The sequence below is a fragment of the Paenibacillus qinlingensis genome (assembly GCF_013204845.1).
Classification (GTDB): domain Bacteria; phylum Bacillota; class Bacilli; order Paenibacillales; family NBRC-103111; genus Paenibacillus_E; species Paenibacillus_E qinlingensis.
Map to the genome: position 1 here is coordinate 57,008 of NZ_JABMKY010000013.1, position 57,671 is coordinate 114,678.

A 57,671-nucleotide genomic window follows, 5' to 3' on the forward strand; every position below is an offset into this window, starting at 1 on the left:
CCTATCCCATCGCGTTTTGGATATTATGATGATCGCAAAATGGCTGATGCCCAAACGAAAAAATCTAGGTTTAGATTCACTCTTGCATGCGTATGGCATTCCGGTTACAGGGAGACATCACGCACTTGAGGATGCTCTCATGACAGCGCAATTATGGTCAAGATTTATGGAAGAAATAAGAGCAAGAGATGTAGATACACTAGGTGATTTATATGCATTGTTAAGCCATCATTGACCGATGACAAACGAAAGTTTGTGATATGCGGTAGTGGTGGTTTTTTTTAGGGAATAGACTTGGAGGTTGGGACGCTCTTTGTGTTGCAGGGAAAGGATCCAGTAGGTTGGGATGGTATGCCAGAGTGTTGAAAGGTCTTCGGCAGAGGGAATGGATGCAGCAGTAGGGTGTGAATGGAAAATGCCGACGATCCTACGACGTTTATCTATTAGATAGGGGAGTATGTCGCTGGGAAGGATGGCAAACTGCTGTGTAGGATCTGCCGCGTAATTGTGAAGAGGGATAAATGTATGGATTTGCAGCTCATCTGACGGTGTTAAAGAGGCTTCCTGTGTCAGGATGCCACATGCTTCATTGGGAAGTGAGCGCATACTGTGAGAGACCATTTCGTCATATAATTGTCTAGATAAATGGATACTCACTTGTACTCACTCCCTCAGATTGCTTGGACATGAGGCTAGTATATCATGTTTGTTCTTGCAATTCTGCTTTAGGCTTAATGAGGAAAAATACCAAAGCTAACATGATAAGTGATAATGATGCGACCGTGATAAATAGTGTCTTATGAGAAATGCTCATGAGCCAACCGAAAAGTGGAGGGCCAAAGGCAACTCCGATAAAACGCAAACTATTATAGAGGGAAGTAATCATCCCCCGTTGCTCGCGCTCTACCGATCCGGTAATGAGCGTATTTAGGCATGGAAGCAGGAGTCCTGTCCCTATCCCGCTGAGCGATAATAAGCCAATGAAGACATAGAGGTTCCCATTTAAAAATGTAGCCAAGGTGAGGGATATAACCATGGTCATAAGTCCGATATTCATGAGCCAACGCATGAGTTTGCCGTTTTGCTTGATTTTCGCCCCTGTGGTATAGGAAGTTATGACGAGGCAGAGCAAGGGGATCGCTAGGACAAGACCTTTGCGTACGCCTTCGATGCTATAGGGCTTCTCTTCCAAAATCTGTGAGAGGTAGAATAGTACGCCGAATAATATAAATAAGGTGATCGAACCAGCGATGAAGGCGGGGATTAGCCAATGGCCTTTGCTTTTGAGAATTGTTTTGATTTGCTTCAAATACAGCTTAAGGGGTTCAGCTTCCTTCTCTTTAGCAGGTTCTTTGATCATAAAAATCACAGCGAGCAAGGCTAGCAAACAAAAAAGTGGAAAAGCAAAAAATGGCGCAAACCAACTGATTAGCGCTAATAGAGAACCGAGTATTGGGCTTACGACTTTGCCGATTCCGTTGGAGGCTTCAATTAGTCCGAGTGCTTTGCTGGCTTTGGGGCCCTTGTAAATATCGCCGACAAGCGCCATGGCAATAGGGGCTGTACCTGCGGCTCCAAGGCCTTGTATGGCTCTAGAAGCTATAAGTATAGGGTAAGAGTTCCAGACAGCGCCAAGCCCTGCCAGGACGCCGGCAGCGCCGTACACGATAAGCGAGGGGATAATAACAGACTTACGTGTGAAACGATCAGACAAATAACCGGATATTGGGATGATGAGGCCTGCAGTCAATGAGAATAATGTGATGATAAGTGAACTTTGAAAGCGTGAGATACTCATTTTCTCTTGCAAGTCCGGTAGGATCGGGACAAGCATAGAATTGCCAAGGACGAGCACCAAAGGAATAGAGGCAAGTGCAAGATATTGCCAAACGCTGCCTTTTTCGCTTGAATCCGTCTTTTTATTATGGATAGAATCCTCTTCTTCGTGCTCGTAAATTCTCATTTTATCAAGCGGGTTTTTACCCCGCGTTTTCACGGCTGCTTGTTTCATTTCAGTGGTTCCTTTCATCGCAAAGAGTACGTTTACTTTTCCCTAATAGGATGAAAGCATACTTCGGGATTGTGATGTTGGAATTTTCGCTAATTTGGAGATAATATAGAGGGAGTGGAGGTTGATACTGTGAAGAAGAATCTCATCGTGATTGCTTTCGTCGTTCTATTGGCGGGCTTTGCGATTTATCAGAATGTAAAGAATGAAGATAAGCAAACCCTAATGCCGAGTGAGCAAGCGGCGAAGGTTAATTTTTTAGCGCCTTCGTTTACTTTACAAGGGTTGGATGGGAAGGATTATTCGGTAGGAGGACCTCGTGAAAAGCCGATGTTTGTGAACTTCTGGGCGTCATGGTGTGGTCCTTGCGAGGAAGAAGCGCCTGATCTGGTGAATTTGTATAAAAAATATGAGGGGAAATTTGATCTTTATGCGGTGAATGTGACGCCAGGGGATAAAATGGATAATATTAAAAAATTCGTTGACACCTATCAGTATCCGTTCCCTGTGCTGCTTGATAAACAAGGGTCAAATGCCGATACTTACAATGTTATCGCTATTCCTACCAGCTTTCTTATTGACAAAAATGGTGTGATCAGGGAAATCATTCATGTGCTTTCCCCGAAGGAGCTCGACAAGAAGATGGCGAGTCTTCTGAAGGAAGAATGAAAAAAAGCTGCAAGAGAGCAATTTGCGCTCTTGCAGCTTTTTCATATGAGTATTAATGATTCACTAGACCTAAACGTTCTTGTTGTTCTTTGTTAGCCGGCTCCACGCGTTTTCTGCTGATGAGGGCATAACGTAAGCTATCAACAAGGGCATACCAACTAGCTTCGATAATGTTACTAGATACACCGAGTGTGTTCCATGTCGTGTTAAAATCAGTTGATTCCATAAGCACGCGAACTTTACCTGCTGTTGCATCTTTCTCATCTAGTACGCGAACTTTATAATCTGAAAGATGAACATTCTTAATGTCTGGATAATATTGAATAAGAGCTTTCCGTAAGGCATTATCAAGTGCATTGACAGGGCCATTACCTTCAGCCGCGGTATAGATGGTTTCACCATGCACTTTCACCTTGACGATAGCTTCTGAGACAACAGCGTGATTGGCTGTTTTCTCTACAAGCATCTTAAATGATTCTAAGGTGAAAATTTCTTCAAGACCTTCAAAGGCTTCCCGCAACAGGAGTTCAAGCGTAGCGTCTGCACCTTCAAATTGATAGCCTTGGTGTTCCATGTCTTTGATTTTCTCAATAATTTCTTTGGTTTTCTGATGCTCTTTGTTGAAATCTAAGTTAAGTTCTTGTGCCTTGACCAGTACGTTGCTTTGGCCTGCAAGCTCGGAAACAAGCACGCGTTGTTTATTTCCTACATACTCAGGTTTCGTATGCTCATACGTACTTGCGTCCTTGAGAATGGCTGAAACGTGAATCCCGCCTTTGTGAGCGAATGCCGCATTACCAACGTAAGGTTGGTTAACAGGCATATGCATGTTGGCTATTTCACTAATATATCTCGAAATGGATGTGAGTGACTTCAATTGATCCGGTGAGATAACATCATAACCCAGTTTCAATTGTAAGTTAGGAATAATCGAGCTTAGATTAGCGTTTCCACAACGCTCCCCGTAGCCATTAATAGTCCCTTGGACTTGTCTAGCGCCAGCTTGTACCGCAGCTAAAGAGTTTGCAACACCTAACTCGCAATCATTGTGGGCGTGTATACCTACTGGCGTAGATACATGTTGCGTTACTGTCGTCACGATAGCCGTAATTTCATTAGGTAAAGAACCGCCGTTCGTATCACAGAGTGTAATCCAATCCGCGCCGGCGTCTTGAGCCTTCTTAATTGTTTGCAGTGCATAGTCTGGGTTATTCTTGAAGCCATCGAAGAAATGTTCGGCATCATAAATGACTTCCATACCGCTGCTTTTCAAAAAGAGAACGGAGTCATAAATCATGTTCAAGTTCTCTTCAAGTGTTGTTTGAATAGCAGTCGTTACATGAAAGTCCCATGACTTACCGAAAATCGTAGCGACTTGTGCGCCGGATTCTACGAGTCTATTGAGGTTAATGTCGTCTGCGGCAAGCGAGTCTTTCCGTCTTGTGCTTCCAAAAGCGGTGATTTTGGCGTTCGTGAAAGTCATCGTACGTGCCCGCTCAAAGAATTCAATGTCTTTGCTGTTGCTGCCCGGCCATCCGCCTTCAATATAATGAACCCCTAGCTCATCGAGCTTACGGGCAATTTTGATTTTATCCTCAACGGATAGGGAGATACCTTCTCCTTGGGTTCCGTCTCGTAGGGTGGTGTCGAAGATTTTGACTGATGTTGGCATTGGGTTCCTCCTTCAAAAGCTAGCAAAGTGACTTCGGTGTAATTGATGTGAGTAGTTTCGCTTGCTTTAAAGCGCTAATGTATAATTTACGATTATAACATAAATGTACAGGTAAAGACATCATAACGTAAAATCGCGTCTGCTTGAATAATTATTTTTTTGACATCTCAGGTTGGTTATGTTTCACTCGAGTAGACGGCTCTGAAATCTGATTCAATCATACTGGGAGGTAGTGAATATGGTGTCCGTAGAGCATCATTATCCCAAGCAAGGCAGAGTCATTTTACATATTGATATGAATGCATTCTATTGTTCGGTTCATGAAGCTGTAGAGCCTGACTTATATAAAGGGAAGCCTCTTGCTGTTGCTGGGAGTGTGGAGCTGCGCAAGGGAATTGTCGTTACTTCATCATATGCAGCGCGCAAGCTAGGGATCAAGACAGGTATGCAAGTTAGGCAAGCGTTGAAAATTTGTCCGGATCTTATTTTAATCAAGCCTGACTTTGATCTCTATCGAAATTTCTCGAGACGGTTTATGCAGATAGTCTATGGATATTCACCGATGGTAGAATCTATGTCTATTGATGAATGTTTTGTAGATATTACAGGTTCCAAACAGTTCGGAACGCCACTTGACATCGCAAATAGTATTCAAAGAAGAATCCTGCAAGAGTTGAAATTACCATGTTCGATTGGTGTCGCACCGAATAAGTTGCTAGCTAAAATGGGATCTGATATGAAGAAGCCTAATGGAATTACGGTATTGCGGCTTCGTGATGTGCCCACCGTTTTCTGGGATAAGCCGTGTCAGTATTTATATGGTATTGGAAAAAAAACAGCGGAGAAGCTAACGAGGCTTGGTATCCTTACTTTAGGGCAATTGGCTATTGCGGATGACGCCTTGTTAAGTAAGCACTTCGGTATTATGGGTGCGCATTTGAAGCGCTCAGCTAATGGAATTGATCCCTCGGTTGTGAATCCAGAGCAAGAGCAGAGCAAGTCCATTGGGCACACGACGACTTTGCCGCGTGATTATACAGATCGGATTGAGATTCATCGTGTGCTGCTGAATTTGGCGGATCAAGTAGCGAGGAGGCTTCGTAAGCAGGAACTCATGACTTCGACCATTCAGATTACGATTCGAGATCCTGAGATGAGGACCATTACGAGATCTCTTACCTTGCCAACACCGACGGAGCATATGGATGATATTTATCGGACTTCCTGTCAATTGTATGATACGCAATGGGAAGACGGGGATCCTGTTCGGCTTCTCGGGATCACCCTGCAGAATCTAATAGCCAAGGAAGAATCCTACGTGCAACTTGATTTATTTGATTATGAGAAACAGCCGCGCAGGGAGAACCTGAATCGAGTGATGGATGGTTTGCGTGATAAATTTGGAGAAGGTGTGATTCTTACAGCAGGGATGATGAGTGACGACCCGTCTTCCTTGATTCGTAATCACAAAGTAAGAGGGACGTCCTTGCAAATGGATCATTTGCGAAATAATCCTCTTCATAAAGAACCAGGAGAGTGAGGGACATGGCTCATTGTTTGGGCTTTGCGGGATATTCCAATAGTGGGAAAACAACGTTAATTGCTAAACTTATCGTTGAAATGAAACGTCGCGGCTATCAGATTGCGGTAATGAAACATGATGCCCATGGACATTATAAGGAAGCGCAAGGTGCTGACTCCACCATTTTTGTCGAGACAGGTGCCGACGTCGTGGTTACACTTTCTCCGAATGGGGTACACATTTATGAGGAGAGGGAAGCCCCGAGTCTGGAAGAGCAGTTAGCAGCGTACGCCCATCTTGATTATATTTTTATTGAAGGGTTCAAGAGGGAAAAGCATCCAAAGATTGGGGTTTATCGTACAATAGAGCAAAAAGAATTACTTAAAGGATTGGCGGCCAGCCTAATTGCAGTAGCGACAGATCTGAATTTTCCAGAAGAGGATTTCGCGCTTCCGCAGTTCAATTTGAATGATATCCGTGGAATTGTAGACTTTATTGAGCAGTATTTCATGAATTGTCAATTTTAAGGTTTGAACTTTGTCCGTATTTATATTATATTTTACAATGAGGATAATTAGAGGAGGAGTAGAAAACATGGCTAAGTATACATTTGTTGATAAAGATACGTGCATCGCTTGCGGCGCTTGCGGAGCTACAGCTCCAGATATCTATGATTACGATGATGAAGGTTTGGCAGAAGTAATTTTTGAGGGCGATGGAAACAAAGGGGTTACTGAAATTCCTGATGATCTATTTGATGATCTACAAGATGCTCAAGATGGCTGCCCAACAGACTCCATTAAAGTTGCGGATTCACCTTTTAGCTAATCATAATTACTAAATCATTTTGTGGAAATACCGCGGAATGTCGAAAGAGCTCGTTTCCTGAGAGGGAACGGGCTCTTTTTTTGATGAAATAAAGTGAAATTTGTAACAATTTATTGCCAATTCTCAGCTAGCATCTTACAATGAAACTAGTAAACTCGGGGAGGATTATATGGGTAAGAAGAAATGGATTAAGACTTTAGTAGTAGGACTCTTGTTAATGGTGTTCTCGACATATTTCTACACAGTGAACTCTAGCGGTTTATTTTATTTTGTCGAAGGTCCTCTCCAAGATATTTTGCGTGGCGCCAAGTCGGTGGATGAGCGTCAGCCGGATGATCGTATTAAAATTGTTAAAATCGATGAAAAATCCCTTTCTGCCATCGGGAAGTTTCCGTGGGATCGAAGTACATATGCGCAAGTCATAGAGAAGTTAGAACAATCAGGAGCAGCTGCTATCGGAATAGACGTAGTGCTTGCTGAACCATCAAAGAATCCTGCAGACGATAAAGCGTTAGCTGATGTGCTAGCGAAGTATTCCAATATTATTTTGCCAGTACAAATTAATTATCCCTCCAAGCAACAGTCAGCAGGCGAACTAGTTCCTGAGAGAATTGATTATCCCTCCACAACCCTAACAACCAAAAGAGATCAAATGGCCCATATCAATGTATTTGTTGATAAGGATGGCAAAGCTCGTAAGTTGCCTGTCGGTTTGCCTGATGAGAAAGGTGCTTACATACCCGCATTCAGTGTAGCTCTTGCGAATTTAGTTTTGGATGACAATGAAAAGGTAAAGCGTGATTCAGTAACTGGAGAATGGAAACGTGGCAAAGAAGTTGTACCGACGAACGATAGAAATCAAGTAACGACAGAGTTCTTCACGCAGCCTAGACAAAAGGTTGATGCCACGACAGGTTATGAGTTGCTATCCTTTGTTGATGTGCTTAATAGTACAAAAGCACTGCCGCTTAAGGGGAGCATTGTGCTTGTAGGTCCATTTGTTACGGCCATGCAGGATGAATACCCAACCCCAATTTCCTCGGTTAAAATGTTCGGGATTGAAATTCATGCCAATATGATTCAAACCCTATTAGAGAGTGTTTTCTTTAAAGATGTATCGAAATCGGCTGGGATTGCTATTATTTTGCTTATATCATTGTTGGCTATCTTTTTATTCGAAAAGTTCAATGGGAAGACTGCGCTGTTCATTTTCCTAGGCATCTTCGTAGTTTATGGGATAGTGTGGCTAGGATTCTATAGTATCGGTTCTACCTTCTTGCCGCTGGTGTATCCACAATTTGCACTAGTAACGATCTACGTATGGTCATTGGTTAGTCATTATTTAGAAGAACGAAAAGAACGGAATCGGGTTACTGGTATTTTCGGTCGATTCGTCTCCAAAACCGTTGTGGACGAGCTACTACAGTCAGGCGAAGATGTGAAGCTTGGTGGAAGCCGTAAGGATATTTCATTGATATTTGTTGATATTCGTGGATTTACACCGATGTCGGAGCGACTAGAGCCTGAGCAGGTTATTCAGGTGTTAAACGAATATCTGGATGTCTGTACAAAAGCTATCTTTAAGTTCAACGGTACTCTAGATAAATTCATTGGTGATGGTGTTATGGCGATGTTTGGCGCACCAATTGAATATGACAATCACCCTGAAATGGCTGTACGTGCTGCGATTGAGATGAAGTCTCAAGCAGATATTCTTGAGCAGAAACTGATTAAGAATTATGGTATCGGTGTGAAGTTCGGATTAGGTATAAATAGTGGTCCTGCGGTTGTCGGTAACATCGGATCTGAGGATCTAAGGTTGGATTATACAGCCATTGGAGACACGGTTAACCTATCAGCACGATTAGAATCTAATGCGAAGCCAGGTCAAATTTTGATTAGTGAACAGACGTACGAACGTGTCAAAGGTCTATTTGAGATCGAATCCATCGGTGAAATTAAAGTAAAAGGGAAAGAAAAACCCGTTGCTGTTTATGAAGTTATGGGGCATAAGAAATAGAATTGCTGGGAGGCATGCGGAGTGGGAAAGACAAAGAAATCATTTATCTCAATGTTATTAAGTTTTAGCTTAGTGTTCAGTTTAGTATCTGTGCTGTTGGTGAAACCGGTGGATGCCAAAACGGTCCGGGTCGCCATTATTTCAGCATTATCTGGAGACGTCACGATTAAAAAAGGTGGCGGATCCAAAACGTATGATGCCTATGAGAGTATGAGTTTAAACCAAGGCGATACCGTTTATACAGGAGACAGCTCCTCAGTAACGCTTAACTTAGCAAGTGGAGACGCAGATGTCACATTAGGTGACAATGCCGAGCTTAACGTATCAGACCTTAATTCTGCAAATGGGAATAAGAAATCCAAACTGAAAGTTTGGGCAGGTTCCATGTGGGTCAAAGTTAAATCTCTAGCCGGCGCAGATGATGAATTTGAAGTAGAAACACCGACGGCGGTAATGGGAGTACGTGGAACACAATTCTTCGTTTCCGTTGATCCTGTTTCTGGAAAGACGAAAATGGCTGTAGGATCTGGAAGAGTGTCCGCTTCGACGGTAACGTCCAATTCGGATGAGACACAATCTACAACGATTACATACGTGAACCCAACACAAGAAATTTCCTTGGATTCAAGAGATGAAACCAAGGATCTGGACTTGAAAGTGGAATTCTTCGATTTAGAGGATTTTATTAAAAATGCTTCGCCGGAAATTATTGGAGAATTAATCCGCAACAAAGCAGAAATAGATAAAGAAAACGATGAGTTTATTGCGACAAAGCAAAAGAAAATTGCAGATGGAACGCTTACGAATGATAAGAATTCTTTGAGTATTAAAGATCAGTCTGAGCTTGATAGAGTAAAACAAAACTTAGACAATCTAATTGGTAACGTTGCTAAACAAGCTATTGCGAGCAGTAAGATAGATCAAAAAACGGTAGATGCGATTATTGCTGAGGCTAATAAAAAAATCGATTCACCTGATAAAAAGTTGGATTTATCTAAAGTTAAGCCGCTAGATAAAACGGCAGGTGTGGATCCTGAATTAGAGAAGAAGAAGCAAGAAGAGCTTAAGAAGCTAGAAGAAGCCAAGTTGAAAAGTAAGCTGGAGAAGGAAAAGGCAGAAGCTGCTGCTAAGCAAAAGCTTGCTGACGCTTTGAAAAAGCTAGAGGATGAGAAGAAGAAAATTGCTGAAGCGAAGTTAGCTGCAGAAGCGAAGGCCAAGGCTGAGGCGGAAGCCAAACTGAAGGCTGGTATGACAGAGAAAGAGAAGCAGGAATTTGAGGCGAATAAGCAAGGAACGACCACGCCGACTACACCAACGCAACCAGCTTCAGGTGACAATAGTAACAGTGGTGGTGACACCAGCCCACCTGCGCCAACGCCAGTTGTAAGTCTCGAAGTTGCAGATAAAGTTGATGTGTCAATTGGAGAGGTTGCAACACGTACTAGTTTTAATCTCAATATCAATATGACTGATTTCATCAATACGTATGGTAAGGACATCTATGGTGTTGAAATCCATTTACTGTATGGTTTCAATGCGTTTTATAATTATCATTCAGAAGTTCCGTTTACTGCCAATTCAACGATATTTACTAATCCACTTACAAGTGCTGATTATATCAAAGCCTATGAATCACAAGGTCCACAAAACGAACTTCTATATGCGGTGACCAATTTTGGAAGTGTGCCCAATATTTCATTTACAGGAACGAAAAAGCTAGTCAGTATCCCAATGGAAACTTATGGGGCTACGACTATCAGTGTTGGTAAAATTGTGATTGTTCGCAAAGCAACGAACAATCAAGTTGAAAAGATTGATGTTCCAATTACAAGCATTCAATCGAAGACGGTAGGCACTGGGACACCTATGCCAAATATCGATTTTCCACCTGTATAGGATTCGAACTCATTAAGTTTATCAGTTGAATTAAAGGAGATTCCAATGAAACCCTTAAAACACATATTAGTTTCAAGCGTAATTGCTGCTACGTTGATAGGAGGTTCGTCTGTACTGGCTGCTGGCTTAGATGCGGATGGTTTGAAGTCTAGCACTGGGCAAATTCTATCAGATGTGACCACCCTTGCTGGAATTGGTGAATTCGAAGATATAGACGGCGCTGCCTTACAGGCAGCTTTCCGTGCACCTGGAAGTGTGGTACAACTTGCTGACGGAAGTATCCTCATTGCGGATACACGCAACCATGTGATTCGTAAATTGAAAGATGGTCAAGTGACCACATATGCAGGACCTGCTCTTGCTGTTGTGAAAAATGCACAAGGCTTCCCCACTGGAGGACTGCTTGACGGGAAAGCGTCTGAAGCTTTCTTTAACGAGCCGACGGGTCTAGCTCTAGATGCCAAAGGCAATGTGTATGTGGCGGATGCTGGAAATCATGCAATTCGCAAAATTGATGTGAATGGAACTGTTTCCACACTTGCAGGAAACGGTGTGCCAGGAAGTAAAGATGGTAAGGGATCAGAAGCAAGCTTCAATCATCCAAGTGATATCGCAGTTACTTCTGACGGCACCGTATATGTGGCTGACTCACTCAATCATGCCATTCGTAAAATCACTACAGATGGTCGCGTTACGACTCTCACTGCACCTGTTACACGCGTTATTCAGGTACGCCCAGGTGAAGCGTCATTCGCGGGCGAATATCACGACGGCAGCCTTTCTACGGCGACATTTAATGAGCCGTCTGGACTTGCGTTCGATGGCAAAGGTAATCTTTACGTAAGCGATACAGGGAATCAGCGTATCCGTTATATTGATTTTGCAACAGGGAATGTATCGACAATAGCTGGATCAACGCCAACTGTTAGTGGTTCTGCAATCTATGGGAAGAATGAGTTATATGCAGCAGGTGATTATGCAGATGGTGATGCTTTGAAAGCGAAGTTTGACTTCCCGAAGGGACTGACTGTGACTTCGGAGGGAGGTTTGCTCATCGCGGATAGCCTGAATCACTCGGTACGATATCTGTTGAATGGTCAAGTAACTACGATAACAGGTACGCCTCAAACAGGGGAAGAAGATGGCGTTGAGCAATCCGCAGCGTTCTATAATCCTTCCGATGTACTGGTAACAACACAAGGTAATTTGGTTGTAGCCGATGCATCCAATAACAAAATACGCAAAATTACACCTTATCAATTACCAGAGACGGTTTCGAATGATGGACAAGTGAAGGTGGTTAGCGGCAACAAGCTCATTTCCTTCGATGCTCAACCTGAAATTCAAGATGGTCGTACAATGGTGCCGGTTCGTGCAATAAGTGAAACGTTTGGTTATAAAGTGACTTATGTTGAACGGGCAGGTAAATCAATCGTGCAGCTCTCCAAAGGTGATGTGACCGTAGAATTAACCATTGGTGATAAGGGGATTTCACGCAAGGTAACAGGTCAGCCAGATGTGAAAGTAGATACAGATGCGGCTCCATATGTGAAGCAGGATCGTACTTATGTTCCTATTCGTTTCTTCGCCGAACAGATTGGTCTAGATGTACAGTGGGATGCAGCCCATCAAACAGCTATTTTACGTACGAAATCTTTCGTGAAGTAAGATTGGAATAGAAAAGGCTTGGTGAGGTTAACTCCTCGTCCAAGCCTTTTTGTTTTGGGCTTCAACTTTTGGCTATTTTTGCCGATAACAATCGAAGAGTAGTGTATCGTGGATTGGAGGCTGCAGAATTGAAGTCGAAACATCAGAATGATCAGTTGGAACGATTTTTTCAGCGTAATCCCATAGAGGACCCCTTATATCTTAAGAAATATGTCAAAGAACATCCTGATCATAAAATGGGATGGTATTTACTGGGTAAAGAGTACACTGCTCAGGGTAAAACAGGCAAGGCTGCCTATTGTTTTGCACAAGCGGGTGAAATATATGAAGCATTTGAGCAACAAAAAATAGTGTTGGAGGGACCTTTACCGATAGCGAAGGCAGCTCAGATGGAGGTCAAAAATACAGTCAACATGAAACGTCGCTCTAGCGGTCGTTGGCCAAGGCTAGTTCTCCTTATTTTGTTGCTACTACTGACGCTTCCAACGGGTATGGATGTGGCAAAGTCGGATACGAATGGCAGTGAACTGAAAGTCGAGCCCACGATTACGGAGGGAATCGTAAGTTCGAGCGGTCAGGAAGATATACAAGCGCTGAAGCTTTATTTCTCTGAGGGAGATTGGGCGAAAAAACTCCAAGAGATTTTACTTCCTTCTGCTAAAAGCATCGGAGTGTCTGTTATCATGGAAGCTCCGAAAAGCAAAGATGAGCATTGGAAAGAATGGAATCGCTCAGTGCGTCCGCTTCTGAGTATTGAAAATTCGGGGACGAGTGGCGGCGAGTCTGTTTTGAAATATTATCAGGCGCAAATATGCAATTGTCAGGTAACGGATAGTTCAAGCCTGCTTCCTGTGATTGCTTCGTGGATGCATGAGCGAGAAGAAGCGATCATTGTGCAGAGTGCGATTCAGGCTTACCAGAGTAAGACAGGCGTTCTTCCGGACAAGCCTGAACAAATAACGAAGCCTTACCCAGATAATCTATTGCCAGGCCTGACGCCACAAATGAAAGAAGTGTTTCCAGAGGCGCTACAAAGGGTTAAGGAGCCCGCGAAAGAGAAGTTAAATCAACCATCTACACAACCGCCGCAGAAAGAAGGGAGTGCCATTAGCGGTACTCCTGCTCCAACAAATCCTGTGAGTCAAAGTGCGAGTAGTGCGCAATCAAAAGCGTCTGCACTTCCCTTGACAGAGCCGCTCAGGGTTATAATTGATACGGATCAACATCAGTTGGCGGTTGTTAGCGGGGATTACATTCTAAGACGATATCCAGTTGGACTGGGAGGCGCTAAGACGCCGCAAGGTGACTTTATCATTAGCGAAAAAGTTCGTAATCCAAACGGGAAATCGAATGGTGAGTTTGGCAGCCGCGGCATGACTTTGTCAGATACGCTTTATGCGATCCATGGTACGAATAAGCCTTCGAGCATTGGAAAAGATGAATCGCACGGGTGTATACGTATGCTCCAAGCGGATGTAGAAGAACTGTACAATATCGTTCCTCAGCAAACGAAAGTAACGATTGGGAAAGGGGTATTGCCGCCTGCTGAACCAGGTAGTGGGATTGGAGCGGGGAGGGGAATCCCTGCGCAAGCGATCGGCCTGCCTTTGGAAACGAAAGATAGTAACCCTGGGAAGCGGTACAAATGGTTGGATTGACACACAGCAGTGTTAATGATTGGCAACTGAATTACTCAATTGTTTTTAAAAAAAAGGAGAGAGTAAGAAATAATCTTGCCCTCTCCTTTTATGTATTAAATTACACTTGACAAGAAAACGGAAAGCGATTACAATTCAAAATGTGAAGTTTTCAATCACTTTATTGGAATCATTTGTTCAAAATGAGCAGTAAAGTCATAATTAAAATGACAACTAAGAAAATTGATCCTGTCCAGTAAATCGCTTTCATATTAACTTCATTTTTGTGTTTGCGCGAAACAGCAACTGGTTTACGTTTGGCCATAAGAATCACCTTTTCCATTAGGATTAAACGAGATGTTTCTATCATATCATAAGAATACGCTTTCAATGAATAATTAATAATGAACGAATTCTTTTAAAAAGTGTATTGACGTCCATGTCATTTTATTGTAAGATTTAATCACACGGAACACCTAAAACAATTGAATATGTCAGTTTTGATAACATGTTACCGCAAGGGCATTAGTTATTAGAAGAAATGCAAGTCTTCTTCTATAACTATGCCCTTTTTATTTTGCCAATAAATGAATCATGAAAGGGGTTGATAGTACAAACTAAGACGAAGTTTAACTATCGGGTACACGCTTCACCAATAAATAATTAGATGAATTAAAAAAAGGGAGAAGATGATCACATGAACATGAAAAAATGGTCAACAATTGGTTTGGCAACGTCTATGGCACTTGTAGCTGCAGGTTGCGGTAAATCCACGCCAGCAGAAACAACAAAACCAGCAGCATCTGTGGCTCCAACAACGGCAGCATCCGCAGCTCCTACTGCAGCAGCTTCAACTAAACTTACTGGTGATTTTGAAATCCAATACTTTGTTGGCGGATACGGCGACAAATGGTGGAAAAAAGTTATTGCTGATTTCCAAGCGAAAAACCCTGATTTGAAAATTAAAGAAAGTGCGGGACCAAAAATCAACGAGCAAATGAAACCCCGTTGGATCGCTGGTAACCCACCTGATTTCGTATACATCGATGGACCTGAGTTGTTCGACCGCCAAATGGTTACAGACGGACAATTGGAAGATCTGACGGACTGGATCAAAGACGCTAAAAACGTTGATGGCGAGAAAATTATTGATTTACTTTCTCAAAAGCCACAACAATTTGATGGTAAAACGTACAACATTCCTTTCGTCATGAGCTCATGGGGTATTTTCTATGATAAAGCTCTTTTCAAAGACAAAGGTTGGGCTGAGCCGAAAGACTTCGAAGAATTCTTGGCTGTAAGTGAAAAAATTAAAGGTGCTGGCATCATTCCATTCATCCACACTGGTAAATTTCCTTACTACATCAACGGTGGCGTATTGCTTCCAGCAATCGTATCTGCAAACAACAATGACTACAAATTGCTGCAAGATATGTCCACAAACAATCTAGAGGCTTGGAAAAATCCTGCCATCATCAAAGGTCTAAATAAAATCGTTCAAATGCGTGATAAAGGCTACATCGACAAAGCATCTGTTCAAATCAACCACACGGATTCTCAATCCTTGTTCCTACAACACAAAGACGCATTCATCCCGAACGGTCTGTGGTTACCAAACGAAATGGCGAAAGACGTTCCAGGTAGCTTTGACTTCGGATTCATTCCATCCATCACGCAAGATAAAGGTGGAAAAGTCGTAGCTAACACGTCCACAGCTACGTTCGGAATAGCGAAAAAAGCGAAAAACAAAGAGGCTGCAAAAGCATTCATGCAATTCGTATTCTCCCAAACACAAGCTTCCCAATGGGCTGAGCTAAGTGGTGCTCCTTCTAATGTAAAAGGTGACATTTCTTCTTCCAAAGCTCCTAACTTCGTTAAGGATGCTGCGAAATTCTTGGCTTCCCCTGATACAGTTGTAGTTCCTACAGTTTCCTTCGCTGCTGACGTTGACAAAGCCATGCAGGATGCAACAGTTGCTTTGACAATCGGAACAATTACACCTGAACAATGGGTAACTCGTGTATCCGAAGTTGTGGCAAAACAAAAGAAATAGGAACTGAATGAAGCAGTGCGGAGAACAACAAGGGCATAGCTGCCCAAGGCGTTCTCCGCAATTTATATGATAGGACGGTGAGGATAGAATGAAGACCAACGCGAAAATGCTAAAACGGAATTTATTCATCGCTTCATTCATCATTCCGACTTTTCTATTCTTCTGCGTATTTACGATATATCCCGTTATACAGGCGTTACAGAAGTCTTTCTATGATTGGTCAGGCATGTCTGAAAATAGCGAGTTTGTTGGTTTAGATAACTTCGTTGAGCTTTTCAAAGATCCGATTGTACTTAGAGCCATTGGAAATGATTATTTCCTTGTCGTTGGTAAAGTGATTGGGATTATGATTCTGGCGACTTTCTTCGCTGTAGCATTAACAAGATTTAACTTGAGGGGTACTGGTTTCTTTCGAGCCATCTTCTTTATCCCGAATGTCATTTCAGTCGTTGTAGTCGGTGTACTCTGGAATTTCATTTACAATCCGCAAATCGGTTTCTTGAATGCTTTCTTGTCTCTATTTACCGAGGAAAAAGTTGATATTACTTGGCTAGGATTTCCTCAGCATACGATCTGGATGCTTTTACCCCCTACAATTTGGGCAGGGATCGGCTTCTACATGATCCTAATGATTGCTGCAATTGTGAATATTCCTGCTTCTTACTATGAGGCAGCTAATATAGACGGAGCTGGTCAATGGTCACAATTCCGCCATATCACCATGCCGCTCATTTGGGAGCAAATTAAGGTCTCCATCGTTAACATCGTTATTACTACACTCAACGGATCTTTCGTTATTATTCAGCTCATGACTAATGGCGGACAACCCGATAATACGACGCAAGTTATGGGTTCTTATCTGTATCGGATGGCTTTTCAACAGTATCATTTCGGTTATGGAGCAGCCATTGGTGTCATGATTCTGATCGTGTCACTTATCACAACACTGATCTTACAACGTATCATGCGCCAAGAAACCATCGAAATGCACTAAGTCATCATAGACAAAGATACTGAGGGAGGGAAACCATCGTATGGCTATCAAAAATCCATTAGCGAAAATGTTAGTTTGGATCATTCTGATCATATGGAGTGTAGCCGTGCTCTATCCACTCTTGTGGACATTGCTAGATGCGCTCAAAAATAATGAACAATTTTTCTTGAATGCCCCATGGGCATTGCCTAAATTCCCATTACTTTGGTCGAACTTCTCGTATGTGTGGAGTAAATACAATTTCAGCACATACTTCCTGAACTCCGTTGTGGTGACGGTAGGAAGTACACTTCTGGGCATGATCCTTGCAGCGATGACGGCTTATATTTTGGCGAGATATGATTTTAAAGGGAACAAAGTTCTTCTAACGATCTATATTTCTTCGATGATGATTCCGTTCGCACTTGCTCTGATTCCATTGTTCTTCTTGTTGAATGATTTGCACCTTATTAATACTTGGCTGGGGCTAATCCTAGTCTACGCGGCACTTAACTTGCCATTCGGGATTTTCTTGCTTGTTGGGTTCTACAAATCGCTTCCTAAAGAAATTGAAGAAGCTGCGATTATTGATGGCACTTCTCACTATGGCACATTCTTCCGGGTTATGTTACCATTGTCACAGCCAGGTTTGATCACGGTTATGATTACTAACATGCTGAATAACTGGAATGAATACTTCCTAGGGGTTGTTCTAACGAATGAACCAACTAAGTACACGCTTCCAATTGGTTTGGCTGTTATGCAAGCTGAAATGCAATATCGTGTAGAATGGGGTCCGTTATTTGCAGGATTGCTAATCACAACATTACCGACTTTGATCGTGTATATGATATTTCAACGCCAGATTGCAAGTGGGATTACGGCAGGAGCTGTGAAATAACTGTATATGGCAATACATAGAAAAAACACCTTAACCTAGAGGAATTTATCCTTTCGGGAGGGTGTTCTTTCTACTATAATGGGGATAGGTAAAAGCAAACAAGGAACGGCCAAAACTTGTGGGCTTATAGGTGAATCTAATGAGTGTAATGTATGCATTTCAGAAGATGGGGAGATCACTAATGATTCCTATTGCGGTGCTGCCGGCAGCATCCATTCTTCTTCGAATTGGTAAAATGTCTTTTCATGATCCTTTCCTTGTTCATGTGGCTCAAATTTTCGAGCTAGGTGGAAGCGCAATTTTTGATAATTTGCCACTCATTTTCGCAATAGGAATTGCGATTGGATTAACTTCGGGAGAAGGCATTGCTGCTTTAGCGGCTGCCGTTGGATATCTGGTCTTTGATAATGTCCTTAAACATTTTCAAATGGTTTCAGGCAGCTCAGAGCCATTGGATACAGGCGTGCTAGGTGGGATGATGGTGGGGATGCTTTCTGCTACATTCTTCAATCGATTTAGTCATATTCAATTACCGAAGTCTCTTGGATTTTTTGGCGGAAAACGCTTTGTTCCACTCGTGACATCCCTTGTTATGGTTTTCATTGGTGTAGTAGTTGGGCTCATCTGGCCTCCTGTACAGCGAGGAATAAGTGAAATAGGATTATGGATTGTAGATAACGGAAACATTGGGGTTTTCATTTACGGCGTCATTAATCGCTTACTCATTCCTACAGGTCTGCATCATGTTATTAATAATATCGCTTGGTTTCAAATAGGGAATTTCGTTACACCAGCAGGCAAAATGGTACATGGGGATATTTCACGCTTCTTCGCAGGAGATCCCACAGCAGGGATGTTTATGACAGGATTCTACCCAGTTATCATGTTTGGCTTGCCAGCAGCCGCACTTGCTGTCGTGAGAAGCACTTCTTCATCTACAAGGAAATTTGTAGCTCCAGTCATGTTGACTGCTGCACTGACAAGTTTCCTAACAGGCATTACAGAGCCAATCGAATTTGCGTTTATGTTCGTAGCCCCTGTTCTTTATGTGATTCATGCCGTTCTTACAGGCTTCTCGATGCTCATTATGAATATACTTCAAGTGAAAATGGGTTTTGGCTTCTCTTCGGGCTCTATTGATTTCGTGTTGAACTGGCACTTGGCGACGAATCCCTATTGGATTTTACTCATTGGAACTGTGTATTTCATTCTATATTTTATAACCTTTAGAGTGTATCTACACTTCTTTCCGATAAAAGTAATAAGTAAGGATGACATTGAGCAACATGTTGAGGTAGAAGCTACTGATGAGAAACCATCACTGGTAGATCGCCCAACACGTATTCTCAACAACATTGGCGGAGCTTCTAATATTATTTCCATTGATGCTTGTATTACACGCCTGCGCCTTCTCGTGAAAGATGAAGTACTTGTACAAGATAATGAACTGAAGGAATTAGGTGCCATAGGTGTTATCCGGCTAGGAAAAGGCAACGTTCATGTTGTTTTTGGGACAGAGTCGGAACAAATTCGTGAGAGCATTAAACCTTTGCTAGGTACAAAATGAGAAAAAATCAGGACAAGCCTAAGAACGCGGAGGTGTCTTATGATTGATCGGACGATCATACATGTTCTATCGCATAACGTGGTGATGGCGCATTTAAGCTCAGGGAAAAATTCCATTGCATTTGGTAAGGGAATTGGATTCAAGAAAACACCAGGTATGATGATTGGTGAAGGTGAAATCACACAAGAGTTCCTTTTGCATACATCAGAAGTACTCAAAAACTATGAACAAATTCTCAATGCCGTCGATGTGAAAATCATCGGGATCACCGAAGAAGTAATTGCGTACGCACAAAGCATGCTGGAAGGCGATTTCTCTGAAACGATCCATGCATCGCTGGTAGATCATATTAACTTCGCAGTTGAGCGGCAGAAGCGCGGAATCTTCATTACGAATCCATTTGCCTATGAAATTGGATACATGTACCCTGAGGAATATAAAGTTGCTAAGAAAGCTGTTGAATTCTTGAATGAACATTTGGATGTGAAATTACCTGAGGATGAGGTTGCTTTCTTGACGATGCATTTCAACAGTGCCCGTAAGAAAGAGCAAGCATCCGATTCTCTAGCGGTTGTCAGAGTGGTCTCTCAGACGATTGAATCTGCAAAGGAACTTGGTTTTAATTTCGATGATTCGTTCTCAACACTTCGGTTTATCTCTCATTTAAAAGGAGTAATTGAACGGGTTAAGCAAAAGAAAACTCTTCAAAACTCACTTCTCTCCAAAATTAAAGAAGAATACGGCGACACCTATGTAAAAGCAAAGGTTTTATCGTTAATGTTAAGTGATTCACTACAATTAGAAGTGCCTGACGATGAGACAGGATACTTAACGATGCATTTAGAACGCTTGCTGCAACGTACAGAAGTTTAGGTGAAAAAAATAAGCTAGAGCATTCCCTTGCAGCCTTTGTGGAGCAGGGATTTTTTGTGTGAATACGTGGTTTGAGGTCTTAAGTGGATTGCATATTTCTACAATGTCAGCTAAACTGACTGTTAGAGTACTTAGAGAGAACGGAGTGCATAGGACATGCTGTATAAGAAATTAGCTAAGCCCGTTTTGTTTCGAATGGATCCGGAAAAAGCGCATCATTTAATCATCGACGGCCTCAGTGCTGTTGGGAATTTACCAGGGAGCAAGCAATTGCTTAAATCCATGTATGGGGTCCCAGAATCACCGCAATTAACACAGGAGTTATGGGGATTGCACTTCGGTAATCCAGTCGGTCTTGCTGCAGGGCTAGATAAGAACGCGAAAGCAGTAAAAGGATTTTCACAAATGGGGTTTGGATTTATGGAAGTCGGTACGATTACCCCTAAACCACAATCAGGTAATGAGCTCCCCCGTTTGTTCCGTCTTCCTGAAGACAAAGCACTCATTAACCGCATGGGATTCAATAATGTAGGCACAGCTGAGATGGCACACAACCTAGAAAAAACAGGGAAACATGTGATTCCAGTTGCTGTAAACATAGGGAAAAATAAATCAACGCCAAACGAGCAGGCAGAAGAGGATTATCGTGCTTGTATTGTAGCGTTATATACATATGGAGATTTCTTTGTTGTTAACATAAGCTCACCAAATACACCTGATTTGCGTAATTTACAACATGGCGATGAATTGAAACGCTTGTTATCTACGGTTCGGGATGAAATGCAAGTGCAGCATAAGAAGCACGGTGGTGCCGCGAAACCGGTTCTTGTCAAAATTGCGCCAGATCTAACGGATGATGAGCTTGTTCTTACTGTACAAATCATTAAGGAAAGCGGAGTATCTGGGATCATCGCAACGAATACCACGCTAAGCAGAGAAGGCTTACGACATGCTAATCGCGAGCAAGCTGGCGGATTAAGCGGATTGCCATTAACGAAGCGCTCTACAGATGTTATTCGACGTGTGTATCAATTAACGGATGGCAAGTTACCGATTATTGGGGCTGGTGGGATTTTCACCGCGCAAGATGCGTATGACAAAATCCGGGCTGGTGCAAGTCTTGTTGAAGTATACACCGCATTAATTTATGAGGGACCTGGTCTACTTGGGCATATAAATAAAGGGCTTCAAGAGCTGTTAAAGAAGGATGGTTTCACACATATTTCCCAGGCAATAGGCGTAGATTCGCACTAACTTCATTCAGAATGGAGGATACATGGATGGATGGACGAGACTGGAAGAAGTTTCTACTGCCTTATGAACAAGCGGTAGAGGAATTGAAAGTAAAGTTCAAAACATTACGTGGCGAACTTAAAAGTCGTGAAGAGTACGCACCGATTGAATTTGTAACAGGACGTGTAAAAAAAATATCAAGCGTGTTAGAGAAAGCGAAGCGTTTGAGCGTACCGATGGATCAGTTAGAGTCTGGCATTGAAGATATCGCTGGCATTCGCATCATGTGCCAATTCGTAGAAGATACCGAAGTGCTTGCTGAACTTATCCGCAGCAGACAAGATATGAGTGTTGTGTATGAGAAGGATTACATTACGAATAAAAAGCCGAGCGGATACCGAAGTTTTCATATTATCATCGAATATCCCGTTCAAACTGCTCTCGGTATGAAGAAAATATTAGCAGAAGTGCAAATTCGGACGCTGGCAATGAACTTCTGGGCGACGATTGAACATTCCTTGAATTATAAATATAAAGAGCAATTACCTGATGTGGTTCGGGCGCGGTTGAGTAAAGCGGCGGAAGCTGCTTATCTACTGGATCAGGAAATGTCTAGTATTCGTGGTGAGATTATGGCCTCTCAGCGGATGTTTGAGGATAACTCCAATCTAGTCAACCGTGTGCTTAGCAACATCCAAGAACTATATTTCTACCATCGTGTACGAGAAGCCGCTCAATTCCAATTACGATTCAATGAGATTTGGGAAACAGAAGAAGGACTTAGTGATTTATCTGCCGATATTGAGGCTGCCATTTCGAGAGCCAAAAAAGGAGAAAATAACTAATCCATGAGCGAATATGACCGATTGTATGTCGCTTTTCTGTACTATTTTAACGATCAGCGGGATTATTTCGAGTGTCATGAAGTGATGGAGGAGCTTTGGCTGGAAGAAGGCCGAAATCCGTTATACCAAGGTCTGCTGCAAATTGCAGTAGGCCTTTATCATCATGGGAATGGCAATCCGAGCGGTTCTATTAAACTGTTTAGTGCGGGGTTAGATAAGCTGGCACCTTATCCTGTTCATACGCTAGGGATTGATCTAGGTTTATTAGTGAAGGATAGTGAGGTTTATCTGAGGAAGTTGTTGCGATTGAAAGAGGAACCGTTTCTTCCTTATGATTTGGATATTAGGATTCTGGATGAAGAGCTAGAGGATCTCCTGGAAGATTTGAGGTTGGATCCACCAGTAAGCAGTGAGCATGATTGAAATGAGAAAGGACTTCTCACCAATGGGTGAAGAAGTCCTTTTTGTAGGTTTAGATATTTAATGGCATTAACCTTTATACTTTTGGAAAAAGGATTTGAATACTTCAGGTGTATTGCCGACTGTAGATCCAGCCTCGGGAACCCCGCCAACAATGCGATCTACTTCTACCCCATTTTTGTAATATACTAAGGTAGGTGTGGATTCAATCTTGTACTTGTTCCAGCCATCTTTGAACTCTTCCAAATTAAATTGCTTCACGTCTAGACCTAATTGTTGCTGTAGAGGAACTAGTACAGGTGTTGTCACTTTGCAATGAGGGCAAGTTGACGCATAATAGTACTGGAAGAATGTCTCTTTGTTCTTCAATCTGGCATCTAAATCTGCAGGCAAAATCAAGTTCTGGTAGTTAGGATCGTTCAACTGTTTCACAGTCTCTGGATTGAGCTTGGATGCGGCAACACCATAGGGATTACCAGCATTCGCTTTATCCGAAGATTTGGTAGATTGCTGATTAACGAAGTATAAACCACCGAATAAAATGACAACTATGCCTAAATAAATAAGCAACTTCTTCATGTATGCACCTCTTTAAAATGTTTACTTTCTACTATCTTCTATAAAAAGTATAGCATATCCTGTAGGATTTCGTAAAAATATTGGCTGTTTCGTGACAACTCAGCTATAATACCGTTACACTATACCATGGAAACACAAATTGTCTGATCATATGGGATTTTATATAGAAAGCGAAGATGTGGAATGGCGAAGCAGCTACCGCCCCTTTTTAGGGAGAAAATGATTGATTTACTAGGTGAAGAGGAGTTTGAGCGGTTTCTTGCTTCTTATGATGAACCGCGAGTTTATGGATTAAGGGTAAATACGGGGAAGGTAGAGCGTGCGGAATTTTTGGAGAAGAGTCCATTTCATTTGACGGCTATACCTTGGGTTTCGGATGGTTTTTATTATCAAGAAGGGGAACGCCCAGGTAAGCATCCGTATTACCATGCAGGACTTTACTATATCCAAGAGCCGAGTGCGATGGCGCCAGTTGAGCTTCTTGAGGTAAAACCTGGGGAGCGTGTCCTTGATTTGTGCGCAGCCCCAGGTGGGAAGTCGACACAGATCGCCGCGAAGCTGCAGGGTGAAGGTGTGCTAGTTGTCAATGATATTCATTCAGATCGGGTTAAAGCACTGGTTAAAAATCTCGAGCTGCTCGGCGTGCGAAATGCCGTTGTTTTGAATGAAAAACCGGAGCGGATGTTAACTGCTTTCCAAGGATATTTTGATAAAATTTTGATTGATGCGCCTTGTTCAGGTGAAGGCATGTTCCGCAAGGAAGAAGAAATGATGGGACAATGGGAGCGCCACTCTGTTCAGGAATTTGCTGCGATGCAGAGGGAACTGTTAGCGCAAGCTGCTGTGATGTTGGCTCCTGGAGGCAGGATTGTGTACTCAACCTGTACGTTCTCACCGGAGGAGAATGAGGCGCAAATAGCGGAGTTTCTGGACAAGCATCCTGCGTTTGATGTCGTTCCTATTGAGGGATTCAGTCCTGGGCGGCCGGATTGGTTGAGAGAACCTTGGTGTGAGGCGGACGGATACTCGGAGAGAGCGAAGGGAGCCGTAGCGGGGACGGCGAGGTTGTGGCCGCATAAGTTGCGGGGTGAGGGGCATTTTTTGGCGGTTTTGGGTAGTGTGGGAGTAGGGGCGAGTGCGGGGGCGAGTACGGGTGCAAGTGCGAGTGCGAGTGCGAGTGCAAATGCAAGTGCAAGTGCGAGGGAAGGTGCGAGTGCAAATGCAAGTGCGAGTGACAGAGCGAGGGAAGGTGCGGGGGGTGCCGACTTTGTGGCGGCAGCTGGGAAGCGTAGCAGCCGTCCCGCGCTACGCGGGAAGGGCCGTGCTGAGGCACCGCCTAGCACGGGGGTGAGCTTGGAGCCGCTGGAGGCGTTCTCCGGTGAGCTGCTGCGCAGCGAGCCGTTCGCCCTGAGGCGGCTTGTCTGTTACGGCGAGCACGCGTATGCGTCGCCGGCGGGCTTGCCTGAGCTGCACGGACTGAAAGTCGTGCGGCCGGGCTGGTACATCGGCGCGCTGCACCGCGGCCGATTTGAACCGTCCCATGCGCTAGCCATGGGACTGCGTTTGCGCGAGGCCAAGCGAGCGCTGAGCTTGGCTTCGAGCGACGAGCGAGCCCTTCGGTACCTGAAGGGCGAGACGCTCGAAGTCGCGGAGAGCGAGATTCTCCGCGATCCGGAAGAGACCAAGGCAGCCAAAGGCTACTGCCTGGTCTGCATTGACGACCATCCCGTTGGCTGGGGCAAGTGGCTTGACGGGATGCTGAAGAACGAATACCCGCCCGGTTGGAGGTGGACCTAACGGTCATGAAACAAACACAACGACTCGATAAAATACTCGCCCATGTGGGCGTTGGCACACGTTCTGAACTTAAGCGCCTCGCCAAAGAAGGTGCAATATATGTTAACGGTGTGAAGGTCAAAGACAGCGGTATGCAAGTGAATCCTGATAAGGACAACATTACCGTGAATGGAGAAGTCGTCACTTACCGTGAGTTTGTTTATCTGATGATGAACAAACCGCAAGGGGTTGTCTCGGCAACCGAAGATAATCGGGATCGTACGGTTGTGGATCTTTTGGACGAGGAATATGCTCCGTTCGAAGTGTTCCCAGTAGGTAGATTGGACAAGGATACCGAAGGCTTTCTTTTGCTCACAAATGATGGCAAACTGGCCCATAACCTGCTCTCACCTCGCAAGCACGTTCCGAAGACCTATTACGCTAAAGTTGAGTGGGAAGTTAACGAAGCGGATCGGGAGGCTTTTAGCCAAGGTGTAACCTTAGATGATGGCTATGTGACGTTACCTGGTGATTTGAAGATTTTACAGGTCGGAAATGAAGCTGCTGGGATCCCTTCTGAGATCGAACTAACGATTATGGAGGGTAAGTTTCATCAAGTGAAACGGATGTTCCAAGCAGTTGGCAAGCAAGTCGTTTTTTTAAAAAGAATTTCGATGGGGCCGCTGGGATTAGATCCTGGTCTGGGTTTAGGTCAAGTCAGAGAATTAAGCCCCGAAGAGCTCTCTGCTTTACGGAATGCAAACGAGAATCAAAATTAACTATACAAAAATACTAAATTATGGTATTTTCTTAATAATGAAATTAATTTGTGCGGAAGAACCGCCTAGTTATTGCTGATTTTTAGCAATGCTAGGCGGTTTTGCTTTTTTTTGGTGGAAATATGTCGAAAATAGGTAGACATTTACAATTATGAAATGAGATACTACCAATAATTGGGTATACACAATAGGGGGAGTTCAATTTGAAAAAAACATGTATTCTGCTATCAACTGTATTTTTATTCACTGCTTGTCAATCTTCGACTTCAGCCGCAGATGCACTAATACCAACTCCGAGCCTAGTCACTGCGATAAAATTAAAGGACGTTTCAGATCACTGGGCTATGGCTGCAATAGAAGGCGCTATGAAAAAAGGATATATTGACGGATATGAGGACTCTACATTTAAACCTGAAAAAAATGTTTCTCGCGCTGAGTTTGTGAAAATGGTTGTAACCGCGATTAAGGAACCTCTAAAAAGTGTTTCATCAGGATCGGATTGGTCTTCTCCATATGTAACAGCTGCTATAAACAAAGGTATTCTTAGAGAATCGGATTTCTCGATTGATAAATTAAATGATCCGATTACTCGGTTGGAAATGTCGCGTATTTCATTGCGGGCTACTGATGTAACTTTACAAAACAAAGCGATTCAAATTGACAATGATTCAGTTATGTATAACGCAGCGAAAATAGGACTTATCCAAGGCTTAGCAAAAGGAGCATTAGAGCCAGCTAACTCGACTACACGTGCACAATCAGTAACCATCATTGAACGTATTCTTAAAGTGAATCAAGGTGGCTCTCTAGAAATTGATAAGTATGCCGTTGGAAATGCTGAACTGGAATTGAAACACACGAATATATTTACGGTTATGCCACATGTTTTTGGAGGGGAACAGATCGAAAAGTGGAATCTTGCTAATCTTACACTAGAGACTGGTGATGGATTGTATAAGGGAACGATGGATCAGATTGTTGCAATAGATTTAGAAGATCCGAACGATCCCAATTTAGGGCTATTGGGGGATATAAGTAAGCTCAAATGGCATAACGGCATGACTGTTAAGACTAGTAAGTTTGTAAAAGATGGATACATGAATAGCTATGTTCTTTATTTTAAGGGGCATGTAGATTACAACAATGATACTACTATATATAAAAACACATCTACGCTCCCCAAATTTGGGTTATATGGTTTTGAAAATGGTGATCCTCAAGCGATGATAGATGGAGAACTAAATACTCCTACACATTTGTTTATTAATAAATTAGGGGACGTGCCCGCAATCATTATCTCTAAAAATAAGAGTGTTCTGAGTTCCTATGCAGGTATATCAATTAGCGCCCCTGCAATACCACCAGCACCTAACTACAACAAAAAAATATTTTACAGTTTAATTCCCAAAAAATAAGACGCTCACTAGAAACGGAGGCGATCTCTGTTGCCGACTAAAATAAAGCATATTAGTATTTGTCTAATTATAATAATCGCAATGCAAATTATACCACTTAATTATCTGGAATTTAGTTGGCTATTTGCAAACGCTTCTGCTGCTGATGAAACAAGAAATATGACATACACTGGAAATTATCAAGCTGGCTATCAGGCTATATATAGTGATGCAAAAAGTACAACTACAAACCCTTTTTCTGTAACTGCACCTGTCGGAAAAGTAATCAAGGAAATTGGTTTTTATATGAACGGGGACACACAACCTGTTATGAAAATTGATTCTGCTGTAGGTTTATCTAGTTGGAGTACAGTAGGGATAAATTTAACAGGAGACCCTGTCGTTGTCGAGTCCATCGGCAATGATTCAGCACAAGGATATTTCGCTTGGTATCGCTATGCTCCTGGCACTTCAGGTAAAACTCTGGATTGGTATCAAGATGGTGCACTTGGCTGTTCAGATCACTCAGGGCGAGACTACACTGAAAATGTTAATGGATCTATGATGCCTAAAAGTCCAAATTGCTTGGGGGCAGGTTTATCTCTAACAGCGAATAGGCAAGTAGGTTACACGACAGTTAGTGGAACTCCTATACCTTCATCAGTGGTCAATGCATCTGATATAACTGCAACAGCACAAATCTTTACAGACGCAAGTGTTTCTGGACCAGCGGGTGTTGATGACGGTGTAACTGTTGCATCTAAAACACATTATATTGAAACAAAAGGTATTACTTCAGACAGATACGAAGTATTTTATACTCAAGATTTAAACTACGAATCCGACTATACCAAACAACTCGGACTTCCCGGCGCAAAAGTCATGGTTTACTACGCGGCCTTTAAAGTCAATTTAAAATCCAAAACCTACAAATACCCAGACCACATTAAAATCACTTATGAAACCGCAACTGGCCCACCTAATTTGGGTAACGTTATCCTTGATGAAGAAGGGCAATGCATTGAGGTAAACAAATCAACAAATTTTCACTTTTCATTTACAAATACAGGTGGAACAAATGTTACAACTTCCTTCAACGTAAAAGTCTTAATAGACGGCATTGTACTCAACACCTTTAACTACACAGGTATAAACGCAGGCGAGAAAAAGACTGGTAACTTCACCAAATCCTTCTCAGGAACTTCCCCTTATGGAATATCTATCCTCATTAATCCTATAACAGGTGAATCGAACACCTCTGACAACACTAAAACCATTACAATCACTCCCCAATCTACCTGCTCCATACCCCCTTCTAAAGAAGAAATTACAGCCAAGTTTAAAATCGAAAAACCCTCAATTGAATTCGGGAGTTACAACGGTGTTATGGCCGATGGCATTTCTGTTACCGGTGGTGATGGTTGTGCAATTCAAAATGTTATCTATACGGTTTCACAAAATGGAAACTCAAAGGTCTATTCAAATACTGGCGCTTTTTCATTCAATGTTGGTGGCTTACCACCAGATCCTGGTTGGATGACAATCGGAACTGTCAGTGTCTCACTTAAAGTCACGTCCACGTGTGGTGGGGAAGCTAATGCAGTGCCAAAGACTTTCCAGGTTATTTCACCAGCATCTTGCGTAGGATCTAATAGCCCACCGGTCGTACGTGTTGGTTGGTTCCAAGCTTATGATGGTGGAAGCATTGTACCTGAGAGTATGTTTGCTGTAGATGAACGTGTTTGGCTGCGAGTCATTCAAAAATCAGCTATGATTCCTGGGGATCATGACGAACCTTATGATCCTGATGGAGATCCTTATTTTCTTACCTGGGATTTCCCAGGGAGCTCGAGTTCATGGGTACGACAACTGGGAACCGATTATGATTTATGGGATCATGAACCAAATGGATGGACATACAATTTCAATGCAAATGTTCTTGGTACACATAGTATCAAGGTAACGGCAACGGATAAATGTGGTAATCAGTCACAAACTTCGGCAACCATGAGCGTTGTACCTCCGAATCCAGTCCCCATCATTACATTACCGCCTAAAGTAGTCGAAGGCAGATTATTTACGCCAGATATTAGCTGTACTAATAGTTACAGTCCGTATAAATTTAGGACAATATCGAATTGTGACTGGCACGGAACTAAACTGCCTATATATCCAGCTTTCGGTGATTACAACATTCAACTGGATGTAACAGATAGCGCAGGATTGCGGTCCCTTGATACAGCGCATTCTAGGCTGAACGTCTTAGAAGACTTACTACCTGTGGCACAACTAGACTATAACGATATTGGGATACGAAATGTTTCCATGTCTTTCCAAGACAAATCATATAGCCCCGATAGTGATCCAATTTCGGAGCACACAGTTACTTTAGCCTGCGACAACAACAATAATGGCTCTTTAGCAGATGACACATTAATTAATATGACCCCTGATGGCAATGGAAACTTTACATACACACCAACTCAAGTAGCGAAGACTTGTAATATTCACATTCATCTAAAAGAAGGTCTTGGTCTAATGAAATCAACGGATAAAGATTTTCCATTCGAAGTAATCAACCAAATGCCCGAAGTTGATTTCTCAGCTTTTGGTGTACAACCTGAACCAGCGAACATAATGTCCGTTACGCCAACAGCTAATACATTGGTTAATTCGGCAACATGGGCAGCCTCTTCAATAACAAGGACTTCGGCACCAAAACTATATAATTATAATTCTGGCGACAACTCGATTAGTACGAAGAATATGACAAATTACGAGCCGTATAAGTCAATAACTAGTTCCAATGTAGTAACAAAATGGTTTAGCACATACAAGGGTTATTGTCATGATTGTGGTAATACAGGAAAATTAGATGGTTACTATGCTGCTTTTAACAAAGAAAATAGAATTGCCAAACATCTTTGGAAATCAGCGCAAAATGGCGATGCCATCTACTTTTATAATGAAGACAATCCTCAAATGCCCTATGGATCGACGCACAGTGCCGCGCCACAAATTAATAACAATGGCGGTTGGGGAGAGCCGGTAATACCAAAACTTAATTCGGCTATCAAGACGGAATATAATTCGGATATGATATTTCAAAGACAGGGTGGATATAATTCATACTGGCAAAATAGTGCTTATAATGAGATTATAACCAGAATTTCTGACATCTTGAATTTTACGAAGAACGATACGAACCAGTTGGTAACTCCCGCATATACGGGCACCAAAACGTTAACATGTGGAAGTGCATGGTCTGATTCTCCCACTTGTCCACCACCAGAACCAACTACATATCCAACCATGTTTACCGGACCGAATCCTGATATTACAAATGCGGTGAGTCTTATGGACTCGGTGGATTACTGGCATGATTGGGACGGTTATATAGTTCCGCGCGGAACCACTCAGTTTAGTTCGCCTTTCAATAGGGACTCAGGTGGCAATGTCTACAAGAATAAGTGCGACTACGGAACATATGACAATTACGCACATTCGTGCAGCCTTGTAAAATATAACAGCGGTGGCGTTGTCATGTGGGAATATACACCTACCCTAGCTTCTTGGACATATAATCGGACAGGTATCAGCATAGATTACTTCTCTGATAATGAGTCTAAGATGGTTATTAAATACGGCGCTGTAAGAGTAGTTTTAAATGCAAATACAGGTACTGTTGCGATAGATCTAGTAGGCGGCGGGAATCCCGCAGATCCCCACAATAATTTAATTTACTACTTAGGAGTTTTTAATAATCGTATTGCTTATATCAAACAGACGGTAGAGAGCGGTTATTACACCACGGTTGGTAAGAATGGTTTTTGGGATTTGATGTTCTACGATCTAGGATCGGGACAAACGACAACAATAGATCGAGTGAAAACTTACCAATATTTAATTTATTATTGGCCAGATGACGGCGACATCACATATAGAAGTCCAACTCCAAAAGCTACAATATCCTCAGACGGAAAATTGATAATAGGTAACGGCGAAACGAACATATTAGCCTACGATATGACTACGGGTGTCAAAGAAGTGGATATACCAACAGGATTGGCTTTTTCGAATTTCTCCGATTCAGGAAATGGAAGTAACACATATGGTATAAAAAGCATTAACTTGACAGAGGACGGCACAATCAAAGTTGTGTATCAAGGAAATGCAGATTACGGAGGTACTCAGAGTAGGTATGAATGGATTTTGTCTGTGAAAACAGACGTAAACAACATAACTGGAAATAGTAGTTACGGTTTTCTTTCTAACAATGATGCTAGTCTGTATAACGGTGATATCAGTATGAGAACCAAATTTAATTATAATACTTATAGCGATAGCGTCACAGCAGGCATCGGTTTTAGAGTGCAAAATAACAAAAACATGTACAGAGTAGAAATGACACCGAATCTCATCAAGTTGACCAAAATAGTTAATGGTATTTCATCTACGATTATGAGCAAAAATTATAATTCGAAGCTCGGGGTGTACACGGATATCAAAGCCAAGGTAAGAGCTAATCACATTATCGTCTACGCAGCTGGAATTCCAATCATTGATACTTACGATGATACTTTTGCGGTTGCAGGATCTTACGGCCTTTACTCAGAATCCCCGTACGTAGAGTTAAAAGATTTCAATGCTATGATTTACGAGAGTAGTGATACGGCAGTTGCCAATCAAGCCATTGTAAATATGCCAATTACCTATAGTACAAGTTATCTTGATCCAGAGAACGATCCTGCTATTCCTAATCTAGCCCTATGGAAATTTACGAATATGGAACCGTATAAATTTCTAAATGCTGGGGATGGTGCTTCCGATCCTGTAGGAACTAACAGCTATAATGGCATTGTTATTCAATCGCCAAGTCCTAGTATTTCAAAGGTGGGGGTATTCAAAGTTGAATTCCAAGAACCGGACGACCCTGCACCCGCTGGATTCAAATATCCATCGTCTGTGTTTGCCATGTTTCAGAAAATGTCCGATCCTGCAACTCATTCCATCCTTGTTCACAGAAGACCAATAGAACAATTTACGATTGCTGAGAATGCAGATCATACGATTCAATGGACGGAAACAGGTTACGATCCCGATCGCTGGCTTAGCGCGGCAAATTATTCAACAGAAGCGACAGGGAGAAATTATCAGACCACCAGAGGTATTTTCAACAATAGGTACAGCTATACAACGCCAAGTGGCGTAACTCAACTAGGAAAGCTCACAAGGCCTACTGAAACTGGGCTATATACCGTCAGAGCTGCGGTGGCCGATGAATATGGAGCTTGGTCAGATTGGGTTGAACAAACAATCAACATTACGATTCCGTTGCCGAATCAACTGCCAGCAGCTCTACTTACTTTTCCAAATGGAACGCAAGCAAGTCCTAGTTATGTGAACACATTAACACCTACAAATACTTGGAATCAAACGGATCCAGATCCAGGTACAACGTTTGCCGCTTTCCAAGTCGTAATAAAAGATGAATTAGGAAATGTTGTAGTTGACAGTGGTATTAAGCCACAAGGAACTAGCTCAACTACCCAAGAATGGATTACATCACAAACACTAGCGCAAGGACAGAAGTACCAAGTTCAGGTAAGGGTTTCCGATGGAATAGCTTGGTCGCCTTGGTCGAACGTTGGGTGGATGATTACAAACCGTCAACCAACAGCAATTATGTTGGAACCCAATGGGACTCAAGCTTCGCCAACACGATTTAGTACGTTGCGGCCAACGCTGAAATGGAATCAAACAGATCCGGATCCAGGTACTACATTTACGTACTTTCAAATTCAAATCACGAATGAAACCAACGATACTTTGATTGTAGACTCAGGCCAATATTATCAAGGCTCATCGTCATTAATCGGAAGTTGGACAGTAAACACTGATCTACCGGTAGGTCATAAATTAAGAGTTCGTGTAAGGGTGTTCGATGGGGTAATTTGGTCAGATTACTCACCACAAACTTGGTTATATATCAATCGACCTCCTATTGCCAATTTTGACTGGGCTCCTAAGCCAGTATGGGAAGGAGATGAGGTGCAGAGCACCAATACTTCGACTGACCCTGATGGCGATGCGCTTTCATACTTATGGACCTTTCAGGGACCAGATGGGGTTACTAAGCCTTTTACAACTACAAATTTCATGGAAAAGTTCTCTCAGCCTGGTAATTACAAAGTTACACTCACCGCTACAGATGGTTTTCTTACATCGACGGTAGTCAAAACGATCACTGCGATGCCTTTGACAATAAATTCTGTTGTTACTTACACGGACAATTGGTTGATTGTGCATAATCAGAAAGGGCACCAAACACAAGTAAATCCAAAACAATTTTATTCAGGGGAGATATTTGTTGTAAAAAGTCAGAGCGCATCCGCCTCGGTTGACGAGGTCCTCGCTTGGATCGATACGATTAGTTTGGATGGTCATACCTTATATGTTTTTGAAAAGTTGAAACCACAATCCAGTGATACTACCCTGTTTCGTGGTGAATTATTTGATAGCCAATTCCAATCTCTAACGGAAGGATTACCCTTAGGCGCACAAACGATTCATTTTCAGATTAGATATAGTAATGGTGTTGTGAAAAAGGAAGATATTCCTATCGAAATCATTGGGAATGCTCAGCAATCGGTTGGTGTTCATCGGGTGCAATAACGAAGTTAGATCTTGGGAAGTCGTTGTTGTTATTGTAAAAACGATGAACTGATTTTGTACCTATGGTACAATTAGTCGATAAGAAAAGAGCGAGGAGCGAATACCTTGAACTATCGATTAATCGCACTAGATGTAGATGGGACACTACTTAACGATCATCACGAATTATCGGATCAAACGATTGAAACGATACAAGAGGTTCATGATCAAGGCTGTCATATTGTCCTTTGTACGGGGAGAGCACCGGCAAGTACGTTGCCGATCCTTGAGCAGTTGGGCTTAGAAGGAACGATGATCACGCATAATGGAGCGGTAACCGTTCATGCCGATGAGCGAGGACAGTCGTTGGTGAATGAGTTCTCTTTTGAAATTAGCGAAATCGAAAGTATGTTGGCTTATGCTCGCCGTGAAGGGATTCATTTCGATGTGTGTACAGCATTTAATATGTATATTGAACGTGCCGGTGAGTATGAGAAGATGATGTATCAGAAGTTTCTCATCAATCCTAAACTTGTTACATCTGTTTCCGAGCTCGGCGTGCCGATTGTTAAATTTACACTTTTTGCTCAACCTGAGGTGTTGGATCGTGTTCAAGTGGAGTGGGAGAAGCAGAAGCTCTATGGGAATTTGAGGATGATTCGCAGTGGAGATTTGTTCATTGATGTGATGAATCCGATTGCCAATAAGGGTAACGCGTTGAAGGCATTGGCAGCTACATTAAACGTTGAAGCGCAAGAAATTATGGCCATCGGTAACTACTATAATGATCTGGAAATGATGAATTTTGCAGGGTTAGGGATTGCAGTAGAGAACTCGCCGATCGATGTGAAAGAAGCCGCGGATGCCGTGACTTCTTCCAATAATGATGAGGGCGTACATGAAGCGATTCGAAAGTACTGTTTTTAAATAAGAAATCGGTCGAAAACCTCGTTTTTTGAGGTTTTTTGTCGTTTTAGGGGTTTTTAGTGCATATTTCGTATGATAGAATGAGAGAAAGACTAATAGATGATGGTGGTGTAATAATGAAGAAAAAACTTATTTCGAAGAAGAAGTTGATAGGGACGATTGCCAGTACAGCAGTTTTGGCTGCTCCGTTGGTACTAGCTCCTTCACAGTACAGTTATGCGACTCCTATAGGAACTCCTCCCCCAGTAAATCTAGACAAAATACATACGATTGTTTTGCCGAAAAATGGCGTGAAGTACTTTGATTTTCAAGCATTATATCAAGCAGAAAACATTCATATCACAACGAGTGGGTCGGAGAATGTAAAGGCTGGTTTTTCATTTTGGGATGAAGGAATTTATGAAGTAAGGGCTTTAGACATTGGTGATGCAACATTTACTGTATCTGGGATCGGACATTCTGATGAACAGGAAGGATATGTAAATTTTACGGATACGTTTAAAGTTATCGTTGTTGCTAATACAGCGAATCCGGATGCTTACAAATTTGACATTGTGAAGGCTTTTGATTTACTCATACAACCGACACAAAGCAAGGACAATACGATTGCTATCCTTCAAAATATTGCCCCAGAAACCGTGGAAAACACAGAACCATTTTCTTACAATACTGATAACACCCCTCCTTATCCAATTATACCAACGTCTCCATCCGTTCTTCAGGCTGAGGTTGGGGTCCCCATTGATTCGTGGTCCATTAAGTATCAGATTGGTAGTTATTTCAGTGATGATTATAGTATTTTATGTTATGGAGAAGAAGAAGGAGAAGAAGAAGGAGAAGAAGGCGGTGAGTTTACACGTAGTTGTCTCTCACTAGTCTCTGTTGAAAGCAATGCGAGTATTAATGTTACACCAATTTATGAAGGTGAAGCACTTGTAGACCAAGAAGTTGTGCCTGTTACAGAAGGAACTGCTTACCTAGATGTAGTTGTTACGGATCATGAGGGGGGATTTACGAAAGGACATATTCCTATTCACGTCAACCCGTATGTAGCAGCTCCGCAATTTAAACCAACGAGTGTAGTTGGAAATCATTTTAGAATGCCAGACGTTTCTCCTACCCTTTACTTGTCAAATGACGCGGAAATTGACCTCAATGAGATTTTCTATAGTGAGGGAGATTTAGATTATTCGGTTTCTGTCGAGTATGGTTTATACACACCACATACGGCCACACTTTATCTGGACAATGATGCGAGTCAGATTACATGGACCAAGTTAAATGAGTTGTTAACCCAACAGATGGATACACAAGATACTGTACGGAATATTAGAGGGATTACTGCTGAGATTTCAGGTAAAGAAACGAATCTTGATGTTTATATTCAGCATACAACGATAGATCCATTCCCTGCTACGATTGATATGTACCAAAGCAACAGTGCAGGAACTAGTTCGTATACTTTGAACTATAAGAGTGATAAAGGATTTAATGGAAATAAAATGCTAGTTAATCTGAGTGATATTCAGAATAATAATCCTACTTCGGTCACGGCATATGTCTATCAAAATGATAATCTCAAATTTGATTTTGCAAATGAAATTAACCCTAATATTTCGAAGGTAAAAGTTTATGCGCACGATTCCATACCTGGTAATTTGTATCTAGATGATTTTAATTTTAGACTAGTCTCTCCAGCACTAACGCCTTTGGCAAACTCTAACATTCCAACAGTTCACATAAAACGTTTATATCCAGAAGTGTCTGATACATATTGGGAGAATAGAGCAGGTGAACTCGGAAGTTTCATAACTTCAGAACGAATACAGGATGTTTTTCTAGAATATTGGAAAGATCAACCTACCCAAGTCGTGACCGTTACCGGCGTATTCCGATATGAAGCAGCGCAGGGCTCTCAAGTGCTTCTGAATATCGATCCTTTTAATGGTGCTAAAGTATTCCAAGTACCGTTCATTAAACCATATGTCCAGCCATAACCACATCATCTCTCTCATCCAGTCAAACAAACCCCAAGAAGCTGAAACGGAGCTCCTCCAAGCCATCGGCCGCAAGCCTCTCGAAGCGCAGCTTTGGGTATTGCTCGGTGAAACGCTGCTCCTACAGCAACAAGCTGGCGCCGCGAAGCGGGTTTTCGACCGGGCGTGGCTGCTAGACCCGCAGGCGAAATGGGTGAATCACATCTACAAGGCGATGCAGGAGGTGCCGCTTGGCGAGCCGAGACCAGACATCGAGGATCTCTTGTATGTTCCCAAGGTGACGGTGACCGCGGCGATTCTTTCGCATAACGAAGCTGCGAACATCGCAAAGTGTATCGTTGCCCTGCAAGGAGCTGTCGATGAAATCCTGCTTGTGGATTCATCGACAGACGATACACGCAGGATAGCAATGCAGTATCCGAAGGTAAGGGTTGTTCCGATCGTGTGGGAAGATAACTTTGGCGCCGCGCGTAACATAGGTCTTCAACATGTGACGACAGATTGGGTTATATGGATCGATGCCGATGAGGTTTTGATACCAGAAGATGTCAATGCCATTCGCGAGGCTGCTAGTGTGTTTAACCAATCGGAAATCATCCCAGCTCTGCATGTCTGGCATTTGAATCGCATAAACGGAACCGTTCAACATGATTTCTCTCAAGTGCGAATGTTTCCTGCACAAAGAGGACTTCGGTACTATGGTCGCATCCATGAGCAAATTGCTACGGACAAAGGGGTCTATCAGCTCGATACATATCGAAGAGCTGTAAAAATTCGACTGGATCATAACGGGTATGATCCAGTTGTTATTCAAAGCAAAGGAAAGCTAGAGCGGAATCTTCGTTTGCTTAAGCTTATGATCGAAGAAGAGCCTGAGAATCCAGGTCACAGGTTATTTTACGGTCGGGAATCACTTGGACTCGGGCTAGAGGAGCAAGCGGTAGCAGCCCTACTTGAAGCCGAGCGCTTAGGCATCCAAACCCCTCTATTCGGCCGGATGGCGGAGATCTATCGACTTCTCATTCAAATCATGATACAGCGCAAAAACTTCGCGGAAGCAGAAGCTTATTGCCACAAAGCGTTGGCGCATTCACCTGATTTCCCTGATGTTCATTATTTGCTCGCGCAAGTAAGAATGAGACAAGCAGATGAACTGCTGCGATTAGCAGAAGCGAGTATTAAGCAGTCTTTGACCAGTTTGCCTAATTACCGCGGCAGTGTTAGCGCAGATTACCATATTGGCGAGTGGAAGGCAGCCACGTCACTCGGTGAGTTAGCCATGCGTTCGGGGAAGCTTGCAAGGGCGAAGCAGATTTTCTCGCAGCTCAAGGGAAAACCGGGTGCAACGGAGATCTTAACGTCTAAACTAAATGCCATTGAAATAGAACGACAACGGCTAAACCAGGTCGAACAACAACCTAAAAAATAAAGACGATCACCATGCCTCATTGGGCTGGTGACCGTCTTTTTGCTTTTAGCTCATCGATTAAATAACAAATGCGCTAGTGATGATAACAAGAAGGATAAAAAGTACGAGAATTGCAGCTGATGAAGTTCCTACTGCTGACATGGACATTCCCTCCTTTCGTGGTGAGTGATATAAGATAAGATATGTAAGTGGGGGCAGAAGTGTATAGACGAATATCCTGATTACTCATATTTTGGTCGATAATGGGCATGCTACAGAAGAATGACACAAGATCTGTAGAGGAGGCGACGAAGTCGTGGCCGATATTATGCTAAGACCCGACCTGAAAACAGCAGGCGGTGAAGTCTGCGATATTATGTACAATGGGGAGTTTGTCGGTACGTTAACGCTAGTCTACAGGGAATCGGATCGTCTCAAAGGCGCGATTCATCTGGAGCAACAATCCATCACGATTGTAAATAAGCAAGCGGTTTATGATTTTGCTCAGTCCTATATTCAGGATGTGATTGATGCGCTTGGAATTGCCCAGTGCGAGGTTACGGTGAGCTATAGTGATTATGATTTTGTCATTGTGACGGAGCATGCCGTCGAGCCGTCGACGTATCAAGAGGATTACATATCGAGTGTAGATCTTCTGCATGATGATGGATTAGATTACTCATGGCTCCGGGAAGATATTAGCTTAGATGATGGGGAGTCAGAACGGTCTTCGGAACAGCTGGAAATGCTGGAAGAACGGAAGAAAGAACAGGGGTACGAACTCGTCATTGTAAATGAAAACAGAAGTAGTGTCGAATATCACGTGTATGATAAGGACGCCGAGTTGATCGCAGAAGCAATTCTGCATATCTATGGATCCGAAGTGATCGGGGATATTACGTGGAAATTCGATCCTTTTGATGAAGAGATGGATATAGTCACTGAACTCATAGTGGCAGATTTCAATGAAGAACAAACAGATTCGTTCGTGTTCCACATGAGTTTTAATGGAGAAACCGTTGATACGGTGGAATTAACGCATATTGATATGCTGGATTTGGTGGATGACATTCAATCCGAAGATGATATGTGGATACCAACCAGAGATGACTATTCCATCGTTCTGGTTAGAGATGATTTGGATACGTTATCTTACGAGATTTATCAGCAATCCTATGGTGGCCTACCGATTGGAACCGCAACGGTGGATATCAGCTCGCGGCAGCTTACAGGATTTATTGATTTTCGTGAGCCCGGAGATTCGGATGATCGAGAGTTGATTGCCACCTTGTTGTTAGATGAGTTAGATAAAGAGAAGGAATACGAGACCTTTAATTTATCGATGCTCTACCGGAACAAACTCATCGACGAAATTATGTTCGAAACCGAACAATTTCACTAAGTGATGCGCACAAAAAAAAGGCATGATCTCTCATCCTAACATGAGAGGCATGCCTTTTCTATATTTATTTATTTGTTATTAGAAGGAGTTAGACACTGTGATTTGATCCAATGAAAAGCGACCAGCTGCACGTGCCGGTGTAGCAGCCAAACCAACGCTGATTAACATAACAGGTACATAACGTGCTGGAACATTGAAAGCTTCTACAAATTTAGCAGCGTCATAACCACCCATAGGGCAAGTGTCATAGCCAAGTGCTTTTGCTGCAAGCATCAAGTTCATTGCTGCCAAGGAACCATTGCGAATCGCTTCATCACGAGCAACTTGTGGGTATTGGTATACGCCTTCGATTTGTGCAACTAGCGTATCCATCACAGCTTGTGGAAGGAAACCGCCAGCTACCGCTGGACCGAAAACATCTTGTGCATTTTTGTTCGCTTCAAGATCACCAAGAACCGCGATAACAACAGAGCTTTCTACGATTTGTTTTTGACCGTAAGCGATTGGAAGCAATTTCTCTTTTTGTGCTTGGTCGTCGATGACAAGAAGCTTCCAGTGTTGCAGATTCCAAGCAGATGGTGCCAAGGAAGCAGAAGTTAAGATTTGATCAAGATCTGCTTTAGGAATAGTGTGACCAGCTTGGTATGCTTTAACGGAATGACGGTCTTCGATTACTTTCAAAACTTCATTTTGTACTTGAGTGCTCATTACGGATCCCTCCAAGGATAGTATAATTTCTATATATTGTTGTTCAGCCATCGAAAATCATGCTTGTAAGTTGTTAGTATTCGATTGAAGAACTGTAAACAACTTTGTAACAAATTACTGTAATCATAAATGTTATAGTTGTGATTGTCAAGAGAGTCTTTCCCGTTGTCGTAAAATGTTGGATAATGGAAAAAGAAAGGGGTTGTTCCTCTTGAAATTAACACAAAAAGAGTTGAATCACCTTGTTTTTTTGAGCGAAGTCGTATTGACGGGGAAAAAGAAGAGCCTTATGGACGAAACTCTGCAATGCTTACTTTATATAGTGAAATCACTTGAAGAAGTAGAGCTTCCTGATTCTGTAGTTGGACAAATTGATCAGCTGACTGCTTTAATTGAAGCTGACTTGCGTGATGAGAATGAACGCATGCAAGAGATCCGCGGACACTTAGATTGGAAGCCAAAGAAAGAGCGAAATTCTTCCATGCCTTCCTAGCAAGGTGACAAACTGGCTATTTATGATATAATGTAGAGTACTGTTTTTTTTGAATATATGAGGTGATAATAATGAGCTATGAAATCCCAAGAAATGTGCAAGAATTGGGGCGTGACATCCAAGAGAACCAATTGAAATATCACCATAAATCCGTTTTGATTTCCAAAGAATTTACGTTTGACAGTGCGCATCATCTGCATTGTTATGAGGGAAAATGTAAAAGTCTGCATGGCCACACTTATAAGCTGCAAGTGATTATGCGGGGAAAAGTGGATAGCCGAGGGATCGCAATTGATTTTGGAGATATCAAACGAATTACGAAAGAACGTGTGATTGATCGCTTGGATCATCGCTATCTGAACGACGTATTGCCGCCAATGAACACGACAGCTGAGAATATGGTGGTTTGGATTTATGAAGAAATTCATCAAGCATTGCTAGATGAGAATTTATATCCAGCCATTTCATTGGACGAGATTCGCCTATGGGAAACGCCGACTAGCTATGCAGCCATCACACGCTCGATGATGGAGGAGGATCTGTAATGCGAGACATCCGCCTTCCCATGGTCGAGATCTTCGAGACGGTTGAAGGGGAGGGAACCCGTGCCGGGTTCCCGACGATCTTCGTCCGTCTTTTTGGTTGCAACCTGCGCTGCACATGGTGTGACACCACGTACAGCTACCCGCCTGCGGAAGCCGAGAACGTCATGACCATTGCTGAAATCATCAGCAAAGTTCAGACGTTCCGCTCCCGGCATATTTGCCTGACAGGCGGTGAGCCGCTCCTGTACGGCGACAAATCACTCGCGTTGATCGAGGCGCTCGCCGAGCTGGAGCAGGTCGACGACCTGCACATCGAGACGAACGGTGCGATTGACCTTGCTCCATTTATCGCACAGGTATCCTCTCCGAAGGTGCGCTATGTGATGGACTTCAAGCTGCCTGATTCCGGTGAAATGGATCAGATGATATACAGCAATTTCGAACTGCTGCGCGAGCAAGATGAACTGAAGTTCGTGATCGGAAGCGATCTCGACTTCCGTACAGCAGTTAACGTACTTCAAGAGTATCCGACGAAGGCGCTTCCGATGTTCAGTCCCGTCTGGGAAACGATGCCGCCGCGCAAGCTGGTAGATCTAATGCTGGCCGAAGGGTTATCGAAGGTGAAGCTGAACATGCAGTTGCATAAGATTATTTGGGACCCAGCGATGCGAGGCGTCTAGCCAGCAGGCATTGTACACGATGTGTACAGTGCCATTTTCTAATTTTAATAAAGATTCTAATAAAGAGGTGCTTAACATGAGTGAAAACACAAAAAGAGCCGTCATTATTCTCAGCGGCGGATTAGATAGTACAACTTGTATGGGACTAGCGAAGGAAGCGGGCTATGACTTGTTTCCGATTTCTTTTGACTATGGACAGCGTCACAAGATTGAAATCGAGAATGCCAAGCAAGTTGCTGAGCATTACGGGGTTGCAGCGCGTCACAAAATCATCAAATTGGATTTCCTGCGTGATTTCGGTGGCAGTGCACTTACAGATGATTCGATTGATGTACCCAATGTGATGGACGGGGCTGAGGTAGAAGAAATTCCTGTAACCTATGTACCTGGACGTAATCTATTATTTCTTTCCATTGCAACCTCATACGCTGAAGTCACAGGCTCCCAGGCAATTTACATCGGTGTGAATGCGTTAGATTACAGTGGTTATCCGGATTGTCGACCTGAATTCATCCACAAAGTAGAAGAGGTTATAGCGCTAGCTACTAAGGTTGGAGTCGAAGGTAAGGGGATTACGATTGAAACACCACTGATTTCCTGGACAAAAGCGAAGATCGTAGAAGAAGGTTTGAAAATCGGTGTTCCTTATGAACTGACAACATCTTGTTACAATGGAAAAGCAGAAGCTTGTGGCGAATGTGACAGCTGCCGATTGCGTTTGAAAGGCTTTGAAGAAGCGGGCTCTAAGGATCCGATCGCTTATTTACCGTAGCTGCATGGTTGGAGAAAGGCGGTGCCTGGATGACTCGTATTATGGTTGTTGATGATGACGCTGATATCCGAGAGTTGATTCGCGTTTATTTGGCAGGGGAAGGCTTAACGGTTGTGCAAGCCAGCAATGGTCAAGAGGCGCTATCTCTGATGGAATCTGTTCCTGCTGAATTAGTCGTGCTCGATGTTATGATGCCGTTGATGGATGGCTGGGAACTGTGCCGTGAATTGCGATCTCATTACCCAGAACTCCCTTTGTTGATGGTGACCGCGAAGAGTGAGTCTGTTCATAAGGTGAAGGGCTTCCAGCTCGGTACCGACGATTACTTAGTAAAGCCGTTTGATCCCGTAGAGTTAGTCATGAGAGTCAAAGCGCTGTTAAAGCGATATCGGATTCATTCTTCACAAGTCATTCTTATTGGTGGTGTGACCATTGATCGTACAACGTATGAAGTGCGTTATCAAGATCAGCGGGTTACATTGCCGTTGAAGGAATTTGAACTTCTGTATAAGTTCGCTAGTCATGCAGGTCAAATCTTTACGCGTACTCAGCTGATTGAACAAATCTGGGGCATGGATTATGAAGGCGATGAACGCACGGTGGATGTGCACATCAAACGCTTGCGAGAACGTTTCGAGTCCTTCACGGAAGCTTTTCAAATTACAACGATTCGGGGTCTAGGGTACAGGCTTGAGGTGAAGGTATGATCAAATCGCTTTATTTGCGCGTGGTTTTAACCTTTCTTGCCATTGTATTGACCAGCGTGCTTGTCGCGTTTCCTTTGGCTATGTACTTTTTTACGAATATGATCTCAACACAATTTCAATCCGAGATGTTAGCCGTTGGACGTCAAATTGTCTCGTTAAGCAATGAAGTGCAACCAAAGAACCTCTATTCCTTTGTAGCTGGGAGCAATCGACTGAACGAAAATTATTTGTTCACCCTATTTGATTCCAGCGGCACTACACTAGGGCAGCTTCCTGTGGATGCCAAAGGGAGGCCGCGGATACAATCGTCTGAGGTTGCTGATGTGTTGAAGGGGAATATCTACAAAAGCCTGGATTACACGGCTCCATTACGCGGGATTAATGGTATTAAAGTCGGCGTGCCGCTGATCGTTGGTGATCAGAGCTACGCGTTATTCATACATACCAACATCACAGATGCTGCACGCAGCCAACTTCAAACCTTGATCGTATCTGTTCTTGCCATCGTCCTCCTTGTGGGGAGCATACTTATTCTCATCGCTTCGCGTTATCTAGTGAATCCATTGAAGAAGCTAACCCTAGCGACAGAGAAGCTGGCTCGGGGTAATTTCAATGTGAATGTAAGTGTGAATAATAAGGATGAATTAGGCAAACTCGCAGAGAGCTTCAACCATATGGCTGACGAGCTTAAGCAGTTGGAACAGATGCGTCAGGATTTTGTTTCAAACGTGTCACATGAGATTCAATCCCCACTGACCTCGATTCGCGGCTTCTCCAAAGCGTTAAGAGAGTCGGATATCGCTGAAAATGATCGAGTTAAGTATTTGGAGATCATTGAACGTGAGAGTGAACGCCTGTCTCGACTAAGTGAAAATTTACTGAAGCTGGCATCTTTGGAATCTGAGCATCATCCGTTTCATCCTACGATCTATGATTTGGACGAGCAGTTGCGTCGTATTGTTGTTTTCTATGAACCTCAATGGTCGATGAAAGAGTTGGATATGGACCTGTCTCTGCCTCGTGTGAAAATTTTTGCGGATAGTGACCAATTAAGTCAAGTTTGGATGAATGTGATCGGTAATGCGATCAAATTCACAGCTACAGGTGGACATATTTATATCAAGCTTGTTCCACTGCGAGACCGGGTTCAAATATGGATTCAGGATAATGGGATTGGAATTCCAATCGAAGAACAAGGTCGTATTTTTGACCGTTTCTATAAGGTAGATCAAGCTAGACAGCGCGATAGCGGCAGCGGTCTAGGACTTGCCATTGTGAGGAAAATCATTGATATGCACGATGGATCGATTGAAGTACAAAGCGAAGTGGGCAAAGGGACGTTATTTCTTATCGTGTTACCGACAACGCACTCACCAACTAAAAAGAGTTGAACAAGAAACTTGGGATTGTTCACCAAGTTTTTTTGTTTTGTTCATATTGAGTTCATATTGAACCTGTATTCTTGATCTCACAATCATTAGTTGAGGGGAGTACAGGAATGAATCGACTCACACAGTTTTCGATGAAAAACGTTTCCGCGTTATTCATCATCATGATCATGCTTTTTGTAGGCGGCTTGTATTCAGCAACACAGCTCAAGGAAGAGAACATGCCGAACGTTTCCTTCCCAGTTGTGGCCGTTACAACGACCTACACGGGCGCTCCGAAAGACGTTATGGATGAAGTTACCGTACCCATTGAGAAGAAGTTGGCGAATCTAGAAGATTTGGATTCCATGCAATCCACTTCAAGTGATAATTTCTCTATGGTTATTGTTTTCTTCAAGCAAAATGTCGATATCGACAAAAAGAAGCAAGCCGTACAGGACGCCTTATCAACGGTTTCCTTACCAGCTACAGCAGCTGCGCCTAAAGCTTCTACCTTCGGTGCGGCATCCTTCCCTTCCAATTATTTAGTCGCTTATGCGAACGAGGGAGTCAGCCAAACAGAGCTGGATAAAACGTTCAAAGATACGATTAAACCAGGACTTGAAGGTATCAAAGGGATCGACCATATGGACATTATCGGTGCCAGAGATACCTCGCTTGATATCGAGCTAGATGCAGCAGCGCTAGATGTATACGGTTTATCACCAGGCATGGTGAGTAATGCCATTAATACAGCCGCGACGAAAACTCCGATCGGTTCGGTTGATATCGATGGGAATAGTAAAATGACCCGGGTTACCGGCAACTTGTCCAGTCTGTTTGATCTACAAAAAGTAGAGATAACAACGCCAACGGGTGCCATTGTTACCTTGGATCAAGTGTCCAAAGTAAAAGCCATTACGGAGTCCGATTTCAACGGACGCTTGGATGGTAAGCCAGCGATTGGAATGATTTTATATAAAGCTGGCAGTGCGAACGCGGTTGAGTTCTCAGATGAAATTGAGAAGAACATTACGGATTGGAAAACTACGTTACCGAACATTACGTTCAAAAGCACCTTTGACAGTGCCGATCAAATTAAAGAATCCATCTCAGGACTTGTCCGTGAAGGGATTGTCGGTGCGGTTCTTGCCTCACTTATGATTCTGGTCTTCTTACGCAATGTACGAATGACGCTTATCGTTCTCGTCTCGATTCCGCTCTCCATTTTGATCACCTTATTATTAATGTCGCAATTAGATCTCACGCTTAATACGATGACACTTGGTGGGATATTTATCGCGGTAGGACGGGTTGTCGATGACTCGATTGTTGTTATTGAAAACATCTATGCGTCCTTGGAAAAAGCGCAGGAGCGTAAAGAGTCCGTTATTGCTTTAGCAACGAAACAAGTTTCAATGGCGATTACGTCATCTACCTTAGCTACAGTTGGGGTATTTGCCCCACTTGCTTTGGTAACTGGGGTTGTAGGTGGATTCTTCCGACCTTTCGCTTTAACCATTGCTTGTGCACTTCTTTCTTCCTTAATCGTAGCCTTAACGGTTATTCCGATGCTTTCTAAATTACTTGTGTTGCGCAGCAAACCAGGTAAAGTGCAGCATGATGAATCTGCACCAACGAAGTTGACGATGTTTTATGAAAAAGCGCTCACGTGGAGTTTGAAAAATAAAATTAAAACATTGTTAGTCGCCTTAGTCCTGCTCGTTGGTACGATGGTTGGTACGATTCCGTTCTTATCGGTAGCCTTTTTACCTGCGTCAGCTGCATCGCATATCATGTATTTCCAATTAAAATTGCCATACTCTACGTCATTTGATGCAACAGATAGCAAAACGAGAGAAATTGAAACGGTCTTATTAGACCTGAAGGATTCAAAAGGCGAGCCCGTATTTAAATTTGTTGAAGCGCTTGTTGGTTACGCAGGGAATGATGATGAGCAAACGCCGTATGCGTCTCAAATTTTCCTTGAAGTAAATGACAACGTGGATCCTGAACAAGTGAAGGATCAAACGACAGCTTATATATTATCGGAGCTGCCAAATGGTTCTGAAGTTGAGCCAAAATCGATGGAAGGTGACTTCGGCGTATCGAGTACGGACTTCGCCTATACTCTCCAAGGTAATGATCAGCTTCAATTAGAGAAAGCCGCTAAAATGGTGAAAGAGAAATTAAACACTTTCCCTGAGCTTGCCGAAGTTGAAGATAATTTGAGTGATGCCAAAACAGAAATTGAAATTGCCGTTGATCAGAAGAAAGCTAGAGCCTATGGCTTAAGCGCTGCATCCGTTCGAGATGCGGCACGCACCTGGATTTCAAAGCAGAATCTAGGCGATATGAAATTCGATAATATTGTATATACAACTACGGTTTCATTGGAAAAAACGGACAAAGATTCCCTTGAGAAGTTGGGCAATATTCCGTTAACGGCTCAGAATGGCTCGACCATTCTTTTGAAAGAAGTCGCAAAAATCAATGAAACGAAAGGCGCTGCCTCCCTAGCAAGAGAGAATCAGTCGCAGCTTGTGAAAGTTTCTGCCAAAATCAATTCAGACAATAAAACTGCCGTAAGTGCGAAGCTAAGTACGGCTTTGAAAGAGCTAGAACTTCCAGAGGGTGTTACACCACAAATTACAGGCGTATCCGAAGATGTTAACGAAAGCTTTACCCAGTTATTTGTTGCCATGGCTGCTGCGATCTTCGTCGTCTATTTGATCATGGTATTGGCGTTCGGGAATGCAAGTGCACCATTTGCAATTCTGTTCTCGCTTCCTCTAGCTGTTATTGGAGGGCTTTTAGGACTCGTCATTGCAAATGAACCATTAACCGTAACTTCCATGATCGGATTCCTCATGTTGATTGGTATCGTTGTTACGAATGCGATCGTATTGATTGACCGTGCACAACAGTTGCGCGAAGAGGGTTATACCGTTCGTCATGCGCTTATTGAAGCAGGAAAAATCAGACTTCGTCCTATTATCATGACAGCCGGGGCAACCATTATGGCGTTAGTGCCATTAGCACTCGGGATTTCTGCAGAAGGCGGATTGATCGGTAAAGGACTTGGGGTTGTTGTTATTGGTGGTTTGATTACTTCGACGCTCTTGACGCTAGTCGTTGTACCTATTATTTACGAGTTGATTGAAAGTATGAAAAACCGCATTAGCAACATGTTTAATCGGAAAAAAGGCAAAGAAAAAATGACAACGAGTTCGTTAGAGGTATAAGGAGGCACATCGATGATTAACGAAGGTTCACGAAGAGGGCATAGCAAATATCGCTGGATGGGGGTCATTACGCTGTTAACCGCAGCGACGGTATTGGCGACAGCCTGCTCTGCACCAGGGGCTAAGGATGCAGCAACCGTACAGTTAACGCCTAAAGCGGTCAAAACGGAAGCGATCAAGCTTCAGAAAATAAGTAATCCGATTGAACAGGTGGCAGATCTTATAGCCGGAACAACGCTTGATGTGATGGCTAAGGCGAATGGTGAAGTTACCGAAGTTCTGAAGAAACGAGGCGAATATGTGACGAAAGGCGATGTCCTTTTCGTTATTGATAATAAGGATGCCTTATCTAGTAAACGGAAGAGCGAGCTTCAAGTGAAGAGTGCGGCGGATTCCTTGCAGCAAGCTAGAGATAATAAAGTAAATACTCGCAAAGATTTGGCTGATAACGTAGCTCGTTCCCAAACAGCTTTGAATAACGCTCAGCAGGATTACAACAAAATCAGAAATGACTTTGAAGCAGGTGTTGCTGTACAGCGTCAAGTAGATCAAGTTAAACAAGCATTGGATAATGCTCAAATGAGCTTAGATGGTGCACAAAGTAAGCTCTCTGCTTTCGATAATACGGATTCCATCTCAAGTATTGAGACGCAAGCAGAGTCCGCACGTCTATCATTGGAGGACGCTACTCGCTCTTTGGAGAATTTCGAAGTGAAAGCTCCTGGCAGCGGTATTCTGACAGATTTCAATGTCGTGGTTGGTCAAACAGCGTCAGCGGCGGCAGGAAAAGTTGGTCAGGTCCAGCAGATCGATCCTATCAAAATCAAAACGGAGCTATCTGAAACGAACTACCAGCTTGTGAAAAACAAGAAGGAGCTCGTGTACTATAACCCGAATACGCCTGACAAGAAAGGGACAGCTAAGATTAGCTACTTAGCGCCAATCATGAGTGCAGCAACCAAAACCTATACGTTGGAATTGGAAGTTCCGAATCCAGATCGTACGATTCAACCAGGAGGACGTTATCAAGTCCAATTGACAACAGAGACCGAGGAGAAAGTTGCAGTTGTACCTACACTTAGTATCATTCGTGAAGAATCCGATACCTTCGTATTCGTTCAACAAGGTGACCAATATTCGAAACGGAAAGTGAAGCTTGGACGCATTAACGGCGAGTTCCAAGAAGTGCTGGAAGGCGTAAAAGAAGGCGAGCAGCTGGTCATCACGGGACAGAACACGTTGAAAGACGGTCAAAAGGTGACAAGCCCAGCCCCATCCGCACAACCGACTGCATCACCTGCTGCCAAATAGCATCATTGAAATTCATATTAAGGGAGACGTTATAGATGAAAAAAAGACCATGGAAATCCAGTCTAACAGCCATTATGCTGGGAGCAATGATCGTTCAAGGAGGTACCGCAGCTTGGGCTGCGGAGCCTTCCACGCCAACTGTTGTCGCACCAACTGTGAATTATGGTTTAACGAAGGATATTCGCGCTGCTATCAAAAGCGTAGCTGAAACACCGACAGCGACTGGCTCACAGCTTGCTGTGACAGTTCGCTTGTACAATGGTGGCACGGCTCAAAATCGCGTTCCAGAGCATGAGCTTCGCGTGCAAACTTCGAGCGGGATTTCTTACACGCTGAAACCAAGTGCAAGTAATAAAGCTTCCTTGCAACCGAAGGAAATTGCAGAGCTTGTCTATTTCGCATCCATTGACTCCAAGGAAATCGGTAAGATTGAAGGGCTTTCGTTCGTGAATGTCGATTTGTATGCTTATCCGAAAGTTGAGACAACGCTGCTTTCAATGCCAACCACTCAAGTATGGTATGGTGGTACGGGGAGTGCTGCGCTGGAAAGCATTGCTAGTGCAGGGTGGGGGCAAGATTTCACTATTTCTGGTGTGAATTCAGGTCTTACGTATAAGACTGTGGAATCTTCCTTGCAAAATACAGCTACAGGTCGAGTAGCCCTTGTGACAGTCCTTGTAAACAATCCGGGTGGGGGTCGTGAGACGGTACCTGCTTTCCGTGTCGATGCGCAATCGGAGTCGAAAAACTATGAAGGAAAACGAACAGAAGTGGCTCCAGTTGTCTTGGCAGCAGGAGAAACGACTTACATCCACTACGCAATTCCAGTGGAAAGCGGTGTGACGTTAACGAATGTGGTCGTGCTATCGACGGATACGTTTGTACCGAAAGACGGCGGTCAACCATCTGAATTGGCAACAGCTAAGTTGGCGATCAACTGGCCGGTAGATGGGGCGAGTGCAGCAGCAGAAGCGTATACGATCGGCAAACCGATTTCTTTCAATGCACAAACCAAAGTGATTGATAAAGCGACGGAAGTATCCTTAATGGAGCTGCACTTGCATGAGAACCCGGGTGAAGGCTACAAGACTGCAGTCGCGAAATTTAAATTAACGAACACAAGCACAACACCAACCGCAACACCAGCATTCTTGACGGAGCTAACAAGTAAGCTAGGAGCTTCCTACCAAGGTGTTCGTCAAACGAATGTGACTAGCATGTTGAATCCCGGACTCAGCTATGTGGTCAGCTATTCTTATATTGTTCCACAATCGGAAGATAGTGAAAGCTTTGCTCTGAAAATATTAGACGCACAGGCTGCAGCACCGTTTACGACGACGATTGCTGCTCTGCAAACGGACCTACAGAAGGAAACGACGGATAATATTATCTCCTTGTACCCGATTGATGTAACGTTCAAAGACATATCCGTCAGTATGCAATATGCTCAGGGGACATACAGCTATAAGGTGAAATTGGATCTAAGTATTTCTCAAGCTCCAAATGTTGTAGTTGATAACAATTTCTCCAAATTAAGATTTGAGATCGTTGATAGTTTAGGACGTGTTGTAGGTTCTAAAGACGCATCTTTTAATGGGCCTAATAAGTTAATTAGTGGCAGTCAAATCATTGATGCAACAGGTGCCAATTTGGATCAATTTAGCTCTCCATTCACGATTAATGTCTATGAAGCCATTGATACACCAACGGGAGTTGCTAAACGTTTAATCAAAGTAATGAAATAATTGCGTAAGCAACGTACAGAAAAAGCAGCCTGTTAGTAGAGTACATCTACTGGCGGGCTGCTTTCTTTTGTTAGTATCCGTTTAACGCTGCACCCTTGCTTTCACGGATTTCGCATAATCCGATGGGGACATGCCGACGGTTTTCTTAAAATCCCTTGAAAAATAATGAATGCTTGTATAGCCAAGTAAACTAGCAATTTCTGTTATGTTATAAGGTCCTTCGCGCATATAGGTTTTGGCTTGCTCGATTTTGAGGGATTTGAAGGCTTCCATAATGCCCATCCCCTTCTGGGATTGAAAGAGCTCCTTCATACGACTTTTGCCCAGATGAAAGGTCTGGCAGAGGTCATCAAGGGTAAATGAATCTGCAAGATGCTCACTCAAATAGGCCATAATCTGACCGACTAGCCCGACCTCAGCTTTTTCCTTTTGCAAGGAGGATTGTTTCAATTTCTGAGCTTCCTGAACGTTTCCACGAGCTGCTTGCTTACGGATGAGCGTGATAAGGAGGATTTCTAAATAAGCTTTGATAAGCTGCTCACTAGCAAATGACGCTTCTTCGTTTCTTTCTAACAAATGAACGGAAGGCGAATCGAAGGGAGGGAGAAACGCATGAAATCCCTCTTGGGTGATGATTGAAAGCATATTGCGTTCGCGATCGCCTAACGGTACGACTTTATTAGCTAGCTGAGACATGGCCTCAGAATGGCAGGCGAAGGCGATGACGATGAGATTAGGCGGCTTATGTGCATGTCTGACATGAACGGTATGAAACTCCTCAGGCTTGTGGAAAATCATATTCCCCTGCTGGAGGGTATGGATGACATCATCGGCGCGCACCTCGACTTCACCTTTGTCCACGTAGAGAATTTCCCAGAAGTCGTGCTGTTCACCATCAAATACAAAGCCTTTGGCATATTCAAAATAGTGAAAGGAAATGAGCGCTTCGATTGAAAGTGATTCCTGTAAATAAATTCTTGGGAAATCCATGCTGTCCGTCCTCTCTAGGGGATTTTCTTCCCGATTACAGCCATTTTACCATATTCAAATTAGCTAGAGTGCAAATAATTCGGCTTAATAGATAAATCCAATGGGACATCACTCTTTTATAATAAAGGAAAGAAGCGGAGGCGATTATCAATGAAAAAAGGGATTAATATTTGGTCATTTCCAGGCTCCATGAGCGTGAAAGATTGCATTACGACTGCGAAAAAAGCCGGCTTTGATGGCATTGAGTTAGCTTTGAACGAAACAGGTGAGCTTAGTCTGGAAAGCACGGAAAGCGAAGTGCGTGCGTACCGCCAGCATGCTGACGATACAGGGATTGAGGTAAGCAGCTTAGCAACAGGCTTATTCTGGTCCTATTCCTTGACAAGCAGTGCCCCGCAAACGCGCCAGAAAGCGAAGGACATTGTGAAGAAGCAGCTTGAGCACGCCGCGGCACTTGGTGTTGATACGATTTTGGTTGTGCCTGGTGCAGTAGGTGTTGATTTCATACCTGATTCTGAAGTGGTTCCGTATGACCAAGCTTATGACTACTCCTTAGAAGCGATTCAGGAGCTTTCGGCGGTTGCCGAGTCCTTGAAGGTTTCGATTGGGATTGAAAATGTGTGGAACAAATTTTTACTATCACCGCTGGAAATGCGGGATTTTATTGATAAAGTTAACTCCCCATATGTAGGTGCGTATTTCGATGTAGGAAACGTGATCTTCTCTGGGTATCCGGAGCACTGGATTTCTATTTTGAGCCATCGCATCAAAAAAGTACATTTCAAAGACTATCGCCGCGCAGCTGGCGGTTTACATGGTTTCGTTGACCTGCTTGCAGGCGATGTGAATTATCCGGAAGTAGTGAAGGCCCTTCAAACCATCGGGTACGAAGATTATGTGATCGCTGAAATGATCCCTGGCTATACGCATCACGGTGAGCAAATTGTTTACAACACATCAGGCGCTATGGATGCTATTCTAGGGAGGAAATAATCATGCTAAGAATCGGATTAGTTGGACTAGGCTTCATGGGAAGAACACATTTGGAGAATTATGTACGCTTGGAAGCAGAAGGTGTTGCGATTAAAGTTGTCGCGTTATGTGATATTGACCCGGTTAAACTAGAAGGCAACGCAGTTGCTGGCAATATTGATACAGGTGATTCGGCGATCGATTTCAACCTCTATGCGAAATATACAAGTGTGTCCGAGATGATTGAGAAAGAACAACTGGATTACGTGGATCTAGCTCTCCCGACATACCTGCACCGTGATATTACGATAGAATGTCTAAATAAAGGGCTGCACGTGCTGTGTGAGAAGCCAATGGCTTCAAATCCGCAAGAGTGTGCAGAGATGATTGAAGCTGCTGAAGCGAATGGTAAGCAGTTGATGATTGGACAGTGTCTGCGCTTTTGGCCAGCCTATGTATACTTGAAAGAAGCTGTAGAGAATGGGACTTACGGTAATGTAACAAGTGGTTATTTCTACCGCGGCGGCGCTACGCCGACTTGGGGACCATGGCTAATCGACAAAGAGAAGAGCGGCGGCGCTTTGCTCGATATGCATGTTCATGATATTGATATGGTCAATTGGCTGTTCGGAAAACCCGGATCTGTCTCCTGCTTAGCACGTAACGTAGTTCCAGGCAGTGGCTATGATGTCGTGTCCACGAATTATTTGTACGGGGATGGCAAAGTTATCAATGCGCAAGCCGACTGGACACTGGAAGGTGACTATGGCTTTGACATGCAGTACCGCGTTAATTTCGAAAAAGCGAACATTATTTTTGGCGCGAACGGCCTAAAAGTAAATCCGAATGATGCGCCTGGGTTTAACCCAGAGCTTTCACCAGAGATGGGCTACTACTTGGAGCTGAAATACTTCGTGGAGACGCTCCTATCAGGGGAGTCGATTACAACAGCAACACCTGCAAGTACACGGGAAACGATTGAAATTGCTGTCGCTGAGATCACATCTGCAGACAAGCAAGGTGCTTGGGTAGAAGTGAAATAAAGGACTTTGAAAATCGAGATTTATGAGACAATAATTTTGATATCGTTAAAATATAAGGTTATTAACGCGTGAAGCACACGCCGCTAGCTCTCTTTTTGGAGCTAGCGGCGTTTTTATTTTTTTAGGAGGCGATTAAGTGTTTGAGAAGGAATATTCAATCTTTTGGAAGGAACAAATGCAAAGTGCAAGTGGGCAGCGGCTTGAGATGTTGGGCAGAGATTTGACTGGAACGAAGAAACTATTGGAGGGTGTGCTGTTACCGGTATTGGGGACACTCGATGGTTTGGTGCTTGAATATGAGATGTTGAGTTTGTCAGGGGCCAAAATATATGGTGACGTGTGTCACCCCTTGCTGCGGATCGTGTTCGAGGAGGATAGCTTCGTTACTCACGCCGAGAAAATCACGAGAGACCGCTTTTCATTTGAGAGGGCGCGAGCACGTTCAGTTGCGATACTTGGGTACACTTACTTCCCGTATAGTCGCGATGAACTAGAGAAAAAAACGAGTTTCTGCCAAAGAAACTTATACGAATTGATTGGCCGTATTGGAAATGTAGAAGGTGCAGGGTTGAACCAGCTGCCTGTATATGAGCGGGAAGTTTTGAGATTCGCGTTGCTATGTAATAACCCTTTTCTATTGACGGATGTTTGTAGGTGGCTTCAATTAAAGAGAGAGACTTGCCGCAAAATAATGCGAGAGTTGGAATACAAACGTTTGGTGCACGCAATCGGCGGAGGTTCTATGAGATGTCATAAATTTATGATTACTGAAAAGGCTATTGCTCTTTTGCATCGTAATTAATAATTCGGTTTGAGGTGAGTTAGTCGAAGAAATCGACTAACTCACACCCGGAAGCGCCTCGTGAGAAGAAGTTAGTCGAAGAAATCGACTAACTCGCACCCGGAAGCGCCCCGCGAGAAGGAGTTAGTCGAAGAAATCGACTAACTCGCACCAGAAGCGCCCCGCGAGAAGGAGTTAGTCGAAGAAATCGACTAACTCGCACCAGAAGAGCCTCGCGAGAAGTAGTTAGTCGAAGAAATCGACTAACTCGCGCTCGGAAGCGCCCCGCGAGAAGGAGTTAGTCGAAGAAATCGACTAACTCGCGCCCGGAAGCGCCTCGCGAGAAGGAGTTAGTCGAAGAAATCGACTAACTCGCACCCGGAAGCGCCCCCTCTAGGAGTTAGTCGAAGAAATCGACTAACTCCTAGAGGGAGGATACAGCAAGTCTGAGTGTTAATTATTTGTATTTGACTGCAATCGCTTTCGTATTCTATGCTAATTGCATTTGTAATAACTAGAGGTGAAGACGAATGAAAGACATAGATTCAACAGCATCGTGGCAAAAACTCCGTCTATTCGCAGTCACTTGGCCGATTTTTATTGACTCTGTTTTACGCATGATGTTAGGTACTGCGGATGTTTTCATGTTAAGCCGAATTTCCGATGAAGTAACGGGAGCCGTGGGTTTAGCGAATGAAATCATCGTGTTCTGTATTTTGATGTTTGGTTTTGTAGGTATTGGAACGAGTGTGGCTGTTGCACAGCATCTCGGAGCAGGCAAGGTGAAGGAAGCAAGTCGGATTTCTGCCTTAGCCATTACGATTAATTTGATTTTTGGCATTCTGGTGAGTATCGCGTTAGTCGTGTTTGGTGAGCCGTTGATGCATCTGATGCATTTGGATCCTCAGCAAATTGCGATCGCCAAGAAATACTTAACGATCATCTCCGCATTTATTTGGATTGAAGCATTGTCGTATGCGATTTCTTCTGTACTACGCTCTAATGGTCAGACCCGAGACGTGATGTTCGTTACGTTGGGGGTTAATGTGATTCACATTGTAGGTAACAGTCTCCTGATTTTCGGAAATCTGGGTTTCCCTGAATGGGGGGTTACGGGCGCGGCTGTTTCAACGGTTGTAAGTCGACTTCTTGGACTTATTGTTCTTGTGGTCATCTTGTACCGTCGCTTACAGGTTCCCATTCTACTCAAGCATTATGTGACATTCAAGTCGAAGATTGTGAAGCAAATTCTTAGTATTGGATTACCTTCTGCTGGAGAGCATATTTCATGGCAGTCCCAATATTTGATGATTTTCAGCTTTATTAATATTATCGGGGCCACAGCGCTAAGTGCGCATGTGTACGTGATGAATGTAACCAATTATTTCATGGCCTTGGGCATGGCAATTGGCATGGGGACCGAAATTATTATTGGCCATATGGTGGGTGCAGGGGCTTTCCAAGCAGCTTATCATAAGTTGATCCGAAGCTTGAAAATTACTTTTGTTCTAACATTCGTTATCGTGGGCATTACATCGATTTTCCGTAGGGAACTGCTTGGACTATTTACAGATAATCCCGATATTATTGCTATGGGATCGACCATTCTACTTCTTTCTATCATTCTAGAACCCGGTAGAACTTTTAACTTGGTTGTCATTAATTCCTTACGTGCTGCTGGAGATGCTAGATTCCCTGTGATGATGGGGGTCGTCTCGATGTGGGGGATTGCTGTTCCATTAGCCTACTATCTGGGTATTCATATGGAGATGGGTTTACTGGGTGTATGGATTGCTTTTACAGTTGATGAGTGGGTGAGAGGCTTGCTGATGTATCTGCGTTGGCGGAGCCGTGTGTGGCAAAGTAAATCACTAGTTAAACCAAGCGGTGAGGCATTGGCCCAAACAGCTTAATGGTAAATGAAGAAGCCTAGAACTCTTGATGAGAGAGTGCTAGGCTTCTTTCGTATTATGAAAAAGATGACAAGAAGGTTGTGGCTGGCGGCTGGTAATCATACTATATTCAGTTTCTTGTAAAAGTATTGGATGTTTGCAGGAAATCATAGAAAACGTGCTAGTGTACCCCTGTATAGATGTGGATCGCATCTCTTAGAAACTCTGCCGTACCTGGTTGCTTCACATCATAGTAGGCTTTGAAACGTTCATCATCCACATACATTTGGGCAAGCCCAGCATGCGCTTCTTTACTGTATTCACTCCAATAGGACATGAGCCATTGTTTGTGCAAATCAGCGGCTTTTTGTGCAAGTTCACTTGCAGGATCTCCTAGCTTGAAAGCCTCAGCTAAGGTATCGGCTACTTCCCCCGCTAATCGAGTCACCTCTTCGTGCTGTTCTTGCGTCATATTGTGTAGTTTTTGATTGCTCTTATTCACTTGGTCATCGCCGTATTTCTCACGAATCTCTTTCCCGTATTTCTTCTCGTTATCATCAATTAACTTTTGTTTGAAACCTTCAAATTTCTCTTTATTCGACATGGTAAGTCTCCCTTCTTTGGAAGCAATGGTTTGTTCAACATTGGCAATGAGAATATCCAATTGTCTCCGCTTGTCGAGAAGTTGTTCTCGATGGTCCATCAGTGCACGGGTTCCG

The 57,671-nt window shown here is 43.2% G+C and carries 47 protein-coding genes (2 of these 47 running past the window's edge); 38 read left to right on the forward strand and 9 right to left on the reverse strand.

Annotation, left to right across the window (positions count from 1 at the left end; translation table 11 throughout):
- Nucleotides 1–235, forward strand: the 3' portion of a protein-coding gene (locus HQN88_RS21880; protein ID WP_173116482.1) for an exonuclease domain-containing protein. Its footprint begins 500 nt before the window's first position; the window shows 235 of its 735 coding nt (coding positions 501–735); the start codon falls outside the window, past its left edge; it ends in the stop codon at nucleotides 233–235.
- Here the strand turns inward: HQN88_RS21880 and HQN88_RS21885 are convergent.
- Together HQN88_RS21885 and HQN88_RS21890 are read right to left on the reverse strand one after the other, a co-directional pair.
- A complete protein-coding gene (locus tag HQN88_RS21885) occupies nucleotides 229–657 on the reverse strand; it encodes a M67 family metallopeptidase (RefSeq protein WP_173116485.1) in 429 nt (142 codons plus the stop codon). The genes HQN88_RS21880 and HQN88_RS21885 overlap by 7 nt on opposite strands.
- A 43-nt stretch (nucleotides 658–700) precedes the next feature.
- Nucleotides 701–2,011, reverse strand: coding sequence for an MFS transporter (locus tag HQN88_RS21890; protein ID WP_173116487.1), 1,311 nt, complete (start codon nucleotides 2,009–2,011; stop codon nucleotides 701–703).
- Between the two features lie 129 nt (nucleotides 2,012–2,140).
- Here HQN88_RS21890 and HQN88_RS21895 point away from each other — a divergent pair, with 129 nt between their 5' ends.
- On the forward strand, nucleotides 2,141–2,677 hold the full coding sequence (locus HQN88_RS21895; RefSeq protein WP_274319134.1) for a TlpA family protein disulfide reductase: 537 nt from the start codon (nucleotides 2,141–2,143) through the stop codon (nucleotides 2,675–2,677).
- 52 nt (nucleotides 2,678–2,729) lie between these two features.
- On the opposite strand, the gene cimA is transcribed toward HQN88_RS21895, so the two are convergent.
- The gene (cimA, locus tag HQN88_RS21900) at nucleotides 2,730–4,349 is read right to left on the reverse strand and encodes a citramalate synthase (RefSeq protein ID WP_173116489.1); all 1,620 of its coding nucleotides are present in this window, start codon (nucleotides 4,347–4,349) and stop codon (nucleotides 2,730–2,732) included.
- Nucleotides 4,350–4,587: 238 nt separating this feature from the next.
- On the opposite strand from cimA, the gene HQN88_RS21905 reads away from it, so the two are divergent.
- The 7 genes from HQN88_RS21905 (at nucleotide 4,588) to HQN88_RS38140 (ending at nucleotide 13,941) form a co-directional block, all read left to right on the forward strand.
- Nucleotides 4,588–5,889 carry a DNA polymerase IV gene (locus tag HQN88_RS21905; RefSeq protein WP_173116491.1) on the forward strand — a complete coding sequence of 434 codons (1,302 nt, stop codon included), beginning with the start codon at nucleotides 4,588–4,590 and terminating at the stop codon, nucleotides 5,887–5,889.
- A 5-nt stretch (nucleotides 5,890–5,894) separates the two neighbouring features.
- Entirely contained in the window at nucleotides 5,895–6,398 is a 504-nt protein-coding gene (gene mobB / locus HQN88_RS21910; protein ID WP_173116493.1) for a molybdopterin-guanine dinucleotide biosynthesis protein B, read from the forward strand.
- Nucleotides 6,399–6,465: 67 nt separating this feature from the next.
- A complete protein-coding gene (locus HQN88_RS21915) occupies nucleotides 6,466–6,699 on the forward strand; it encodes a ferredoxin (protein ID WP_068662116.1) in 234 nt (77 codons plus the stop codon).
- Nucleotides 6,700–6,868: 169 nt separating this feature from the next.
- The gene (locus HQN88_RS21920) at nucleotides 6,869–8,719 is read left to right on the forward strand and encodes an adenylate/guanylate cyclase domain-containing protein (RefSeq protein ID WP_173116495.1); all 1,851 of its coding nucleotides are present in this window, start codon (nucleotides 6,869–6,871) and stop codon (nucleotides 8,717–8,719) included.
- A 21-nt stretch (nucleotides 8,720–8,740) separates the two neighbouring features.
- Nucleotides 8,741–10,615, forward strand: coding sequence for a FecR family protein (locus HQN88_RS21925; protein ID WP_173116497.1), 1,875 nt, complete (start codon nucleotides 8,741–8,743; stop codon nucleotides 10,613–10,615).
- Between the two features lie 45 nt (nucleotides 10,616–10,660).
- Nucleotides 10,661–12,283 (forward strand): NHL domain-containing protein, encoded by a 1,623-nt coding sequence (locus HQN88_RS21930; RefSeq protein ID WP_173116499.1) that lies wholly within the window; start codon nucleotides 10,661–10,663, stop codon nucleotides 12,281–12,283.
- A 128-nt stretch (nucleotides 12,284–12,411) separates the two neighbouring features.
- A complete protein-coding gene (locus HQN88_RS38140) occupies nucleotides 12,412–13,941 on the forward strand; it encodes a L,D-transpeptidase family protein (protein ID WP_173116501.1) in 1,530 nt (509 codons plus the stop codon).
- Nucleotides 13,942–14,110: 169 nt separating this feature from the next.
- Here HQN88_RS38140 and HQN88_RS38145 read toward each other — a convergent pair whose 3' ends face one another.
- Nucleotides 14,111–14,245, reverse strand: a complete 135-nt coding sequence (locus HQN88_RS38145; RefSeq protein ID WP_274319130.1) for a hypothetical protein — start codon at nucleotides 14,243–14,245, stop codon at nucleotides 14,111–14,113.
- A 372-nt stretch (nucleotides 14,246–14,617) separates the two neighbouring features.
- Between HQN88_RS38145 and HQN88_RS21940 the strand changes: the two genes are divergently transcribed.
- From HQN88_RS21940 to HQN88_RS21975, 8 genes are all read left to right on the forward strand, one after another.
- Complete coding sequence (locus tag HQN88_RS21940) at nucleotides 14,618–15,973, forward strand: ABC transporter substrate-binding protein (protein ID WP_173116503.1); 1,356 nt, start codon at nucleotides 14,618–14,620, stop codon at nucleotides 15,971–15,973.
- 88 nt (nucleotides 15,974–16,061) lie between these two features.
- The gene (locus tag HQN88_RS21945) at nucleotides 16,062–16,967 is read left to right on the forward strand and encodes a carbohydrate ABC transporter permease (protein WP_173116505.1); all 906 of its coding nucleotides are present in this window, start codon (nucleotides 16,062–16,064) and stop codon (nucleotides 16,965–16,967) included.
- 40 nt (nucleotides 16,968–17,007) lie between these two features.
- Nucleotides 17,008–17,847: a carbohydrate ABC transporter permease gene (locus HQN88_RS21950; RefSeq protein ID WP_173116507.1), complete on the forward strand. Its 840-nt coding sequence runs from the start codon at nucleotides 17,008–17,010 to the stop codon at nucleotides 17,845–17,847.
- A 148-nt stretch (nucleotides 17,848–17,995) separates the two neighbouring features.
- Nucleotides 17,996–19,414 (forward strand): PTS transporter subunit EIIC, encoded by a 1,419-nt coding sequence (locus tag HQN88_RS21955; protein ID WP_173116721.1) that lies wholly within the window; start codon nucleotides 17,996–17,998, stop codon nucleotides 19,412–19,414.
- Nucleotides 19,415–19,453: 39 nt separating this feature from the next.
- Nucleotides 19,454–20,287: a PRD domain-containing protein gene (locus HQN88_RS21960; protein ID WP_173116509.1), complete on the forward strand. Its 834-nt coding sequence runs from the start codon at nucleotides 19,454–19,456 to the stop codon at nucleotides 20,285–20,287.
- Between the two features lie 156 nt (nucleotides 20,288–20,443).
- Nucleotides 20,444–21,541, forward strand: a complete 1,098-nt coding sequence (locus HQN88_RS21965; RefSeq protein WP_173116511.1) for a quinone-dependent dihydroorotate dehydrogenase — start codon at nucleotides 20,444–20,446, stop codon at nucleotides 21,539–21,541.
- Nucleotides 21,542–21,567: 26 nt separating this feature from the next.
- Nucleotides 21,568–22,365 (forward strand): GTP diphosphokinase, encoded by a 798-nt coding sequence (gene yjbM, locus HQN88_RS21970; RefSeq protein WP_173116513.1) that lies wholly within the window; start codon nucleotides 21,568–21,570, stop codon nucleotides 22,363–22,365.
- A gap of 3 nt (nucleotides 22,366–22,368) precedes the next feature.
- Nucleotides 22,369–22,788 carry a DUF309 domain-containing protein gene (locus tag HQN88_RS21975; RefSeq protein WP_173116515.1) on the forward strand — a complete coding sequence of 140 codons (420 nt, stop codon included), beginning with the start codon at nucleotides 22,369–22,371 and terminating at the stop codon, nucleotides 22,786–22,788.
- 66 nt (nucleotides 22,789–22,854) lie between these two features.
- Here the strand turns inward: HQN88_RS21975 and HQN88_RS21980 are convergent, their stop codons facing one another.
- Entirely contained in the window at nucleotides 22,855–23,364 is a 510-nt protein-coding gene (locus tag HQN88_RS21980) for a thioredoxin family protein (protein WP_171634050.1), read from the reverse strand.
- 183 nt (nucleotides 23,365–23,547) lie between these two features.
- On the opposite strand from HQN88_RS21980, the gene HQN88_RS21985 reads away from it, so the two are divergent.
- The 7 genes from HQN88_RS21985 to HQN88_RS22015 all read left to right on the forward strand — a co-directional run bounded on the left by HQN88_RS21985 (nucleotide 23,548) and on the right by HQN88_RS22015 (nucleotide 38,320).
- Complete coding sequence (locus tag HQN88_RS21985) at nucleotides 23,548–25,161, forward strand: RsmB/NOP family class I SAM-dependent RNA methyltransferase (protein WP_173116517.1); 1,614 nt, start codon at nucleotides 23,548–23,550, stop codon at nucleotides 25,159–25,161.
- Nucleotides 25,162–25,166: 5 nt separating this feature from the next.
- Complete coding sequence (locus HQN88_RS21990) at nucleotides 25,167–25,919, forward strand: pseudouridine synthase (protein ID WP_173116519.1); 753 nt, start codon at nucleotides 25,167–25,169, stop codon at nucleotides 25,917–25,919.
- Between the two features lie 203 nt (nucleotides 25,920–26,122).
- Nucleotides 26,123–27,334: an S-layer homology domain-containing protein gene (locus HQN88_RS21995; protein WP_173116521.1), complete on the forward strand. Its 1,212-nt coding sequence runs from the start codon at nucleotides 26,123–26,125 to the stop codon at nucleotides 27,332–27,334.
- 30 nt (nucleotides 27,335–27,364) lie between these two features.
- Nucleotides 27,365–33,988: a PKD domain-containing protein gene (locus tag HQN88_RS22000; RefSeq protein ID WP_173116523.1), complete on the forward strand. Its 6,624-nt coding sequence runs from the start codon at nucleotides 27,365–27,367 to the stop codon at nucleotides 33,986–33,988.
- A gap of 105 nt (nucleotides 33,989–34,093) precedes the next feature.
- Nucleotides 34,094–34,894, forward strand: coding sequence for a Cof-type HAD-IIB family hydrolase (locus tag HQN88_RS22005; RefSeq protein ID WP_173116525.1), 801 nt, complete (start codon nucleotides 34,094–34,096; stop codon nucleotides 34,892–34,894).
- A 116-nt stretch (nucleotides 34,895–35,010) separates the two neighbouring features.
- Complete coding sequence (locus HQN88_RS22010) at nucleotides 35,011–36,891, forward strand: hypothetical protein (RefSeq protein WP_173116526.1); 1,881 nt, start codon at nucleotides 35,011–35,013, stop codon at nucleotides 36,889–36,891.
- Complete coding sequence (locus HQN88_RS22015; protein ID WP_173116528.1) at nucleotides 36,839–38,320, forward strand: glycosyltransferase family 2 protein; 1,482 nt, start codon at nucleotides 36,839–36,841, stop codon at nucleotides 38,318–38,320. The genes HQN88_RS22010 and HQN88_RS22015 overlap by 53 nt, the downstream gene beginning before the upstream one ends.
- Nucleotides 38,321–38,377: 57 nt before the next feature.
- Here the strand turns inward: HQN88_RS22015 and HQN88_RS22020 are convergent, their stop codons facing one another.
- Nucleotides 38,378–38,461 carry a YjcZ family sporulation protein gene (locus HQN88_RS22020; protein ID WP_420794167.1) on the reverse strand — a complete coding sequence of 28 codons (84 nt, stop codon included), beginning with the start codon at nucleotides 38,459–38,461 and terminating at the stop codon, nucleotides 38,378–38,380.
- A gap of 154 nt (nucleotides 38,462–38,615) precedes the next feature.
- On the opposite strand from HQN88_RS22020, the gene HQN88_RS22025 reads away from it, so the two are divergent.
- Entirely contained in the window at nucleotides 38,616–39,701 is a 1,086-nt protein-coding gene (locus tag HQN88_RS22025; RefSeq protein WP_173116530.1) for a hypothetical protein, read from the forward strand.
- A gap of 78 nt (nucleotides 39,702–39,779) precedes the next feature.
- Here the strand turns inward: HQN88_RS22025 and HQN88_RS22030 are convergent, their stop codons facing one another.
- Entirely contained in the window at nucleotides 39,780–40,409 is a 630-nt protein-coding gene (locus tag HQN88_RS22030; RefSeq protein WP_173116532.1) for a nitroreductase family protein, read from the reverse strand.
- Between the two features lie 211 nt (nucleotides 40,410–40,620).
- On the opposite strand from HQN88_RS22030, the gene HQN88_RS22035 reads away from it, so the two are divergent.
- From HQN88_RS22035 to HQN88_RS22075, 9 genes are all read left to right on the forward strand, one after another.
- Complete coding sequence (locus HQN88_RS22035; protein ID WP_173116534.1) at nucleotides 40,621–40,902, forward strand: hypothetical protein; 282 nt, start codon at nucleotides 40,621–40,623, stop codon at nucleotides 40,900–40,902.
- Nucleotides 40,903–40,973: 71 nt separating this feature from the next.
- Entirely contained in the window at nucleotides 40,974–41,447 is a 474-nt protein-coding gene (gene queD, locus HQN88_RS22040) for a 6-carboxytetrahydropterin synthase QueD (RefSeq protein ID WP_173116536.1), read from the forward strand.
- Nucleotides 41,447–42,127, forward strand: a complete 681-nt coding sequence (locus tag HQN88_RS22045; protein ID WP_173116538.1) for a 7-carboxy-7-deazaguanine synthase QueE — start codon at nucleotides 41,447–41,449, stop codon at nucleotides 42,125–42,127. The genes queD and HQN88_RS22045 overlap by 1 nt, the downstream gene beginning before the upstream one ends.
- 76 nt (nucleotides 42,128–42,203) lie before the next feature.
- Nucleotides 42,204–42,899, forward strand: a complete 696-nt coding sequence (gene queC / locus HQN88_RS22050; RefSeq protein ID WP_173116540.1) for a 7-cyano-7-deazaguanine synthase QueC — start codon at nucleotides 42,204–42,206, stop codon at nucleotides 42,897–42,899.
- A gap of 29 nt (nucleotides 42,900–42,928) precedes the next feature.
- Nucleotides 42,929–43,606 (forward strand): response regulator transcription factor, encoded by a 678-nt coding sequence (locus HQN88_RS22055; protein WP_173116542.1) that lies wholly within the window; start codon nucleotides 42,929–42,931, stop codon nucleotides 43,604–43,606.
- Nucleotides 43,603–44,997 carry a sensor histidine kinase gene (locus HQN88_RS22060; protein ID WP_173116544.1) on the forward strand — a complete coding sequence of 465 codons (1,395 nt, stop codon included), beginning with the start codon at nucleotides 43,603–43,605 and terminating at the stop codon, nucleotides 44,995–44,997. Before HQN88_RS22055 ends, HQN88_RS22060 begins: the two co-directional genes overlap by 4 nt.
- A gap of 107 nt (nucleotides 44,998–45,104) precedes the next feature.
- Entirely contained in the window at nucleotides 45,105–48,218 is a 3,114-nt protein-coding gene (locus HQN88_RS22065; RefSeq protein ID WP_173116546.1) for an efflux RND transporter permease subunit, read from the forward strand.
- A 12-nt stretch (nucleotides 48,219–48,230) separates the two neighbouring features.
- The gene (locus HQN88_RS22070) at nucleotides 48,231–49,529 is read left to right on the forward strand and encodes an efflux RND transporter periplasmic adaptor subunit (RefSeq protein WP_173116548.1); all 1,299 of its coding nucleotides are present in this window, start codon (nucleotides 48,231–48,233) and stop codon (nucleotides 49,527–49,529) included.
- A 35-nt stretch (nucleotides 49,530–49,564) separates the two neighbouring features.
- The gene (locus HQN88_RS22075) at nucleotides 49,565–51,274 is read left to right on the forward strand and encodes a hypothetical protein (protein ID WP_173116550.1); all 1,710 of its coding nucleotides are present in this window, start codon (nucleotides 49,565–49,567) and stop codon (nucleotides 51,272–51,274) included.
- An 81-nt stretch (nucleotides 51,275–51,355) separates the two neighbouring features.
- Here HQN88_RS22075 and HQN88_RS22080 read toward each other — a convergent pair whose 3' ends face one another.
- Nucleotides 51,356–52,264, reverse strand: a complete 909-nt coding sequence (locus tag HQN88_RS22080) for an AraC family transcriptional regulator (RefSeq protein ID WP_173116552.1) — start codon at nucleotides 52,262–52,264, stop codon at nucleotides 51,356–51,358.
- Nucleotides 52,265–52,414: 150 nt separating this feature from the next.
- On the opposite strand from HQN88_RS22080, the gene HQN88_RS22085 reads away from it, so the two are divergent.
- From HQN88_RS22085 to HQN88_RS22100, 4 genes are all read left to right on the forward strand, one after another.
- Entirely contained in the window at nucleotides 52,415–53,257 is an 843-nt protein-coding gene (locus tag HQN88_RS22085) for a sugar phosphate isomerase/epimerase family protein (RefSeq protein ID WP_173116554.1), read from the forward strand.
- 2 nt (nucleotides 53,258–53,259) lie between these two features.
- Entirely contained in the window at nucleotides 53,260–54,279 is a 1,020-nt protein-coding gene (locus tag HQN88_RS22090) for a Gfo/Idh/MocA family protein (RefSeq protein WP_173116556.1), read from the forward strand.
- A 136-nt stretch (nucleotides 54,280–54,415) separates the two neighbouring features.
- Nucleotides 54,416–55,081: a hypothetical protein gene (locus HQN88_RS22095; protein WP_173116558.1), complete on the forward strand. Its 666-nt coding sequence runs from the start codon at nucleotides 54,416–54,418 to the stop codon at nucleotides 55,079–55,081.
- 509 nt (nucleotides 55,082–55,590) lie between these two features.
- Complete coding sequence (locus HQN88_RS22100) at nucleotides 55,591–56,973, forward strand: MATE family efflux transporter (protein ID WP_173116560.1); 1,383 nt, start codon at nucleotides 55,591–55,593, stop codon at nucleotides 56,971–56,973.
- A 160-nt stretch (nucleotides 56,974–57,133) separates the two neighbouring features.
- Here the strand turns inward: HQN88_RS22100 and HQN88_RS22105 are convergent, their stop codons facing one another.
- A protein-coding gene (locus HQN88_RS22105) for a MerR family transcriptional regulator (protein WP_173116562.1) crosses the window boundary here: on the reverse strand, nucleotides 57,134–57,671 show its 3' portion. Its footprint extends 224 nt past the window's final position; only the last 538 of its 762 coding nucleotides appear in the window; its start codon lies beyond the right edge, outside the window; the stop codon is at nucleotides 57,134–57,136.

Excerpts from the sequence above, each read along its gene's own strand:
- HQN88_RS21905 (WP_173116491.1), top strand. The coding sequence starts at position 4,588 with ATGGTGTCCGTAGAGCATCATTATCCCAAGCAAGGCAGAGTCATTTTA.
- queD (WP_173116536.1), top strand. The coding sequence starts at position 40,974 with ATGAGCTATGAAATCCCAAGAAATGTGCAAGAATTGGGGCGTGACATC.
- queC (WP_173116540.1), top strand. The coding sequence starts at position 42,204 with ATGAGTGAAAACACAAAAAGAGCCGTCATTATTCTCAGCGGCGGATTA.
- HQN88_RS21985 (WP_173116517.1), top strand. The coding sequence starts at position 23,548 with ATGGCGAAGCAGCTACCGCCCCTTTTTAGGGAGAAAATGATTGATTTA.
- HQN88_RS22100 (WP_173116560.1), top strand. The coding sequence starts at position 55,591 with ATGAAAGACATAGATTCAACAGCATCGTGGCAAAAACTCCGTCTATTC.
- HQN88_RS22030 (WP_173116532.1), bottom strand. The coding sequence starts at position 40,409 with ATGAGCACTCAAGTACAAAATGAAGTTTTGAAAGTAATCGAAGACCGT.
- HQN88_RS22010 (WP_173116526.1), top strand. The coding sequence starts at position 35,011 with ATGAAGAAAAAACTTATTTCGAAGAAGAAGTTGATAGGGACGATTGCC.
- HQN88_RS21980 (WP_171634050.1), bottom strand. The coding sequence starts at position 23,364 with ATGAAGAAGTTGCTTATTTATTTAGGCATAGTTGTCATTTTATTCGGT.
- HQN88_RS22020 (WP_420794167.1), bottom strand. The coding sequence starts at position 38,461 with ATGTCAGCAGTAGGAACTTCATCAGCTGCAATTCTCGTACTTTTTATC.
- HQN88_RS22075 (WP_173116550.1), top strand. The coding sequence starts at position 49,565 with ATGAAAAAAAGACCATGGAAATCCAGTCTAACAGCCATTATGCTGGGA.
- HQN88_RS21955 (WP_173116721.1), top strand. The coding sequence starts at position 17,996 with ATGTATGCATTTCAGAAGATGGGGAGATCACTAATGATTCCTATTGCG.
- yjbM (WP_173116513.1), top strand. The coding sequence starts at position 21,568 with ATGGATGGACGAGACTGGAAGAAGTTTCTACTGCCTTATGAACAAGCG.
- HQN88_RS22065 (WP_173116546.1), top strand. The coding sequence starts at position 45,105 with ATGAATCGACTCACACAGTTTTCGATGAAAAACGTTTCCGCGTTATTC.
- HQN88_RS21940 (WP_173116503.1), top strand. The coding sequence starts at position 14,618 with ATGAACATGAAAAAATGGTCAACAATTGGTTTGGCAACGTCTATGGCA.
- HQN88_RS22060 (WP_173116544.1), top strand. The coding sequence starts at position 43,603 with ATGATCAAATCGCTTTATTTGCGCGTGGTTTTAACCTTTCTTGCCATT.
- HQN88_RS22055 (WP_173116542.1), top strand. The coding sequence starts at position 42,929 with ATGACTCGTATTATGGTTGTTGATGATGACGCTGATATCCGAGAGTTG.
- mobB (WP_173116493.1), top strand. The coding sequence starts at position 5,895 with ATGGCTCATTGTTTGGGCTTTGCGGGATATTCCAATAGTGGGAAAACA.
- cimA (WP_173116489.1), bottom strand. The coding sequence starts at position 4,349 with ATGCCAACATCAGTCAAAATCTTCGACACCACCCTACGAGACGGAACC.
- HQN88_RS21950 (WP_173116507.1), top strand. The coding sequence starts at position 17,008 with ATGGCTATCAAAAATCCATTAGCGAAAATGTTAGTTTGGATCATTCTG.
- HQN88_RS21890 (WP_173116487.1), bottom strand. The coding sequence starts at position 2,011 with ATGAAACAAGCAGCCGTGAAAACGCGGGGTAAAAACCCGCTTGATAAA.
- HQN88_RS21930 (WP_173116499.1), top strand. The coding sequence starts at position 10,661 with ATGAAACCCTTAAAACACATATTAGTTTCAAGCGTAATTGCTGCTACG.
- HQN88_RS22085 (WP_173116554.1), top strand. The coding sequence starts at position 52,415 with ATGAAAAAAGGGATTAATATTTGGTCATTTCCAGGCTCCATGAGCGTG.
- HQN88_RS21975 (WP_173116515.1), top strand. The coding sequence starts at position 22,369 with ATGAGCGAATATGACCGATTGTATGTCGCTTTTCTGTACTATTTTAAC.
- HQN88_RS21960 (WP_173116509.1), top strand. The coding sequence starts at position 19,454 with ATGATTGATCGGACGATCATACATGTTCTATCGCATAACGTGGTGATG.
- HQN88_RS22015 (WP_173116528.1), top strand. The coding sequence starts at position 36,839 with ATGGTGCTAAAGTATTCCAAGTACCGTTCATTAAACCATATGTCCAGC.
- HQN88_RS21990 (WP_173116519.1), top strand. The coding sequence starts at position 25,167 with ATGAAACAAACACAACGACTCGATAAAATACTCGCCCATGTGGGCGTT.
- HQN88_RS21915 (WP_068662116.1), top strand. The coding sequence starts at position 6,466 with ATGGCTAAGTATACATTTGTTGATAAAGATACGTGCATCGCTTGCGGC.
- HQN88_RS22070 (WP_173116548.1), top strand. The coding sequence starts at position 48,231 with ATGATTAACGAAGGTTCACGAAGAGGGCATAGCAAATATCGCTGGATG.
- HQN88_RS22080 (WP_173116552.1), bottom strand. The coding sequence starts at position 52,264 with ATGGATTTCCCAAGAATTTATTTACAGGAATCACTTTCAATCGAAGCG.
- HQN88_RS22045 (WP_173116538.1), top strand. The coding sequence starts at position 41,447 with ATGCGAGACATCCGCCTTCCCATGGTCGAGATCTTCGAGACGGTTGAA.
- HQN88_RS38145 (WP_274319130.1), bottom strand. The coding sequence starts at position 14,245 with ATGGCCAAACGTAAACCAGTTGCTGTTTCGCGCAAACACAAAAATGAA.
- HQN88_RS21945 (WP_173116505.1), top strand. The coding sequence starts at position 16,062 with ATGAAGACCAACGCGAAAATGCTAAAACGGAATTTATTCATCGCTTCA.
- HQN88_RS21920 (WP_173116495.1), top strand. The coding sequence starts at position 6,869 with ATGGGTAAGAAGAAATGGATTAAGACTTTAGTAGTAGGACTCTTGTTA.
- HQN88_RS22090 (WP_173116556.1), top strand. The coding sequence starts at position 53,260 with ATGCTAAGAATCGGATTAGTTGGACTAGGCTTCATGGGAAGAACACAT.
- HQN88_RS21965 (WP_173116511.1), top strand. The coding sequence starts at position 20,444 with ATGCTGTATAAGAAATTAGCTAAGCCCGTTTTGTTTCGAATGGATCCG.